37 protein-coding genes and 1 pseudogene are annotated in these 43,307 nt (G+C 61.5%); 11 read left to right on the plus strand and 27 right to left on the minus strand.

The features are described from left to right. Positions 1–815, plus strand: an 815-nt coding sequence (locus tag ABH944_RS41280) for a GntR family transcriptional regulator (protein WP_404614634.1), incomplete at its 5' end; no start/stop codon positions are given. A gap of 63 nt (positions 816–878) precedes the next feature. On the opposite strand, the gene ABH944_RS41285 is transcribed toward ABH944_RS41280, so the two are convergent. The 3 genes from ABH944_RS41285 to fliD form a co-directional block, all read right to left on the minus strand. Beyond that, entirely contained in the window at positions 879–1,268 is a 390-nt protein-coding gene (locus ABH944_RS41285) for a DUF2306 domain-containing protein (RefSeq protein ID WP_404614636.1), read from the minus strand. Between the two features lie 195 nt (positions 1,269–1,463). Beyond that, positions 1,464–2,471 (minus strand): hypothetical protein, encoded by a 1,008-nt coding sequence (locus ABH944_RS41290; RefSeq protein WP_404614638.1) that lies wholly within the window; start codon positions 2,469–2,471, stop codon positions 1,464–1,466. Positions 2,472–2,565: 94 nt separating this feature from the next. Further along, positions 2,566–3,984: a flagellar filament capping protein FliD gene (gene fliD, locus ABH944_RS41295; protein WP_404614641.1), complete on the minus strand. Its 1,419-nt coding sequence runs from the start codon at positions 3,982–3,984 to the stop codon at positions 2,566–2,568. Here fliD and ABH944_RS41300 point away from each other — a divergent pair. Both ABH944_RS41300 and ABH944_RS41305 read left to right on the plus strand, forming a co-directional pair. Next, positions 3,968–4,291 (plus strand): hypothetical protein, encoded by a 324-nt coding sequence (locus ABH944_RS41300; RefSeq protein ID WP_404614643.1) that lies wholly within the window; start codon positions 3,968–3,970, stop codon positions 4,289–4,291. The genes fliD and ABH944_RS41300 overlap by 17 nt on opposite strands. A 668-nt stretch (positions 4,292–4,959) precedes the next feature. Beyond that, positions 4,960–5,856: a fructose bisphosphate aldolase gene (locus ABH944_RS41305; RefSeq protein WP_472975154.1), complete on the plus strand. Its 897-nt coding sequence runs from the start codon at positions 4,960–4,962 to the stop codon at positions 5,854–5,856. An 83-nt stretch (positions 5,857–5,939) separates the two neighbouring features. Here ABH944_RS41305 and ABH944_RS41310 read toward each other — a convergent pair whose 3' ends face one another. The 12 genes from ABH944_RS41310 to ABH944_RS41365 form a co-directional block, all read right to left on the minus strand. Then, entirely contained in the window at positions 5,940–6,575 is a 636-nt protein-coding gene (locus ABH944_RS41310) for a GNAT family N-acetyltransferase (RefSeq protein WP_404614645.1), read from the minus strand. 234 nt (positions 6,576–6,809) lie between these two features. Then, positions 6,810–8,087, minus strand: coding sequence for an NAD(P)/FAD-dependent oxidoreductase (locus tag ABH944_RS41315; protein ID WP_404614647.1), 1,278 nt, complete (start codon positions 8,085–8,087; stop codon positions 6,810–6,812). Positions 8,088–8,116: 29 nt separating this feature from the next. Next, positions 8,117–9,649, minus strand: a complete 1,533-nt coding sequence (locus tag ABH944_RS41320; RefSeq protein ID WP_404614705.1) for an ABC transporter substrate-binding protein — start codon at positions 9,647–9,649, stop codon at positions 8,117–8,119. 264 nt (positions 9,650–9,913) lie between these two features. Beyond that, on the minus strand, positions 9,914–11,929 hold the full coding sequence (locus tag ABH944_RS41325; protein ID WP_404614649.1) for a hydantoinase B/oxoprolinase family protein: 2,016 nt from the start codon (positions 11,927–11,929) through the stop codon (positions 9,914–9,916). A 23-nt stretch (positions 11,930–11,952) separates the two neighbouring features. Then, the gene (locus ABH944_RS41330) at positions 11,953–13,992 is read right to left on the minus strand and encodes a hydantoinase/oxoprolinase family protein (protein ID WP_404614651.1); all 2,040 of its coding nucleotides are present in this window, start codon (positions 13,990–13,992) and stop codon (positions 11,953–11,955) included. A gap of 79 nt (positions 13,993–14,071) precedes the next feature. Next, the gene (locus ABH944_RS41335) at positions 14,072–15,103 is read right to left on the minus strand and encodes an extracellular solute-binding protein (RefSeq protein ID WP_404614653.1); all 1,032 of its coding nucleotides are present in this window, start codon (positions 15,101–15,103) and stop codon (positions 14,072–14,074) included. Between the two features lie 52 nt (positions 15,104–15,155). Then, on the minus strand, positions 15,156–15,962 hold the full coding sequence (locus tag ABH944_RS41340) for an ABC transporter permease (protein WP_404614655.1): 807 nt from the start codon (positions 15,960–15,962) through the stop codon (positions 15,156–15,158). After that, entirely contained in the window at positions 15,959–16,843 is an 885-nt protein-coding gene (locus ABH944_RS41345; RefSeq protein WP_404614657.1) for an ABC transporter permease, read from the minus strand. The genes ABH944_RS41340 and ABH944_RS41345 overlap by 4 nt, the downstream gene beginning before the upstream one ends. Beyond that, complete coding sequence (locus ABH944_RS41350) at positions 16,844–18,004, minus strand: ABC transporter ATP-binding protein (RefSeq protein WP_404614659.1); 1,161 nt, start codon at positions 18,002–18,004, stop codon at positions 16,844–16,846. It abuts the gene before it with no gap. A gap of 36 nt (positions 18,005–18,040) precedes the next feature. Beyond that, positions 18,041–19,366, minus strand: coding sequence for an NAD(P)/FAD-dependent oxidoreductase (locus ABH944_RS41355; protein ID WP_404614661.1), 1,326 nt, complete (start codon positions 19,364–19,366; stop codon positions 18,041–18,043). 242 nt (positions 19,367–19,608) lie between these two features. Beyond that, a complete protein-coding gene (locus tag ABH944_RS41360) occupies positions 19,609–21,036 on the minus strand; it encodes an aminotransferase (RefSeq protein WP_404614663.1) in 1,428 nt (475 codons plus the stop codon). Then, complete coding sequence (locus tag ABH944_RS41365) at positions 21,033–21,926, minus strand: aldo/keto reductase (protein ID WP_404614665.1); 894 nt, start codon at positions 21,924–21,926, stop codon at positions 21,033–21,035. Before ABH944_RS41365 ends, ABH944_RS41360 begins: the two co-directional genes overlap by 4 nt. A gap of 172 nt (positions 21,927–22,098) precedes the next feature. On the opposite strand from ABH944_RS41365, the gene ABH944_RS41370 reads away from it, so the two are divergent. Together ABH944_RS41370 and ABH944_RS41375 are read left to right on the plus strand one after the other, a co-directional pair. Beyond that, positions 22,099–22,830 (plus strand): IclR family transcriptional regulator, encoded by a 732-nt coding sequence (locus tag ABH944_RS41370; protein ID WP_404614667.1) that lies wholly within the window; start codon positions 22,099–22,101, stop codon positions 22,828–22,830. A gap of 105 nt (positions 22,831–22,935) precedes the next feature. After that, positions 22,936–23,610, plus strand: a complete 675-nt coding sequence (locus ABH944_RS41375) for an HAD family hydrolase (RefSeq protein ID WP_404614669.1) — start codon at positions 22,936–22,938, stop codon at positions 23,608–23,610. Between the two features lie 103 nt (positions 23,611–23,713). Here ABH944_RS41375 and ABH944_RS41380 read toward each other — a convergent pair whose 3' ends face one another. Continuing rightward, the gene (locus ABH944_RS41380) at positions 23,714–24,169 is read right to left on the minus strand and encodes a Fur family transcriptional regulator (protein WP_404614671.1); all 456 of its coding nucleotides are present in this window, start codon (positions 24,167–24,169) and stop codon (positions 23,714–23,716) included. A gap of 388 nt (positions 24,170–24,557) precedes the next feature. Here ABH944_RS41380 and ABH944_RS41385 point away from each other — a divergent pair, with 388 nt between their 5' ends. After that, positions 24,558–24,803 (plus strand): DUF4148 domain-containing protein, encoded by a 246-nt coding sequence (locus tag ABH944_RS41385; RefSeq protein ID WP_404614673.1) that lies wholly within the window; start codon positions 24,558–24,560, stop codon positions 24,801–24,803. Positions 24,804–24,965: 162 nt separating this feature from the next. Here the strand turns inward: ABH944_RS41385 and ABH944_RS41390 are convergent, their stop codons facing one another. The 4 genes from ABH944_RS41390 to ABH944_RS41405 all read right to left on the minus strand — a co-directional run bounded on the left by ABH944_RS41390 (position 24,966) and on the right by ABH944_RS41405 (position 30,806). Continuing rightward, positions 24,966–26,369: a methyl-accepting chemotaxis protein gene (locus ABH944_RS41390; protein ID WP_404614675.1), complete on the minus strand. Its 1,404-nt coding sequence runs from the start codon at positions 26,367–26,369 to the stop codon at positions 24,966–24,968. 207 nt (positions 26,370–26,576) lie between these two features. Next, complete coding sequence (locus ABH944_RS41395; RefSeq protein WP_404614677.1) at positions 26,577–27,236, minus strand: glutathione S-transferase family protein; 660 nt, start codon at positions 27,234–27,236, stop codon at positions 26,577–26,579. A gap of 176 nt (positions 27,237–27,412) precedes the next feature. Then, complete coding sequence (locus ABH944_RS41400; protein WP_404614679.1) at positions 27,413–29,563, minus strand: tetratricopeptide repeat protein; 2,151 nt, start codon at positions 29,561–29,563, stop codon at positions 27,413–27,415. 427 nt (positions 29,564–29,990) lie between these two features. Beyond that, complete coding sequence (locus ABH944_RS41405; protein ID WP_404614681.1) at positions 29,991–30,806, minus strand: SDR family NAD(P)-dependent oxidoreductase; 816 nt, start codon at positions 30,804–30,806, stop codon at positions 29,991–29,993. Positions 30,807–30,952: 146 nt separating this feature from the next. Between ABH944_RS41405 and ABH944_RS41410 the strand changes: the two genes are divergently transcribed. Then, on the plus strand, positions 30,953–31,894 hold the full coding sequence (locus tag ABH944_RS41410; protein WP_404614683.1) for a GlxA family transcriptional regulator: 942 nt from the start codon (positions 30,953–30,955) through the stop codon (positions 31,892–31,894). 97 nt (positions 31,895–31,991) lie between these two features. Here the strand turns inward: ABH944_RS41410 and ABH944_RS41415 are convergent, their stop codons facing one another. The 3 genes from ABH944_RS41415 to ABH944_RS41425 form a co-directional block, all read right to left on the minus strand. Further along, on the minus strand, positions 31,992–32,258 hold the full coding sequence (locus tag ABH944_RS41415) for a hypothetical protein (protein WP_404614685.1): 267 nt from the start codon (positions 32,256–32,258) through the stop codon (positions 31,992–31,994). Between the two features lie 188 nt (positions 32,259–32,446). Beyond that, positions 32,447–33,637, minus strand: coding sequence for a pyridoxal-phosphate-dependent aminotransferase family protein (locus ABH944_RS41420; RefSeq protein ID WP_404614687.1), 1,191 nt, complete (start codon positions 33,635–33,637; stop codon positions 32,447–32,449). 312 nt (positions 33,638–33,949) lie between these two features. Beyond that, complete coding sequence (locus ABH944_RS41425) at positions 33,950–34,996, minus strand: AraC family transcriptional regulator (RefSeq protein ID WP_404614689.1); 1,047 nt, start codon at positions 34,994–34,996, stop codon at positions 33,950–33,952. 204 nt (positions 34,997–35,200) lie between these two features. On the opposite strand from ABH944_RS41425, the gene ABH944_RS41430 reads away from it, so the two are divergent. The 4 genes from ABH944_RS41430 to ABH944_RS41445 are packed head-to-tail and all read left to right on the plus strand — an operon-like array spanning position 35,201 to position 38,542. Next, positions 35,201–35,350, plus strand: coding sequence for a hypothetical protein (locus ABH944_RS41430; protein ID WP_404614691.1), 150 nt, complete (start codon positions 35,201–35,203; stop codon positions 35,348–35,350). Next, positions 35,347–36,891 carry a flavin-containing monooxygenase gene (locus tag ABH944_RS41435; protein ID WP_404614693.1) on the plus strand — a complete coding sequence of 515 codons (1,545 nt, stop codon included), beginning with the start codon at positions 35,347–35,349 and terminating at the stop codon, positions 36,889–36,891. Before ABH944_RS41430 ends, ABH944_RS41435 begins: the two co-directional genes overlap by 4 nt. Before the next feature lie 24 nt (positions 36,892–36,915). Beyond that, positions 36,916–37,875, plus strand: a complete 960-nt coding sequence (locus ABH944_RS41440; protein ID WP_404614707.1) for an alpha/beta fold hydrolase — start codon at positions 36,916–36,918, stop codon at positions 37,873–37,875. A gap of 13 nt (positions 37,876–37,888) precedes the next feature. Beyond that, positions 37,889–38,542 carry a TetR/AcrR family transcriptional regulator gene (locus ABH944_RS41445; protein WP_404614695.1) on the plus strand — a complete coding sequence of 218 codons (654 nt, stop codon included), beginning with the start codon at positions 37,889–37,891 and terminating at the stop codon, positions 38,540–38,542. Positions 38,543–38,564: 22 nt separating this feature from the next. On the opposite strand, the gene ABH944_RS41450 is transcribed toward ABH944_RS41445, so the two are convergent. The 4 genes and pseudogenes from ABH944_RS41450 to ABH944_RS41465 all read right to left on the minus strand — a co-directional run bounded on the left by ABH944_RS41450 (position 38,565) and on the right by ABH944_RS41465 (position 43,113). After that, entirely contained in the window at positions 38,565–40,217 is a 1,653-nt protein-coding gene (locus ABH944_RS41450) for a GMC family oxidoreductase (RefSeq protein WP_404614697.1), read from the minus strand. A gap of 50 nt (positions 40,218–40,267) precedes the next feature. Continuing rightward, the gene (locus tag ABH944_RS41455) at positions 40,268–41,689 is read right to left on the minus strand and encodes a coniferyl aldehyde dehydrogenase (RefSeq protein WP_404614699.1); all 1,422 of its coding nucleotides are present in this window, start codon (positions 41,687–41,689) and stop codon (positions 40,268–40,270) included. Positions 41,690–41,773: 84 nt separating this feature from the next. Next, a pseudogene (locus ABH944_RS41460) lies at positions 41,774–42,181 on the minus strand (AMP-binding enzyme); the annotation flags it as partial. Between the two features lie 287 nt (positions 42,182–42,468). Further along, positions 42,469–43,113, minus strand: coding sequence for a TetR/AcrR family transcriptional regulator (locus ABH944_RS41465; RefSeq protein ID WP_404614701.1), 645 nt, complete (start codon positions 43,111–43,113; stop codon positions 42,469–42,471). Between the last annotated feature and the right edge of the window lie 194 nt (positions 43,114–43,307).

A 43,307-nucleotide genomic window follows, 5' to 3' on the forward strand; every position in this document is an offset into this window, starting at 1 on the left:
GCCCTTATGCTGGCCATGCTGCTGAACTCGGCCGCTCGCGTGTGACCCTGGCGACTAGACCCCCAGCTGAGAAAACTAATTGTTCAGGGCCGACTCTTTACTCCCGGGTCGCACAGGATCTCGCCGAGGCTATCGGGTCGGGACGGTATCCGGTTGGAGCGTTGTTGCCGACCGAGATGGAACTCTGTGAGCACTACGGAACAAGTCGTCCCACCGTGCGGCTCGCTCTGCAGGAATTGCAGGGAATGGGCTTGGTATCGCGACGAAAGCATGTAGGCACGCGGGTGGAATCGCGTTCTCCGTCGGGTGCATACACGCAGTCAATCGCCTCGCTCGACGGCCTTGTTCAACTTGCTGAAGACCAGGAGCGTGTGGTCAAGGCGGTCGACGAGGTCGTGGCAGACCGGGCGCTCGCACGCGAACTGGGATGCACGCCGGGCAGCAAGTGGGTGCGCATGCAGATACTGCGGCTGGACCGCAAGGGCGACACGTTGCCAATTGGATGGACAGACGCGTATCTGGACCCCGCCTACGCGGATATTCCGAAGCTGTTGAAGGAATCGCCGACCGAGCTTGTCAGCTCGCTCATTGAATCGAAGTTTGGCAAACGGGTGGCGGAAGTCGAGCAAACCATTTGCGCGATCTCACTCGCAGCAGGGATGGCGGAAAGCCTGAATGCGGGAGCAGGCACGCCGGGGTTGAAAATTATTCGTCGATACCTCGACAAGGCGAACGAAGCCTTCGAGATCACGGTGACGGTTCACCCGGCCGACAGGATGCAGGTTTCAATGCGGCTTCGGCGCGACCGGCCGTAAAAGGCTTGCCCTGGCGAAATGCGTTGGCGCTTGCCGAAGGACCGGGCAGAACGTGGGCCGCAGCTACCACAGCGTGTGCGCAAACCAGCCGCCAAGCATGAGGTTCAGCAAACGATGCGGCGTCACCACGGCTGCAATGCCGGCCACCGCAAGGCCGATGAACGATCCGCTCATGGCCGCTGCGTGGCCGCTGACGTTACCTTGCCGGATAGCCCAGATCGCACGTGCGAGGCTAAGCGCGGTCAGCACCGACAGACTGTGAATCCAGGAAAAATGACCGTGGTTCAACTCCCGGATGTCGAACGAACTCAGCACGGTGACGAACATGGCCGCCACCCATACGCGGCCCATCAATTTGTGGCGCGTGGTGCCCTTCTGCAAAAGAAGCATTGACGCCCCGACCACGATGGACAGGACGGCCGCGGTGATATGGACGGCAATGACGGTACGCATGCTGGACTCCCGGCAAGACGCGTGAACGCAATGCATGGAGTCTGTGCAGCAGCCGGATTTTTTTCGAGCAGCTTGCGACGAAGCCTGCGAATCCCGTCGCCAAGGGTTGGTAAATCAGCGCGAAGCGTGCAGGTCGCCGGCCGGGTCTTTTTCTTCAGCGCAATGCCGGGAATCTCCCGCTTGACGGGTATTTTCTCAGGGATGAGGACCCGCGCTGCGGACACTCCGTCCCAACGCGCTTTCTCCAACATTGCCCGCGCCAAAAGCGTTCGCGCTGCCGGTGTACACACCGCTACCGTTGTTATTGAGGTTGATCGAGTTGTTGCTGCCATCACCCGTTGCGTTTGGCCATGCGTGCCCCAGCCAGTCGCTCCCGGAACTCCCGGCGTTCGGGTGTGCGAAGACCGGACGACGCACAATCTGCGTGCCGCCGTACAAGTAGGGCTGTCCGAATTGCATCACCGCTATCACGCCCGGATTGCAGCCCGTCTGCACAACGATGCTCTCTTGCGTGAACGCACCCGCCGTACCCACTCCGGCGGCAACGCTGCCGCCCACGTGCACCGCGTCGCACACTGATGACGTAAATATCACGGCGCCTGCCGGGACATCGACTTCGAGCAGTTCGGTGCCACCCACCACTACGCTGGCAAGCGGACCCGCCGCGAGAACACCGTCCTGCACCGGCCCGGTCTTGATGAAGTCGATCCTCAGCGCGAAGCCTGTCAGATGCCTCGCCTCGCGCATCAGCACGACCTTGTACGGTACCGGACGAGAGGCATCGTCGATCCCGGCAAAGCTGCCGCCGCTCGCGCTCACGCGCATGCCGACGCCTGCAACACTCGTGGGATACACGTCTTTCAAGTCCTGCAGCGGTGCGCCGGAACGGATCAGCCTGACCTCGAGGGTATTCGCCGTGCCCGTGCAGGCGAACGGAATGTCCTGCAACTCGGCGACCTGTACCGAGCCCAATACATCGCCTACGCTCAGGGTGGGCAACGCAGAGATACTCGCTGAGGGCAGCAAGATGACAGGACGCGGTTTGCCCTCGCCCGGAACGCAACCCGCATGAGCGAGCGGCGCCCCGCCGAAGCCGGCGGCGGCCAGCACGGACAGGTATCGAAATAACCTGAAAACAAGCCCCAGAAGTGCTCGCGTATTTTTCACATTCTCACGGCCTGACGCCGCTCCTTGCGCCATCATTCATGACTCGCTTGCATGGCCGTCATCCGCGCTCCGCGCAGGGCCTGGTCCGGATCTGTCACTGCCTGCTCCCGCTTCATCGCTACCTCGTCAATCAACCGGGCTTGCCTTTCGCCAGCGCACCGTCGCTGTTGGCGCCGCCGAACAGTTGCGTCAGGTACTGCGAATTCTTGTTCATCGTCGCCATGACCGTGTTGAGTGCGGTGAACTGCGCCTGGTACTGGTGAGTGAGCTGGGCCGTATAGCTCGCGAGCGTATCCTGCTGCGTGCTGATGCCCTTGAGGTCCGCGTTGAGCGGATCCTGGTTATTCGCAATCAGGCCGCGCTCGTCCAGGAACCCGTTCAGGCTCTTGGTCATCTTCGCGGCCACGCCTGTCGTCGGATTGAACAGGGCCGCGACTCCTTGCGGATTGCTCGTCAGCTCGTTCGTAATCTTCATGCCGTCAGCTGTAAGCGTCCCGTCCTTGTTCAGCGTAATGCCGATAGCGCCAAGCGAGATGTTGGCGCTGCCGTTCTTGACGCCGCCGCTGACAATACTCGCAAGCGTGTTCTTGATCGTGTTGAACATCGCATTGCCGAGCAGCGGTCCGCCTTGCGCGCCCTTGGCTTTCGAACTGTCGAAACCGGCAACCTGGGTATAGGTGGTCACCAGGGTGTTATAGAGGTTGACGAAGTTATTGATGGCAGCCGATGCCGACGTGGTGTCCTGCGCCACGGTCAGCGTCTGCGGCGTGCCGGCAGGCACGCCAATGGCCGCCGCGGTCAGGTTCAGCGTGACGCCCTGGATAGCGGTGGTGACCGTGTTGCTTGAACTGGTGCCGGCCGTACCGTCGATGGTGAACATGGCGTCTTTGGCGGATTCGGTCTGCGTCCACGGGCTCGTGGCGGACACCGATGCAATGGTCGACGGGTCCGTGGCGCTGGCGCCCGCCGTGGACGTTACGCCGAGACTGGACAGGCCGGCATCGTCGGTCACGGCGCCCACTGAAACATTGATCGTGTTCGATGCGCCCGTGGCCGACGAACGCAAGATCAGGTGCGCGCCGTCCGTGCCGGTCACGACGGTTGCGGTGACGCCGGGATTACTCGACGACGAGTTGATCTCACTCGCAATGCCGCTCACGGTGTTGTTCGCCGACGTGATGTCGATGCTCATCGGCTTGTCTCCGACCGAGACGTTCATCGTGCCGGTGCCCAGTGCGGTCGAAGCGCCGAATGCCGCCGACGAAAGCGTCTGCGCGCTGGCAATTTGCGTCACCGCGACGGAATAGCTGCCGGTCGCCGCCCCGCTGCTGCCGCTTGCCGTCAGCCCCGTGCCGTCCGCGGTAGTGGTGAACTGGCCCAGGGCGCTCCCGTTCGACAGCGGCGCAATGCCCGCCTGCAACGCCGACAACCCGGCCTGCAGGGCGCCGATCGCCGAGAGCTTGGTGTTGTCGTTGCGCTGCTGCGCGATCAGCGAGCCGGTCTGGCCCGCCACCTTCGCGTTGACGAGGCTCGTGACCAGCGACGACACATCCAGCGACGCGTTGCCCGTCGAGCCACTGATGACGGACTGCGCGGCGGACGCCCTGGCCGAGTTGGCGGCAGCCGTCGTGTCGGCCGCGCTCGGGATGGGGGCGACAGGGGCGGCCACGCTTGAAGGGCTGGGTACGCTGGGCGCGCTGGATGCGCTGGAAATCGTCGACATTAAAATGCTCCGTACGTCAGGTTTGCTGTTGAGCCTGGATGAGAACCGCCTATGGACTGCCCGCTTGCGGCAAGCAGGACCCGCGACGCGATGCGGCAGCCGCGCGTTGCCCGGGCTGGGCACCGTCGGCTGACCATCGTCTATCGGCACAGTCATGGTTGCGCACTTCAGGCAAGGGTGAAACGGCGAGCAACACGCGCCTCCCGCGGGTTCTTTCCAAATCTTTAAAAAGATTTCCACGCAGCTGTCCAGGCCGTTCGGGACCGTCGACGCCCGCGCCCTGCCGGCATTTTTTGATTTTTATTTCAATATTTTTCGCGGATGCTTGAGCGCGAAGCACGACCACGTGCAATCCAGGCGGGAGCAGATCAATGAAATGTCGTGTAGAGAAGCCGACGGGGCTGCGCGCCGTCGTCGAGGCACCTTTCTTGCGGGGCGTTTCATCCGCGATGCAACGGGTCGCACTGGATTGTGACGCGCGTTAGTTCGTTTTTAAAAATCGTTTTAAAACCGGAATTCAAAATAAACTTGCGGCTCTAAAGGCGGCGCGCATGGACCCCAGGCGAACGTCTGGAAATTCAAGCGCTTGGGCGGGGATCGAAGCCGGGAAAACCGGCCTCTCGCCGCGTCGGCGGCTGTGTCCGGCAGTCGCCGCCCGGCTGAGTGAGGTAAAACAGACGGCCAGCATTGGTTTGTTTTCGAAGCCCATCCGCCAATCCAGTACACTTATTGAATCGAAAGCAATGGTCCAGACCAGAGAAACCGGGTCCGGTGTTTGATAGTTAAGAGGGAGAAACGTACGTGGCTAATGACAAGATGCTGGCGCAAATGAGCAACAAACCGGGGTTTATCGCGGCCCTCGACCAGAGTGGCGGATCCACCCCTGGCGCCCTGCGGGCGTATGGAATTCCGGAAAGCGAGTACAACGGCGACGCCGAGATGTTCAAGCTGATGCACGAGATGCGAGTACGCATCATGACCGCACCGGCCTTCACCGGTGACAAGGTTATCGGCGCCATTCTCTTCGAAGCCACCATGGACGGAGAGGCAGAAGGGAAGTCCGTCCCGGCCTTCCTGTGGGAAGACCGCGGTGTGGTTCCGTTCCTGAAGGTGGACAAGGGACTCGAGGCGGAAGCGAACGGCGTGCGTCTGATGAAACCGATCCCCGGGCTGGACGCGCTGCTCGAGCGTGCCGTCAAGCTGGGCGTATTCGGTACGAAGATGCGCTCGGTTGTTGACCATGCGTCCGAGGAAGGGATCGCAGCCATCGCCAAACAGCAGTTCGAAGTCGCGGCGCAAATCCAGGCGCACGGTCTCGTGCCCATTCTGGAACCCGAGGTGTCCATCAACATTCCGGACAAGGCCGCAGCGGAAACCATCCTGCTGGCTGAGCTGCTCAAGGGTCTCGACGCACTGCCCGAAGGCAGCAAGGTCATGATCAAGCTGACCATCCCGGACGTGGCGGATCTCTATCGCCCGCTGATCGAGCACCCGGCCGTCGTACGCGTGGTGGCGCTCTCCGGCGGCTATTCACGCACCGACGCATGCAATCGCCTGACGAAGAATCATGGCATGATCGCGAGCTTCTCCCGCGCGCTGATCAACGAGCTCAAGAAGTGGATGAGCGACAACGAGTTCGACGCAACGCTGGCAACGTCTGTCGACGAGATCTATCAGGCCTCGGTCGTAAAGGTCTGAAGTTCAGGTTTCACCGGGGTTTCACGCAGGTTTCATGAAGCTTTGATACAGGCCGCACTTGAGGCATGAGTGCGGCCTGTTTGTCATGCCGCACGAGCAACGCTTGCTTGCGGCAATTCAAGACGGCGCGACCAGGTGGCAAGATGGCGGAACGCGATGGGTGTTTTGCTCAGGATCGCGCTGTCGTACTGCTTGCCTGCGAACCTGATGAAGTCGTTGATCCGGAAACCCTGGCCCCGGTAGAACTCAATCAGATGGGTAGCGGGCTGTGGTGTGTCCAGCGCAAGCTCCGCATAACCGCGAATGGCGGCCCAGTGATCCGCATAGGCCAATAACGACTTTCCGATCCCCCTGCTCTGATAGGCAGGATCAACACCGAATTGGCGAACGCTCGCAATATCATCCCGCCGATAAAGCCCGCATAACGACTCGCTATCCTGGGTGTAAAGCGTCATGGTTCCAACCAGCCGTCCGTTGCGTACCGCGACATAACAGTCGCCGCGCGTGGCACGCGCACGGGTAACCAGTGCGGACTGGTCAACACACGTGCAGTTGAGCCCCATCGCGCCCAGCCGCGCGAATGACCGGTGCAGCATCTGGGTCAACTCTTCGAACGAATCGCATGCCGGGTCAAAGCGCCTCAGTACTACGCTGCCCACACCACGATGAACATAGCTGATACGCGTGTGATTCTTCGTTGCTGTGCTTTGCCTCGACATGACACCCCCGGTCTCATCATTTGCCAGAAGTGTAGGATTCCTCGACGGTTGATAACAAGAAAAAATGCCGTAAATATTTCATGTTTTACGGCATATATATGCAAGTCGCTTGCGGCTTTACGGCATTTTTATTTGCGGCGGTGCAGGTCTTCGTGGTCCTTGCCTGGACGACAACCAATGCACTCCGCCCGCGCCGCGACGTGAGTCAAATTCACAAGACGGCCACGCCTCGGGTCAGAACAAAATATCCTGCAGCCGGTAATACGCGCCGACCAACGGCAGCGTCCACGCACGGCCGGCATGTCCGGGCACCGCCGGCCAGGGTAGCGAACGCCACGGGTTGGCTTGTTCGGAACCCGACATCACGTCGGCCATCATGCGCCCCATATGCGTCGACATCTGCACGCCGTGGCCGCTGTAACCCATCGAATAGTAAAGTCCTTCGTGCTGTCCCGCACGGGGAAGCCGGTCTACGGTGATGTCGATGAGACCACCCCAGCAGTAGTCGATCCTCGTGTTGGCCAACTCCGGAAAGTACTTCGCGAGGCCCTTGCGCAGCACGTTGCCGCTCTTTTCATCGGAACGGGGATTGGACATTGCGAAGCGCGCGCGGCCGCCCCACAGCAACCGGTTGTCGGGCGTCACCCGAAAATAATTGCCTATGTTGAGCGACGTCACATAGCTGCGCCGGTGGGGAAAAAACGTATCGAGTTGCTGCGTGGACAGCGGCTCCGTCACCACGATAAAACTACCCACCGGCGCCATGCGCCGCTGGAACCACTGCAACGGCCCCACGCGCGATGCCCCCGTTGCCACCAGCACCCGGTCCGCCCTGATGACACCGCTCGCCGACGTGAGCTCGTAGCGCTCGTCGTCGAGGCGTTTCAGTTGCGTCACCGCCGCACCTTCGAAGATACGCGCGCCGTGTCGCGTGGCAGCCTGTGCCAGCCCGACCCCGAACTTGCCCATGTGCATCTGCACGCCGTTGCGCTGCAGCAGCCCGCCATGAAAACCATCCGAGCCGATCTCGCTACGCATGCGGTCCGGCGGAATCAACTCGACTTGGGGATCCACTTCGCGGCGCAACACCTCGTAGGTACGCGCCAGTTTTTCAAAATGCCCGGGCTTGGCCGCGAGCTTGAGCTTCCCCGTGCGGACCAGGTCGCAATCGATCTGATGACGGGAGACGATCGACTCGACGCTCGCCACCGCACTTTCATACGCGCGATAGAAACCCCGGGCCTGCTCCAGTCCAACTTTCGCGGCCAGCGAAGCGAAGTCCTGTGCAACGCCGGTATTGCACTGGCCGCCGTTGCGCCCTGACGCCTCGCTTGCTATGCGCCCTGCTTCCAGCACGGTGACCGACACGCCGCGCGTGGCGAGTTCGAGCGCAGCCGACAAACCCGTGAAGCCGCCACCGATCACCACCACATCGGCGCGGCCTTCCACGGGACCCTGCACACCTTCGCTGAATACGGGCGCCGTATCCAGCCAATACGAATCAAGCTTCATTGATTTTCAGTTGAATGTGGCGCGGTTCGTCAGGCAGCCCACCACACATGTTCGGCGAACGAGAAGCCCATCATCGCACCGGTCGGGATCGAGCCCAACCCCTTCAACCGCTTGTCGTTCGCGTCGAGCAAGCTGATGAACGACGGAATGCCGATACCGCCCTGATCCGCCACCAGCACCTGCATTTCGCCGTACATCGCCTTACGCTTGGCTTCGTCGGTTTCAGCACGCGCGCTCAACAGCAACTGGTCGAAGCGGGGGTCCTTCCAGCCCGACTCGTTCCAGGGCGCGTCGGACTTGAAGAACTGCGTGAACAATACGTCTGCGCTAGGACGTGGATTGATGCTGCCGAAACCGAGCGGATGTTTCATCCAGTGATTCGACCAGTAGCCGTCCGCGGGAACCCGGTTTACGGTCAGGTTCACTCCAATCTTTGCCGCTGTCTGCTGCATCAGCTCGGCCATTTCGACGGAACCGTTCGCGTCGGTCGTGGCGTAGATCGGCGGCAAGGCCGGCCCGACCGCGCCCGCTTTCTGCATGTAGAACTTGGCCTTGTCGAGATCGAACTTGCGCTGCGGCAACGAAGCGTTGAAGTAGCGGTGGCCCGGCGGGATCGGCTGGTCGTTGCCGACCACTGCAAAGCCCCGGAACACGGCCGTGCGGATCTGCTCACGGTCGAACAGGTTCTTCATGCCCATCACGAAGTCGGGATTGCCCGTGAGGGTGTTGTCGCGACGCATGATCAGGTCGGTGTAAAGACCGGATTTGGTTTCCTTGACCGCATAACCCGGGGTCGATGCAATCCGCTGTGTCGAGCGCGGATCAACGGAGTTGATCAAGTGCACGTCGCCCGCGAGCAATGCATTCACGCGGGCGGCGTTGTCGCTGATACCCACCAGTTCGATCTGGTCGAGGTACGGTTGTCCGCTTTTCCAGTAGTTGTCGTTACGCACGCCGACCGTGCTGACACCCGGCTTGAAACTCTTGAGCTTGTAGGGTCCGGTCCCGACGCCCGAGCCGAAGCTGGTCGTACCGTCCTTGACGATCACAAGTTGCGGCGTAGCAAGAATCACCGGCAAGTCGGCGTTCGGCACATCCAGCACCATGGTCACTTCGTTCGGGCCGCTCGCCTTGATATCGGCGAACTGATCGGCAAGTGTCTTCACCTTCGACGCCGTCTGCGGATTCTTGTGACGCATCAGCGAATAGACCACATCGGCCGGCGCGAGCGCCTTGCCGTCATGGAAAGTCACACCCTGGCGAAGCTTGATGATCCACGTCTTCGCGTCGGTACTTGATACGGACTCCGCTATATTCATGCGCGGCGTCAGGCTCTCGTCGAGCTGCGTCAGGCCGCTGTAGAACATGAAGAAGCGGATGTAGTCGCTACCCGTCGAACCCAGGGCCGGGTCGAGCGTGTCTGAGACCGACCCTGCGTCGTACGCCACCCGGATGCTGCCGCCCTTCTTGGGGGTATCGGCGGCCCGCGCAGACGCCGATACGGACAACAGGCCGCCGCCGGTGACTGCCATCATGCCGGTGCCGGCCAACACGCGCATCATGTCGCGGCGGCTTACGCCACCGCTTTTTGTATCATCTTTCACTTGACTGACTCCGGACGGGTAAGGGATCTGAAAAACGTTCGGGAGGCGATGGGGAGCAGGTTTTATCGCGTCTCTTCAGCAGCATCGTATGCTTGCAGAATCCGCGTGAAACACCGACAAAAACCGCGAAACAGCATAAACCGCTTGTTATCGCATCGCTAACGCGGTGCTTTGCATGGCCGCCAACCCGGTGATGAAAACGTGCTCGTTTTCCCTCATGTGTCAGGCAACGGCGGCCTGCTCCACGTCGAGCAATTGCGGATATCGCCGAAGCACGCCGGCATGGAGTTCGTCGATGATTCCGGCGCCGGCCGTCATCGTGCCTGCCGCTTCCCTCGCGTCGAGTGCATCGAAGATCTTGTGCTTGAGGAAATGACGCCATACCACCGGTGCGCGCGCCAGGATGCCGGTCAACGCGTCATAACGCTCACGTGTCCACTTCGCCTCATACGCGCTGCGCTCCGCGCCATAGTCGAAGTGAGCGGTGACCGTCCGGTCCGTGATCCGCTTCGCCTCTTCGCGCAGTTGAGCCGTCTTCGCGGCGTCGATCTCCCCGTCGACCAGCACCACGCCATAAAGCTCACGGGCCTGATCGACGCGCAGGTAACCGCGCCGCACGTCCTCGGCCACTTTCTGAGCGTCACGTTCGTGCGGATGGCCGTAGCCTCCGCCGCCGCAGCCTTCGAGGCGGATGACATCGCCGGGACCGCACATCACGAGGTCGGTCACGCCCAGGTCCTCCTCGTCCTCGCGGCCCGGATTGCGGGTAAAGCGCGAGACGGCGCCCGCCTTGCCGCCAAGCACGCCCCAGGACGCGAAGCGCGAGCGGTCGCGATTGCGCGCGGTCACCAGCGTGCCCGGCGAAAACACCCTGAACTCCATCACGGTCCCCAGGCCGCCGCGGTACTTGCCCACGCCCGCGCTACCGGGCACGACGCCATACCTGGTGATCCGGATCGGCACTTCGGCTTCGTTGATCTCCACCGGCGTATTGCGCAGGAACGCCACGTTTGCGCCCGACGCATCCGACCCGTCGCCCGAGATCATGCCGCCCGCGCCGCCGCCCACCGGACCGATGGAAGCGATCACCGCGCGACCCCGGCGGTCCACGGTCTTGACGTTGAGAATCGACATGCCGCCGGCCGGACACGCCGGCAAACGTTCCGGGCACACCATGGAGAACGCCCCGAAGGTCACGTACTGCGCGACCTTCGCGGTCAGGCTGCGCATCCCGACCGCCGCCGGCGGAACGCAATTCATGATCGTGCCTTCAGGCAGGATGCAGCGCGCCACCTTGAGCATCCCGGCGTTGAGCAGCAGATCGGGATTGAGCGAGTACAGGATGTAGTTCAGCCCGACGAGCGCGAGCACGTGCCGCTCCTTGCCGCCCGTGGGCATGTTCAGCGACGAATTCAGTTGTGGATCGCTGCCGGTGAAATCGAAGACGAGCGAACCGTCCTTGACTGTCAGCGTCAACGCAACACGCAGGGGTTTGCCATTGACCGAATCCTCATCGGCGTATTCGGCGAAGAAATATTCCCCGTCCGGCATGCTCCTGACAATCGTGCGCGCCTGCTCTTCCGAGTACTCGAGCAGCGCGTCCATCCCGGCGCGAAACTGCTCGATTCCGAAACGTTCGATGATCTCCAGCACCCGGCGCTCGCCGGTCATCAGCATCGCGATCTGCGCCTTCAGGTCGCCGCGATTCTGCTCGGGTGCGCGCACGTTGATGGCCATGTGTTCGAGCAGGACCTCGTCCAGCACGCCCGCGCGAACAATCCTGGTCGGCGCAAAGCGGATGCCTTCCTGGTAGATCTCGGTCAGCGTGCGCGACAGGGAAGCCGGCACCGCCCCGCCCATGTCAGTGTTATGAATATGTCCGCCGACGTAGCAGACAATCTCGCCGTTGAAAAACACCGGCTTCCACATCATCACGTCGGGCGTGTGGGTCGCCACGTAGCCGCTGTACGCGTCGTTGGTCATGCAGATATCGCCCGGTTCGTAGTGATCGATCATGTCGATCACCGCGCCGAAGTCGAGACCCGGATACCACGTGGCGCCCAGCGTCTTCGGCGAAGCGAACGTAAGGCCGCGTGTGTTCATCAGCGTGCAGGAGAAGTCTTCAGTTTCCTTCACGAAGGCGGAATGCGCGGTGCGCACGAGCGTATAGGCCATGCTTTCCGCTGCCGCGACGCAGTAGTTCGCGAAAATCTGGAGGACGGATTTATTGAATGTCATGTTGCCTTTCCAAAGTCAGCTATTCAAACGGCTTCGAGAAAAAGATTGCCGTACTCGTCCACACGGGCGTTGAAACCCGGCAGCACGCAAGTGGTGGTGTCGTCCTGGGCAACGATCGCCGGGCCGGGGAACCGATGCCCGGCAAGCAGCGCCGTGCGCCGGTAGAGCGGGACGCGGCGCCACGCTCCGTCGAGGTAGGCATCGATCTCGGACTCGGCCTTTGGGGCGCCTTCGGCCGACGCTATCTTTGGCAACTCGGGCTTGGGCGTGGGTGCCGTAATGACGAGCCTGAGCGCGACCACTTGAATGGCGGACTTTTCATCGCTATGACCAAAGAGGCGTTCGTGCTCGCGATGGAACGCCTGCGCAATCCCTTCGATGTCACCCTTGGAAATTGCATCGGCGGTAAGCGGCGTATCGATCTCGAACGACTGCCCGCGATAACGCATGTCTGCGGAAACAACGAGTTCAGCCGTTGCGTCCGTGCCGGTCTCGCGGATCACCCAGGCGCGCGCATCGGCTTCCAGCAGCGCGAGGTCGTGGCCAAGCCGTTCGAGGGATGCGCGGTCGAGTGGATAATACGTCGTGCGAACGAAGTCGTTCTTGGTGTCCGCGATCAAGCCGCCGAGCGCGCTCAGCACACCGGGCGTAGTCGGGACCAGCACGTTGCGCACATTCAGCGCGCGGGCGAGGAAACAGCCGAGCATGGGCCCCGCGCCGCCGAATGGCATCAGCGAGAAGGTACGCGGGTCGATACCGAAGCGCGAGCTCAAGCGGCTCACGCCTGCATACATGCCGGAGATCGATACCTCGATGATCGCCGCCGCTGTCTTGTAGACGTCGAGTCCCAGGCGTTGCGCCAGCGGTTCGATCGCACGCAGCGACGCATCGACATCCACCTTCACCGCGTTATAGCCGAGCGCTGCGCTGCCGAGCACGCCGATCGCGGCGAATGCGTCCGTGATGGTCGGCCGGGTTCCTCCGCGGCCATAGCAAACCGGGCCGGGATTCGACCCCGCGCTTTCCGGTCCGACCTTGAGCACGCCGAACTCGTCGACCCAGGCGATCGAGCCGCCTCCGTCACCGATCGACGATACGGAGACCGACGGAATATGAATCTGGAATTCGCCGATATATTCGCCCGTCGCGTACTGCGGCTTGCCGTCGACGATCAACGCGATATCCGCCGTCGTCCCGCCGATGTCGAGACTCATGCAGTCCTTCACCTTGCAGAGCTTCGCGAGATACGCCGCGCCGATCACGCCGGACGCGGTGCCGGACAGGATCATCTGCACGCAGTTCTGCTTGCCGTTCTCGGCGCTCATCACGCCGCCATTCGACTTGGTGACCTTGAGGTCGGCTCCAATCCCGCTTTCCGCCAGCGCCGCCTGCAACTTCGTGAGGTAATTCGACACGCGCGGTTGCACGTAGCCGCCAATGGTCGCCGTGACGGTGCGTTCATATTCACGGATGATCGGCCAGACTTCATGCGAGCATGAGACGAACATACCCGGCATTTCCCGCTGGATGATCGTCTTCACCTGCTGCTCGTGCGCAGGGTTGCGGTAGGAATGCAGCAGCGACACCACCACGCCCTCGCAACCGGCCGCCTGCATGCCGCGCACCGCGTCGAGCACGCTGGTCTCATCGACCGGTGTTTCCTCGTCACCCTCCGCCGTCAGCCGGCCCACCACGCCGAACACCCGGTCGCGTGGAATGAGAGGCGCGGGACGGCTGGACATCAGGTGGTACATGTCGGGAATCTTCAGTCGCGCAATGTCCAGCACGTCCTCGAAGCTGCGCGTAGTGACGAGCCCTAGCTTCAACCCCTTGCGTTGCACCACCGCGTTCACGCCGACGGTCGTACCGTGCGTGAAATAAACCACCTCACGCGGCTCAATACCATAGCGTTCCCGCAGGCCTTCCATTCCGGCGAGCACTTCACTCCCCGGACTGTCCGGACGCGAAAACACCTTCAAGGTCCGTATGGTCCGCGTCGCTTCGTCGAGCACGGCGAAGTCGGTGAACGAACCGCCAATATCCACTCCGATTCTCAAACCCATTGCGTTGTCCTTGCCTGTCGAAAATGATGAAGCGTCCGGACGCGCCCGCTGTTTTGGCGGCGTCGCGTCACGAGGCCTGTCAGCGGCCGATCTGCTTGTTCCACTGTTCAATCCACTGAGGTGAATGGTCCGAGACCTGCTCGAACTCCACCCAGATCGATTTGTCCTTCGTCGCGACGCGTGGCGCCACACGGGGGTCGTACTTCACATTGCGATTCGAGGCCGCGTATTGCATCGCATTGACAAAACAGCTCTGACCATCGGCCGATGCCAGTTCGTTCAGGAACTGCATGCCGAGCGGCGAGCCGTTCCTGACTTTCTGCGCCATGTTCGGGAACGCGACCGAGCCGGGCGACGGACTGATGAAACCGATGTCGGGATTGTTCGCGTCATGCTCGGCCCACGCACGGCCGTCGTAGTACATCGCGATATCGACATCGCCGGAGCGCATGGACATGAGTGGCGTGTTCGGGTCGTTGTAGAACGTCGCGTTACCGCTTGCCGACATGCGCTTGATCTGGTCGAGCGCAGGCTGGATGTTGGTGCTGGACCCGCCATAGACCTTCGTAAAAAGCGTGATCAGACCCGGTGGCGTAGCCACGTACGCAATGCCGGGGAGCGCAGCCTGCCACTTTCCGGTCACGGTTCCGTCGACGAACTCCTTCCACGTCTTCGGTGGATTCTTCACCGTCCTGGTGTTGTACATCAGGCCGAAATCACCAAACGTGATGGGGAAACCGTAGCCCTTTCCGTAGGCTACGAGGCGCGGATCGAGTTGCGCCATGTTCGGCACGCTGGCGGCTGTTACGGGATCCAGCAGATTCAACGACATCGCCTTGTATGCAGCCTCAGGTATACTGACGATCACGTCGATAGGCGGCTTCGCGGGATTCGCCGCCACCTGGTTGACCCACTGCAGCGGGTTGCCCAGCACAACGTCAACGGACCTTCCGGTGGCCTTTTCGAACGGCTCCACGAAGCAGGCACGGTACGCTTTTTCCCACGATCCGCCGAATGCGGTAACGGTCAGGTCAGCGGCGCGTACGGTTAGCGGCAACCCCGCGGTCAAAGCAAGAACAGCGCATAGGGTGAAAGTCCAGCTCGATCTCATGGGTGCCTCGTGGCAAGCGGTAGCAAACGGGTAGCAAACGGTAAAAGATGATTCATGCGTTGAGTGCGCGCAGTCCATAGGTGCGCTCGACCACCAGCAGCAAGCCGACGGCAATCAGCATCTGGACTGTGCTGATTGCGGCAATTGCCGGATCGAGCTGGTTCTGCAGGTACGACAGCATCACGACCGGCAGCGTGGTGACGTTAGCGGTCCCGAAAAAGTATGAGACCGGCAGGTTGTCAAGCGAGATCAGCACCGCGAACAGCGCACCTGCGAATACACCCGGGCTGATAAGCGGCAGCGTCACGAAATAAAACCGCTGCAGACGGTTCGCGCCGAGCACGGCGGCTGCCTCCTCGAAATTGATGCCGACGTTGCGATAGACCGCGAGCACGGTCCGCATCACATACGGCACTGAGATCACCGTATGCGCGATCAGGAGCGCGGCGAACGACACACCCATACCAAGGCTCGAGAGAAAATAGAGCAGCGAAAAGCCGATCACCAGGGCGGGAATCGCGACCGGCGCAAGCAGGAAGGTGGTCAGCGCCGCTGCGATAGCGCTTCGACTGCGGCCGAGCGCAATGGCGGCAGGCACTGCCAGCAGGATCGCGACAAACGCCGAACTGAGCGCAAGATAGACGCTTGTCATCAGCGAATCAATGAACGGGCGGTATTCAATCAGCCGCCTGTACCAGCGCAACGACATCCCGTGATAAGGCACGGTAATCGCGTTGCCTGCCGTGAACGACACCGCCACGACCACGACAATTGGCGCAATGAGGAATGTGAAGAACAGCAGGTTATAGAGCGTCAGCGGCACACGCGCCACGCTCGTCCTGCGCAGCAACGCGATCATGTCCGTACTCCCCGGCCACTGGCAAACCGCTGCTGCAGGAAGAGGCAAACCAGCACGATGAAAAGCAGCAGGTTACCCATTGCCGCAGCAAAGCCGACGTCCTGCGTCAGGCTGAATTGCTGGAAGATCAGCACGGGCAACGTCACCACCCGGCCGCCGCCTAGCAGCAGCATGGTGACGAAACTGCCGTTGGTCAGCATGAACACGAGAATGCACCCGGTCACAATGCCTTCAATGCTCAACGGCAGCGTCACGTTGAGAAAGGTGCGTACCGCGCCGGCGCCAAGAATGCGTGCGGATTCTTCGAGCCGCCGGTCCACGCCCTGCAACACGGGCGCAATCGACAACACCATGAACGGCACCATCACATGGACCAGCCCCATATACACCGAGCCCGCGCCATTCAGCACGTTCAACGGCCGGTCGATCAGGTGTAGCCCCTGAAGGATCTCGTTGACCATGCCGTGGCGCGCAAACAGGATGCTCCAGCCGAAGGTGCGCATGATGATCGACGTGAGCAGCGGCGCGACGAGCAGGAACAGCAGCACCGGACCAAAGCGGCCCGCGCGGCGCACCAGGAAGTAAGCCACGGGGTACCCCACGACCGCGCAGATCGCCGTGGTGATAAAACTGACCTTCAGCGTATTGCCAATTACACCCATGTAATAAGGATCACTGATCAGCTTCGCATAGAACCGGAAGCTGAAAGCCGCTCCGTCATGCGCGGGTGCCACGCTGCGAAACACGTTTTCAAGCAATGGCGCGAGAAAAAACACACCGAGGAAGATAAGCGCGGGCAGATAGAGGAGGCTCGGGCGCACCCGCCGTTTCGCGATCTTGGTCTCGATCCGCTGCGATGCAATGGTGTCGGCAGTCTGCATTTACGCCGCCTTCGCCAGAGCCGGGCCAGTGTCGGCCTCCAGCAACACGGCGTTCTCGGCATCGAAGGAGGCGACCACGTGCGCGCCCGCGGGACGTGCACCGCCGCCCGAAGACGACGTCGCCATTTCATAGGCGTAAACCGGCAGGCCAAGGGCCGCGACCTCAACCCGGTAGGCATGGTGCGCACCACGAAACACATGCTGCACGATACGTCCGTCGAAACGGACATGATGTGATTGCGGCGCGTCGAGCGCGACTTTCTCGGGGCGGATTGCAAACTCCGCCCGCTCGCCGGAGAGCCTGACATCGCGCAGCGGCACGACCACTTCCGCCGTGCTCCCGTGCGGCCGGAGCTTCACGGCCTGCGCATGCCGTGCGATCACATCACATTCGATCACGTTCGCCGTGCCCAGGAACTCTGCGACGAAACGCGTGCGTGGCTGTTCATAAACATCGCGCGGACTGCCTGTCTGCAGGATCCGCCCGCGATCCATCACGACCACGCGGTCACTCATGGTCAGCGCTTCCTCCTGGTCGTGGGTCACCATCACGCTTGTGATGCCCAGCTCGCTTTGTATCTGGCGAAGCTCGAACTGCATGCCTTCGCGCAGGTTCTTGTCGAGCGCGCCGAGCGGTTCGTCGAGAAGCAGCACTGCCGGATTGGTGATCAACGCACGCGCCAGGGCAATACGCTGCTGCTGGCCGCCCGACAGTTGCGCGATGTTGCGTGCCTCGATGCCAGGCAGCCGGATCGTGTCCAGCATCCTCTTCACCCGCGCAGCAATCTCGCCCTTCGGCGTGCCCGCCATGCGCAACCCGAAGCCGATGTTCGCGCCCACGCTGAGGTGCGGAAACAGGCTGTAGTTCTGGAACACCATACCGAGGCCGCGCTTGTCCGGCGGCAGGCCGGTGACGTCGCGGCCGCCGATATTCACGGTTCCGGTATCGGGCTGATCGAATCCGGCGATCAGCCGCAGCGTGGTCGTCTTGCCGCAACCCGATGGTCCGAGCAACGCAAGCAGTTCGCCCGGGTGAACATCCAGCGTCATCGTCTCGAGCGCGGTCACCGCGCCAAAACGCTTGCTGACGCCGTCAAGAAGCAAACGCTCCGAACGCTCGACGCTGGTTTGCGAAGGTGATCTGGTTGCTGTTGCCATCATGGAAGGTCCCGGTTGAGAGCGCGCCGCTCAGGCGTGCTACCTGCGTTTGTCGATGACATCGCGGATCTGGTAATAGCTCCCAAGCGCCGGCATGAACCACGGCTTGCCGCGATACAGCGGGTGCGTGAGCATCGGCGTGCCATAGGCGCTGCTCTCGGGTGCTTGCCCTTCAAGGATCAGGCGCGCGATCTTGTAGCCGAGGTAAGTCATCATCACCACACCGCTGCCATTGCAGCCGAGCGCGTAGTGGATGCCGTCGGCGGTACGGCCCAGGTGCGGCAGGAAGTCGAGCGTGAGCGCCACCGTGCCGCCCCAGCTATAAGACACCTTGACGTCGGCCATCTGCGGAAAACGCTCGACCATTTGCGCGTGCAGGATTGCGCCCGACTGGCGCCGGTCGAGGTGATAAAAGCGCGCGCGGCCGCCGAAGAGGAAGCGCTTGCCGTCAGGCGAATAGCGGTAGTAATTGACGACGCGGCGCGTCTCCGAGATACCGCGACGCTTCGGTATCAACGAAGCCTGCAGGTCGGCGGGCAACTCTTCGGTCGCGATCTGATGCGACACGACCGGCACCACGCGGCGCTTCAGGTCCGGCATCGATTCGCCCGTATAACCGTTGGTGCAAATCACCACGTGCCGGCTCGCGAGCGTCCCTCGCGCGGTCTCGACGCGATACCTCGCTCCGGAGCGCGTCACGCTCTTGACCGGGGCCTTGCTGCAAACCGCGGCGCCCGCGCCGCGCGCGGCGGCGAGCAGTCCGGCGAACATCATCGACGGGTGCACTTGTCCCGCCCGCTCGAGCAGCACGCCGCCCGCGTAAATGCCGCTCGCCAGCTCGCTGCGCAGTTCGTCGCGAGAGAGGATCCTGGCGCCCGCCGACGCGTACGCGTTCAGGTTCACGATGCGCTTCTCCCACGCGGCCAGGTGCGCATCGGTCCACATCGCATTGATGCGGCCGGCCTTCAAATAAGCGCATTCGATTGCGTTGTCCCTGAGGATGCTTTCGAACACGCCGTAGGAAGCGGCAGCTTCGCGCAGGAGCGCTTGCTGGCGTTGTTCGGATACAGAATTGCCCAGTTTCTTGCCCGAGGGCGCCTTGCCCACGTTCACGCCTCCCGACACCTGTCCGCCGCTGAGCGTGCTCGCGCCAATGCCGGGCACGTCAGCCTCGAGCACAGCCACGCTCAGGCCATGCTTTGCGAATTCGAGCGCGCACGACAGCCCCGCATAACCCGCGCCGACAATCGCCACGTCGACGTCACGCGGCACCTCGGACATCAGGTCGTCGTGTGGACGCCAGTCTTTCCACCAGTACGGGGTGTCGGTGAAATCGGAGGAAAACACTTGGCTGCGCGTCCACACGGTGAGGTCCTTGATAGGTCTGGACTTTTCCGTGCTACATTGTGGCACGGTGTTCCATAAACTTGTTGAGGTGCAAAGTATCACGCACATTTATCGTGTGCAAGCGGTCACAGAAATGGGGTGAGTGGTCTGTGCCTTATGCGGCAGACAATCGGAAACACCGCCCTCGCCAGGGTCGGCGGCGGTGAATGATAGGACTACGACACACTGAAATCCTGTCGCTTCAGTGGGTTAAAGATGCATCAACCGGCCACGGGTAGATCCTCGCTCGCCGCATCCAACGCCTGCCGCGTAATACCAACAATCTCATCGATATCCGCTCGCGTGGCGACCAGCGGCGGCGCAAATCCGATGATGTCGTTAATACCAAGCGGACGAACGATCAGGCCACGCGCAAGCGCCGCCTGCGCAACCCGGTTGCTGACCTTGAGCGCGGGCGCAAACGGTGTGCGTTCGGTCTTGTCGGCCATCAGTTCGAGTGCGGCAAGCATCCCCTCGCCTCGTACATTACCGACGAGCGGGTGATCGTCGAATGCCGCATGCAGGCTCGCCTGCAAATACGCGCCGACGTCAGCGGCATGACGCGTCAGGTGCTCGCGCTCGAGGATGTCCAGGTTCGTCAGCGCTACGGCGGCGCACACCGGATGGCCCGAGTAAGTCCAGCCGTGACTCATTGCACCTTGCTCGCGCGAGCCGCGTTCGATCACGTCCCATACCCGCTCGCCGACAATCACCGCGGACAGCGGCAGGTACCCGCTTGTAAGTCCCTTCGCGACCGAAACCAGGTCCGGTTCAATACCGTAATGCGCGGAACCGTTGCGCGAACCAAGACGCCCGAAACCGCAGACGACTTCATCGGCGACGAACAGGATGTCGTACCGCTTCAGTACGGCCTGGATGGCCGGCCAGTAGCCGGCCGGTGGCGGCAGGATGCCGCCCGAGCCCATGACCGGTTCGCCGAAGAATGCGGCGATCGTATCTGCCCCTTCGGTTGTTATCAGGCGTTCAAGCTGCTCGACGCAATTCGCCACGAACGCGCTTTCGCTCTCGCCGCTACGGGCGTCGCGATAGAAGTCAGGACACGCCGTATGCAGCACCTGCGGGATGGGCAGATCGAATGCCGCGTGGAACTTCGCTTGCCCCGTGAGGCTGCCGGTTGCAATACCCGAACCGTGATAGCTGCGGTGTCTCGCGATGATCTTCTTCTTGCGCGGCCGCCCGAGCACATTGTTGTAATACCAGACCAGCTTGATCTGCGTCTCGTTGGCATCCGAGCCGGACATGCCATAGAACACCTTCTTCATTCCCGGCGGTGACCAGTCCTCGATCAGACGTTGCGACAGCTCGACGGCCGGGTCGTTCGAGAAGCCTGCATACGTGTGATAGAACGACAGCTTGCGGCTCTGGGCCGCCATCGCCTCGGCCATCTCTTCGCGTCCGTAACCAATGTTCACGCAATACAGCCCGGCGAATGCATCGATGTAGGAACGGCCCGCATGATCTTCTATGCGAATGCCCGACGCCCGTCTCATCAGGCGCCCTTCCAGTTCGCCGGAAGCATGGTGCGACGCATGCGTCCCGGGATGCATGAAGTGGCGCCGGTCGGTCGCAAGGATCGCATCGCTCAACGAGACGGATGCCGGGTTCATGAAGGTATCGATCGGGTTCATGGCTGCGCTGCGGGTAAAGGGTTATGCAAGGCGTCAGGGGTGTCCCACTCCGGATGCCACGCCGGCTTGCTCACGCGGCCATCGGCGCGGGCAAGCGCGCCGATGCGCGCCATCGACGCGGCATCGAGTTCGAAATCGAATACCGCGAGGTTCTCCCCGATACGCACCGGATTCGATGACTTCGGCACCGCCGCGACCCCGGGCTGCTGGATCAGCCAGCGCAAGATGATCTGCGCAGGTTGCTTGCCATGCAAACGCGCCATGTCTGCAATGACCGGGTCCGCAAGCAGCTTGCCGCTGCCAAGCGGCGAGTGCGAGATCAGGGCCATGCCATGCCGCGAACAGGCAGCGAGCAGCTTGGCCTGATCGAGATACGGATGGTATTCACACTGGTTCGCGACCAGCGGCAACGGCGAGAGCGCCACGGCACGATCGAGGAGCGCCACGGGAAAATTCGATACGCCGATATGACGCGTCAGGCCGCGGCGTTGCGCATCGTTGAGCGCGCCGATCGTTTCTTCCAGCGACACGTCGGGGTTGGGCCAGTGCACGAGCAGCAGGTCGACGTGATCGAGTCCCAGCCGCGCGACGCTCGCTTCTGCCGCGCGCCGGAAGTCGGCCGCGCGCAACTCGGTATGCCAGACTTTCGTGGTGACAAACACCTCGTCGCGCGGCACGCCGCACACGGAGAGCGCCTGGCCGACCGCCTGCTCGTTTTCATAGCGGGCGGCCGTGTCGATATGCCGGTATCCGGCGTCGAGGGCCGCGCGCACGGCACGGACGCCTTCATCGTGAGTGGATTGCCAGGTGCCCAGTCCAATCCGGGGGATCAGGGCGCCGTTAGCGGCCACGACCTGCGCGAGCGCAGGCGCGTTAAGAGGGAATGTCATCGCAAGATTGTTTTGGGGATTCCGAGATTTTTAATCCCGTGCCATAATGCGGCACGCCATTCCATATTTAATGGGTACAAAGTAACACGCGCTTTTTTGCGGTGCAAGCGGACGAAGCGGGCGCCGCTACGGGTGCGTGTTTCCCTGCGGCCTCGAATCACGGGAGGAGTGCATGAAGAGTTTGTTGAAGAGCCTGGAGATACTGGAAGCGGTATCGCAAAACCAGCCGGTCAGCGTGGGCGTACTGGCGCGTTTGCTGGACATGCCGAAATCCAGCGTCCAGCGGGTGCTGCTGACCTTTCTCGAAGCCGGCTGGCTGCGTCAGACCGGGGGTGACGTGACGCGCTGGGAAGTGGGCGCGCGGATCCTCGGCGTGCGGCCTGCCGCGCTTCGCGGTGGCGCACTGTATGCCGCCGCGCGCGAGCCGATGCGCGAGCTGCGCGAGTTGACCAACGAGACCGTTCACCTGTCGATTCCGGACAGCACCAAGTCGATGGTGCTGATCGATCGCGCCGATTGCACGCAGACGGTGCGCACCTTCAGTCCTATCGGCGACCTCAGCCCGTTCCACGCGACCGCCACCGGCCTCGCCGTGCTCGCGTACATGAGTGAGGCCGAGGTGGATGAGATCCTGGGTCGCGACCTGCCGAAATTCAGCGAGACCACCCCGTGCGACCCCGCCGAGATACGGCTCGAACTGGAACGCATCCGGCAGCGCGGATATTCGATCAACCTGTCGCAGTATCGACGCGCGGTGTGCGCCATCGGCGCCGCGATCATCGATTCCGACGGCGCTCCGGTCGGCAGCATCTGCATCTCCATGCCGGAGTCCCGCTACGAACCCAAGCGCCTTGACGAGTGGGGAAAAGCGGTTGCAAAGGCAGCGGCGGCTATCAGCGTTTAGGGCCGCTACAGGCGCGACGCGCGTGCCGCATCAGTGACAACATTCAGGCGTACGCTGTCGTAAGGTTGATCACGCCGACCGAACCCACCGCCAAAGGATCTCATCATGCGAATCGAAACGTCATTCCTGTTCGACCTCGACGGAACGCTGGTCGACAGCGTGTACCAGCACGTTCTTGCGTGGAAGGAAGCACTCGATGCGGAAGGCATCGACCTGTCGGTATGGCGCATTCATCGCAAGATCGGCATGAGCGGTGGGCTCTTCACGAACCAGTTGCTGCGCGAGACGCACGGGGAAATCAGTCCGGAGCTCGTGGAGCGTTTGCGGCGCTCTCACGCGGACGCTTATCAGCAGCTGCGGGCGCAGGTTTGCCCGTTGCCCGGCGCACGCGAATTACTTGCCGCGCTTACCGAGGCGGGCACGCGCTGGGCTATCGCGACGAGCGGCCGGATGGAAACGGCGGCCGTCAATCTGGAAGCGCTCGGGGTGGATCCGGCGAAGACCGTGGTCGTGACACGCGACGACGTGAAGTACGCGAAACCTGACCCGGATCTCTTCATTGCAGCGGCGTCGCGTCTGGGCGTATCGATTGAACATACCGTGGTGGTAGGCGACAGCATCTGGGACATGCTCGCTGCGCGACGCTGCCGCTCGCTGGGTGTGGGTTTGCTATCGGGCGGATACGGAATGGATGAACTGGAGCGTGCCGGCGCGTTGCGCGTGTACGAAGACCCGGCGGACTTGCTGCTGCACCTGGATGAAGTTGCCGCGAGACCTTGAGGGCCGACGTTGCAAAGACCTTCGTGTGCCTCGCTTTTGCAACGCTTAACCGCTGCGGTAACCGACGAAGACCCCTGTCGATCAGGCGGAGGCGTTGAACGCCTTATTGTTCCCCTGAATTGCCAGTGGACCCGGGTGCGAAAGCGCGGCATTTGACGCAGTATCCGTGGAGCACCAGTTGCCGTCCGACGACTAAAAAGCCCAGACGCTCCCCCACTTCCTTCTGCCGCGCGTCGAATAGCGGATCGTGGAACTCCTCGATCTGACCGCAACTCACACAGATGGCATGGTCGTGATCGGGGGTATTGTCCAGCTCGTACACAATCCTGGTCGAGTGCAACGTGCCGCTGCGCAGGATTTTCGCTTCAACTAACTGCTGGAGCACGCGATAGATGCTCCCGAAGCTGATGTGGAGATTCTCGTCCGCGACCTGCCTGCAAACATCCTCTGCGGTGAAATGCCTTTGCTTTTGATCGAGAAAAAAAGACAACACCTTCATTCGCGGCACCGTTGCCCGCAACCCCACCCTTCGCAATTCCTCTGCAACATCAACAGACATTGTCAGACCCTCATCGCACGGCCAGGGGGAATCCGGGCTGTACGAATCGAGAGGCCGCGTTTGATCAGATCGGCGTGTATTTGAGTTGGCATTGAATTGGGCTGTCCAGACCGGCGTGTTCCGACCCCGGACTTTAGCGATCCGTTGCTTAAGGATTGCTTAAGCGCCCTGCTGGAAAACAACTTGTTGACCGTCGTCGATTCAAATCACCCAACACGTAATCAGCGTTCGATGACTCATGAAACCGGTTCTAAATAAAACTTCATGAATGCAGCGTCCTCCGGATAGTGGCTAGTCATTAGCCTGCATGAACCGGACAACAACGACTGTTCGTCGCAAGTCCGGTAACTCGCTGACCCTTCGCTAAACCTCGTTCCAGGAGAACACCATGAAGATCTCGATGATCACCCTCGCCTTTGCAGGATTGCTGACCACCGGTTCCGCATTCGCTGCACAAACCGCGCCGCCGACGCAGGCTGCCCAGACTACCGTCCAGAGCGCCGGCCAATGGGTTCCGCCGTATGGACAGGCCGTCGCGCCGAAAACCCGGGCGCAGGTTTATCAGGAGCTGGTGCATGCAGAGCAGGATGGTCAGCTTGACTATCTGAACTCCACACTTTATTCGCATGGCTAAGCATCTGGATGTGACTCTCACGCGGTCTTGCCGGACCGGCGAGGGTCATCGGGTCTATACATTCCGGTGAGTTGATAGCGCACTTTCGCGCAGCGCTTTGTACGGGTAAGCAGGTTGATGAACGCCCCGAAGAGCAATGCGCGCCGATCAATCAATTGCCTGTCAAACGCTATAAGCAAGTCGCAATCCGCCCCAATGGCGACCTTCAACCATGATCGGCGCGGACACGTCTTTCATCAGCGCATATTCCCCGGCGCCCATATCACGCCGATACGTCTGCAGCAAAAACGGCTTGGTGTGAGACCCTGAAGCCAGGCCGGTCCGGTCGTTGAAGATGCGCCGGTTACGCGAATGAGCGGCGTTCCAGGCAGGATCGGACCCTTGCGATTGCGAGAACTTCTTGTTGTGCGTGGGCAAGTAGCCTTTGGTGTCGACGGCGGCACAGAACACCACGCGCTTGTCCAGCGCCAGCAAGGGTTCCTGGATTTCCGGCAGGATGCGGTCGGCAAGCTGGATATAGCGGGTAGTAAATTGCTCCGGATTGGTGCCGGCAATCGGGTGATAGGCATGATCGAAAAGATCAACCGCCGAGATCTCGCCGCGCGATATGGCGTGCTCGAATGCCCGGCCGATCTTTTGCGCGGCCGTCATGACCGCCTCTATGAACGGCGTATCAGGCGTGTCTATGCCCGCTTCCGCCGTCAGCTCGATCAAGGTTTCGGACACGCCTAGCAGCTTGCTCAACTGGTCGCGTGCCTTCGTGAAACTGCCGCTTGACTGCTCGACTCCCGTGACCATCTCGGACACCTGTGAGGCGAGCCCACTGCATTGCTGGTCGATCGTTTCAGTCTGCAAAGCGATCTGCTCGGCTTCAACACTCAGCTCGGTGATCGCTTTCCCCGTCGCCGACACAACCTCGCCGATCGCATGCGTCCCCTCCTTGACTCGCTGCGCGCGTACGGCACTGGCGGAACCTTCGGCCATCAGCAGGTCGGCCTGACCCGACAACCTGGTGAGTGTCGTCCCTATCTCCGACGTGGCCTGGGCGGTCTTGGCGGACAGCGCCTTGACTTCCGCGGCGACCACGGCAAAGCTCTTGCCGGATTCCCCCGCGCGGGCCGCTTCTATCGCGGCATTCAAGGCCAGCAAATTGGTCTGGCGTGCGATGACCGAAATTTCTTCGGAGATCTTGCTGACATCGCTCAATGACTCTCGCAAGGTCTCGATCTCGGCCGCCATCACCGAAACGCTGTCCACCAGGTTATGAATCTCCGCCAGCGACACCCTGACGGTCTCCTGGGACTGGCTGACATCGGACGCTGCCTGGTCAGCGACAACACGCATCTGACGCGCCGCCGCGGCAATCCGCTGGTTGCCTTCCATGGTCGACATCGCGGAGTGCTGCAAAGCGTGGCACAAATCCGTCTGGCGCGTCGCGCGGGCCGCCACTTCCTCCACGTGTCCCGAGACATCGCAGATCTCGATGCCCAGCTTGCCCGCATGCTCGGCGATCTTCGCGACCGCCGTCAGCGTGCGCCCGCGTTGCCCGAATCCGAAACCCGTCATCCCTTGTCCCCCGGTATTTTAATTTGCGTGGAATTCCCCGGCGGCTTCTCGACATGCCGGGTCCGCGAATTCCGCGTGACGTCCTCCGGTATAACGTCCGGTTGCAGGGAAAACTAAAGGGAACGAAGGGAATGGATGCGATACATCGGGTTTGCCCTATCCCGCTGAAACGGGCACGCTGCCGAGGCAGCCCTCGGCCCCCGTGACTCAATCCCGATCGGGTGCTCCCAACGGAAACAGCGGCCGGTACGGACGCGCCTCGTCCACCGCCCGCGCGAATGACGGACGCGCCAGCAGTCGTTGCCGGTACGCAATCACGTGCGGGAACGACGCTTCAATGCGATGCGTCCAGTCCGCATAAAACAGGAACGGCGCGGCGCCGCAGTCGGCCAGGCTGAAGTGATCGCCCGCGGCCCATTCACGGTCGGCCATGACGTTATCGAGCCAGCCGTAGGCGGTGTCGAGCATAGCGCGTGCGTCGGCAACACCTCGCGGGTCCCGTTCCGTTTGCGGCCGCAAGCTGTCGCCCACGATCTTCTGCTGCGGGGTCGAGATGTAGTTGTCGAAGAAACGGTCCATGAGGCGCACTTCGATTGCGCTGCGGGCATCTTCAGGCAGCAGCCGCACGGGGCCCGGATGATACAGCCCGAGGTGCTCGATGATGATGCTCGCCTCCATGACGGTACGGCCCGCATCCACGAGCACGGGGAAGCGTTTCATGGGCCAGAGCGCCGTCAGTTCCTCCATCACCTGCGGGTTTTCATGCGACAACGCGCGCCATTCGAATGGGATGCCGTTCTCGTACAGCGCGACCAGGACCTTCTGGCAGTACGACGAAAAAGGATGGGCGTAGAGTTTCAATGTCATCGGATCACCTCGGGTTGAGAAAGGCATATTGCCTGATAGCGGCGCCGGGATGGCTGCTTTCCCTAACGACGAACGGCGCAGCCGGCAATCGACATCCCTCCTCAAGCTTTGCAAGAACTCTGCCACGGTGAGCGGTTTTCTTTACAAAACCGTTTCGGAAGCGGGAGGTGTCCGCTTCATCCTGCCGGCGAATGACTCCGGCTTGAAAACGCCGCGATACAGGCACGCCGCACCCGCTCGACAGCCGTGGACCAGTTCTCGTCGGCGGTTTGCCGGAACAGGCGCAGCGTATGTGGATACCACGGTGAATCTTCACGCTCGCGCATCCAGCGCCAGTCAATATCTTCCCGTGGCAGCAACACCCAGCACGGCGTGCCCAGCGACCCGGCAATGTGTGCCGCGGAGGTATCGACGCAAATCACCAGATCGAGCTCGCCGATAACCGCAGCGGTATCGGCGAAATCGTTCAGGTCCGTCCCGAGGTGCAGCAGCGGTTGACCCGCCGGCGGCGACTGGCCCTCTTCTTCTCCCTGCCCCTTTTGCAGGCTCACGAAGCTGACACCCGGTACGCTCCATAGAGGTGCAAGTGTCGCCAGCGACGGCAGCGACCGGTTTGCGTCGTTGTGATGCTTTGGATTACCTTTCCAGACCAGCCCGATCTTCGGGCTGGACGGAAGCGCCGCCAGCCGCATACGCCAGTAATCGACGAGCAAGGAGTCGGGTGTCAGACGGATCGCACCGGGAACCGCATCCATGGTCGTGCGCAGATGCAGCGGCGCGCTCATCGGGCTCGTCCAGTAATCGTACCTGGGCGCCCGGACCAGCGCGGTCTCGTGGTCGAGGACCGCATCGACGCCCTCTACAGCCGCGAATAGCCGATGCAGCGCAGGCGCGCAGGCAAACGCAATATGCACCGCGCCCTGCGCCTTGAGCAGGGGGAAGTAGCGGCCGAACTGGATCATGTCGCCAAGGCCGTCTTCTTGCCAGACCAGCAGCGACTTGCCCGCCAGCGCTTCACCCCGCCACCGGGGGCAAGGCAGCAAGGACTGCGTCTGATGATGGATAAATTGTGGCTGGTCATAACGGGAATCGTAAAACTGCCATCCCTCTTCGAATTCGCCCATGCTGAGCAGCAAGGTTGCAAGGCTGACTTTCGCGTCGTGATAGCCGGCGCGAATCGCGAGTGCTCGCCGGAAAGCGGCCTCGGCATCGCTCAGGTAGCCGAGTTCCTTCAGGACGTTGCCAAGGTTGTGATGACCCTCGGCGAGCTCGGGGCGCAGGGCCAGCGCCTGCCGGTAAGACACAACGGCCTCACGCGAGCGACGCAGCGCCCAGAGCACGTTGCCCAGGTTGTTATGGGCTTCGACAATCTCCGGACTGATCAACAGCGCTTGCCGGTAGGCAATCTCCGCCTCGGGCAGCCGGCAGAGTGTGTGCAGGACGATGCCCAGGTTGTAATGAGCTTCCGCATAGTCGGAGCGGAAAGCGAGCGCCTGCCGGTAAGACGCCTCGGCTTCGGGAAGGCGGTCGAGCGCTCCCATCAAGGCACCCAGGTTAAGGTGAGCTTCAGCGTAATCAGGGCGGATAGACAGTGCCATCCGGCAAGCAAGCTCCGCTTCGGGGAGACGCCCCAGCTCCTTGAGCACGTTCGCGAGATTGTTCAGCGCCTCGGCGTATTGAGGCTTGAGGACCAGCGCCTGCCGGTACGCCGCCTCGGCTTCCGGCAGGCGGCCAAGCTCCTTCAGCACGTTGCCCAGGTTGTTGTAAGCCCCTGAATCGGGAGACAGCAGCAGCGCCTGCCTGTAGGCGCTTTCCGCTTCGTCCAGACGACGCAGGTCATAGAGCACGATGCCGAGGTTGTAGTGGGCCTGTGTGTAATTCGCGCGAAGCGCAAGCGCATACCGGTACGCCGCCTCGGCGTCATGCAGACGTCCAAGGTCGTAGAGCACGGTGCCCAGGTTGTTGCTGGCCTCTGCAAGGTCCGGGCGGATGCTCAGCAGTTGCCGGTAGAGGGACTCGGCCTCCGGCAGGCAGCCGAGTCCCTTCAACAGCATGCCGAGATTGTTGTAGGCATCGACGAAATCGGGCCGGATCTCAATCGCCTGCCGCCAATACGCTTGCGCGTCTTCCAGTTGGCCCAGGCCTAGCGAGCAGACCGCCGCCAAATTCAAGGCCTCCGCCAGCGCGCTTCCCGTCAAGACCGCATGCGGTTCGAGCATCGGCCTGACTATCGACAACGCTTGCGCGTACTGCCCGGCCAGACATAGCGAAGCTGCCGACTGATGCCAGTCCGAAATGGAAGGCGCGTGCGTGGGGACAGAGGTCATGGATAGGTATTCGAAGCCAGGGTCAGCGGTTTCTGGTCAGGGTGCGATCACCTCGCTCCACGCGGCATGGAATCGATGAGCCGTGGTTCAAACGCCCGACGAAAAGGGGGAAACGCTCATCACGAAGGTTACGATAGTTGCTATCGGCGTGACGGCTGGAAATGAGCGCATTGCTGCACGCTATTCGGAGGATGGAGACGCCAAGGTGCGCTTGGACAGTCTTAGGGAGCTGGCGCAATGATGCCTGGTCCGCGATGGAAAGCGGAAAGGCCTTGATGAAACGCAACTGCCGTAATCAGGAATCAGCCCGGCTAGTCAAAGCTTACAAATACGCTTAAGGATTTTTAAACTCGGCCCAATACCGACGCGTTCCCTTTAAGCACGGATGAAGGGACTGCGCCGGCATTGGGCCGCTCACTACACTCGCTTAGCGCTGCGTCCCGCTCGTCACGCCATAACGCGCCGCCGGAAGCCGATGTGAAAGGTTAGGCACCAACGCATGGCGAGCTGCCTCGAACGCATTCCAGTCAGCCGCTTCCGGCAAGGAGGGAATCGTGACCAGCTCGCCCTGGTCGAGGCCGGCGAGCGCTGCGTCCACCATGTTTTGCGACGTCATCACGATACCTTCCGGCAGATAGCTCACCGGCGTGCCCGCGATGTCCCAGAACTCCGTGCTGGTTGCGCCCGGCAACACGGCCTGGACCCGCACGCCCTTGGCTCCCAGTTCATGGTGCAGCGACTGGCTGAACGCGAGCACATACGCCTTGCTGCCGCCATACACGCCGTTCAGCGTCTCGGGCGACACCGCGACAATCGACGAAATGTTCACGATCGTTCCACCGCCACGCGCGACAAAACCGGGTACGACCGCCTTCGTCAAATGCGTGAGCGCGACGACATTAAGCGTGATCATCGCGTCCATCTTGTCGATGTCCGAGTCCACGAGCGGGGCAGTCGCGCCCACGCCGGCATTGTTCACGAGCATCGTGATGCTGGAATCGTTGCGCAGCACGTCTTCGACCTTTCGTACGCCCTCGGGCGTGCCCAGGTCCGCGACGACCACCTCGAAATTCCGTCCGGTGGACGTGGTCAGCATGCTTGCGAGTGCGTTGAGGCGGTCGCGATTGCGTGCCACCAGGATGACGTCATAACCGCGTTCGGCGAGCCGCTTCGCGTAGTCCGCGCCAATGCCGCTTGATGCACCCGTCACGACGGCCGTGCCTTTGTTCGCTACATTGCTCATTTCCGTTCTCCAGTTTTTCAAGTGTTCCGGCAGAGGCGCCGGTGTGTGAACGGAATACTAGAAGTGTGCGATCATGTCCTCAATGACATAGATACAACTTTTTAGGACATCGGCCGGAACTCCTTTCCCGGCGTGCAGGAGGCCATGTGAGAACGATCGGAATCATTGTTTATCCCGACTTTCAGGTGCTGGGGCTGGCGGTCTCGACCGTTTTCGAATTTGCCAATTCAACTGCCGCGCAACCCGCCTACGCGGTGCAGTTGTTGTCGGAACACGGCGGCGCGGTGCGTTCCTCGTCAGGCTTCGGCATTGCGACCGCCAGTTTCAAGGGCAGCGAATTCCACACGCTGATCGTCACCGGCGACAACACGGGCACGCCGCACTCCGCCGGCGTGGCTGCATTTCTGCGCGACGCGCTGAAGACATCGCAACGCATTGCCGCGACCTGCACAGGCGCGTTTGTGCTGGCCGAGGCGGGGCTGCTGGACGGCCGCCGCGCTACCACGCACTGGTTCTATGCCCGGGCGCTTCAGCGGGCGTATCCAAAGGTCAAGATAGAGGAGGACCGGATTTTTATCGTCGATGGACCGATCTGGACGTCCGCCGGCGCGAGTGCCGCGATCGACCTTGCACTGGCGCTTGTCGAGAAAGACCTGGGCACGGATATAGCGCGGCTCGTGGCTAAAAAACTGGTGGTCTATCATCGGCGCGCCGGTGGCCAGTCGCAGTACTCCGCGCTGCTCGAACTCGACGCGAAATCGGATCGGGTGCAGACCGCGCTGACCTATGCAAAGTCGAACCTGACCGCAAAACTGTCGGTTGAAGAGCTGGCAGAAGTTGCCCACCTCAGCCCGCGCCAGTTCAGCCGGATCTTTACCGGCGAGACAGGACAGTCGCCCGCCCGGGCCATAGAAAATCTGCGTGTGGAAGCCGCTCGCCTGATGATGGAAGCAGGACGGCATTCAGTCGATGTCGTCGCACGCGAGAGTGGTTTCGGCGATCGTGAACGGATGCGGCGCGCGTTCCTGCGTGCGTTTGGACAGTCGCCGCAAGCCATGCGGCGAATGACGGAATCGCAGCTGGTTTGATCAGCGGCCGGTGGATCATGCCCGCGTTGAAGACGCGTTAAGAAGCATGCAGACACGGCCGTTGAATCAACAAGAATGACCGTGCCTGCGGCTGAAGTTATACCGCCGGCGCCAGCTGTGTGAGTACGGTCGTCATGCTCATGGCTTGCTGGTCACTATCTGAAATTCCCGCGTCCTGGGCTGCCTGGGCCAATTGAGCATTGGTTAGTCCGGCAAGGCCGTCAAAACTATGACGGACAATGGTGGCGGTCATGACGGGACTGGTCCGTAACTCCCAGGTCCTGTCTTCAACAAGCCGTCGAAGCATATATTCACGAGCAGCCGTTTTCGCGGCAAGAATGCCGCGCGCTTGTTCTTCTGTCATGGTGTTCTCCCCGAGTGTGCCCTCGTTTTATAGCAACGCGGCGCGCTCCCGGCGGTTCGGAAGAACACACTTGGATTCATTCTTTTTCAAGGCGTACTCCCGAGTCCGAAGCAATGGTCTTCTGCGGGCCGGCAACCAGCGATAGCCGTATCCCGATCAACCCGAAGAAGACCTGCGTGCCCGCGTCTTCAGTCCAACGCCAGCCGTGCGATCGCGCGCTCAACCCCGCCGCGTCCGAACGGAACACCCTGCACGGTCATGGCGGCTTCGACGCCCCCGAGGCATCCAAGGATCATTGCGGGGTTGATGTCGCCGAGATGCCCGATACGGAATGCACGGCCCGCGAGTGGTCCGAGGCCACCGGCAATAGCAACTTCGAAGCGCTCGCGTGCAACGCTGCGGATTGCTTCCGGATCGATACCCTCGCTCACCTCGATCGTCGTCACCGACACCGAACGCGCCGCCGGCACCTCGCAGAAAAAGCGCAACGCGCCACCCTCGCTCCAGCATTGCACCGCGGCTTGCACCGCTTCGGCCAAGCGCCGATGGCGTTCCAGCACCTCGGCCAGGCCTTCGCGGAAGATCAGCCCCAACGACGCCTCCAGCCCGGCGATCAGGCTTTGCGGCGGCGTGCCGCAAAACTTGCGGTACGACAGCGGACTTTTGCGCCGCTCCCAATCCCAGTAGAAACGCGGTGTGGAATTGCGGCGCGAGACTTCCATTGCCGTTGCGTCCACCGCGACGAACGCGAGTCCCGGCGGCACCATCAACGCCTTCTGGCTGGCGCCGAGGACTACGTTGACGCGCGTTGCATCCATGGCGAACGGCGCGGCTGCGAGCGATGCCACCACGTCGACCACGAGTAGCGCCGGGTGATCGGCCCGGTCCATCGCCGCCCGCATGGCGGGTAGATCATTGGTGATGCCGCTGGCGGTGTCCGTGTGAACGATAAAGACCGCGACGATCTCGCGTTTCACATCCTCGCGCAGCACGGCTTCCACGTCCGCCGGATCGATAGGTCGGCCCTGGACCCAGGGGGTACGAATCACACGGCCGCCCATTGCCTCGGTCTGCACGGCCCACGATTCCGAGAAGTGACCCGTGCCGGCCACCAGCACGGCCTGACCAGGAGCAACCACGTTGGCGATGACGGCCTCCCACGCGCCATGTCCGTTCGAGGCATAAAGAAAGACGTCGGCCTGCTCCGTCTGCAGCACTCGCTTGAGGCCCGCTTCACACGCGGCAATGCAGCGGTCCAGGCGCGGGTCAGCCAGGTCCATCGGCTGACGGCTCATTGCGTGCAGGACTTCATCCGGCACGCGGCTGGGGCCCGGCGAATGCAGGAAGCGATGACCGGGTAGACGTATGGAGTCGTTCATGCGATAAGGTTTCGAAAGGGCGGATGGTTACAGATAGAGATAGAGATAGAGATAGGGATTGAGTGCGCTTGAATGTGGTTGTCAGTCAATTTCATTGCACCCCTGGCTCATTGTTGGTCAAAAGATTCTACAGGGCTGCGCAAAGGCATGCACTTTCGATTCGCTTAGCCGGCGAATTCAAGGATGAGAAATTCTCGACGGCGGAACAAACTGCAAGGGCGTGGTGTCTTTTCCTTGTTCGATAATTGACCTGTCTATTCCGGTCTTTGATCAGGAATACACATTAGATTTAAATCAACCCGGCCGCTGATTTCAAGAAGGCGGAACCGGAACAGCACTCCGAACCGCTTTCCGATAAACATTGGGCGCCACGCCATGCCAGCGTTTGAAGGCTTGGGAAAATGTCGAGGAATCGCTAAAGCCGAGGCGGAACGCAATCTCCGCCATGCTGAGTTGCCGGTCCTTCAGCAGTTCTTCCGCCACTGCGCGGCGAGACTCCATCAGCAGCGTCCTGAATGACGTGCCCTCCTCCTTGAGGCGGCGCTTCAAGGTGCGTTCACTCACATTGACGATCCTGGCCATCGCAGCCAGATCGGGCAATGAACTGCCCGGCACGCTGAGGTATTGCCGGACGATCGTCGATGTCCCCGACCGTGCTCGCCGGCGCTCTATAAGCTCCGCACACATCTGCTCGCACATGGTCGCGGTGATCGGATTGGCTTGCGGCAGCCGCCGGTCCAGGTACGCCAGATCGAACGACAAACTGTTCATCTTCGCCCCGTAATACGGGGTCGCTCCGAACACACTGCGAGTCTTGCCACGCCGGGGATTCGTCCGGTTCGGCTCCGCCCTGAAAGTCAGCCGCTCGATCCTGAAATCCGGGCCGGCAACTTCGGCGAGCAGGACCGCCGCTCCCGCCATATCGCCTTCCACAAGGAACCGCGTCAGGTCGCGATCCAGGTCCGGCTCGCCAAATGTCAGCACACCCAGATTGCCTTCCTCATGGTACGAGATCAACGTGAACGCGAAGGTGAGCGGAATGAAACGAAGCGCGAGCGTCAGCGCATCTCGCATGGTCGCGCTGCTGATCAGGCCGTAGCCCCACACGCCGTAAGCGGAGAAGCTATGCCGAAGCCCCAGTTCAATGCCGAGTTGATCCGGTGCACCCGTCAGCTTCAAGAGGTTGCTGATAACGCGAAGCTCCTGCGCGGCCAATAGTTCGGCATTGGGATCATCGAGTTGCGTAAGCGCAAGGCCGCTTCCCTCAAGCAGCGTGGCGGGCGAAAAGCCCTTCGAGCGAGCGTAGTCGACCAGTAGCCGGGTGCGTGCAGGGCCACGTCTGAAGTCCCAGAAACTCATCAGGAGAAACCCTTAAAAAGAGAAATTTGGCCCAAATACTAAAACACCTGTCCCGTTGCACCATTGGTGTATTCCCGCTGCAACCGCACCATGCATTTCAACTGGACCGGCATTCAGCGCAGCCGGAGAACCTGCACGCCCACACACGGCACGCAGGATTTCGCTATTGAAAATGCTTACGGGTGGGTGGCAAGGAACATGTTGATGAAAAGCTTTGAAGGGAAAGTCGCCGCAATCACCGGCCAGATCTATCTGCTGTGGTTTCATCGCAAGATGCAGGAACGTGGTCCAATGAAACCGCATTCGGCCCGCCCTGCCCAGGCCGCTTATTCAACGCCCAAGGACATTGCATGATGCCGGCTACTCACTCGTCTTCGCCCTCGTCACATCGCGATGTCGACTATGACGTGCTCATCGTGGGCGCCGGTTTGTCGGGCGTGGCCGCAGCGCATCACTTGCGCGAGCGCTGCCCCTCCGCCCGGTTCGCCATGCTTGAAAGCCGCTCCACAATGGGCGGCACGTGGGACCTGTTCCGCTATCCCGGCGTGCGCTCCGACTCCGACATGTTCACGCTCGGCTACAGCTTTCGCCCGTGGCATAGCGACAAGTCGATATCCGGCGGCCAGACGATCCTCGACTACATCCGGGACACCGCCCAAACATCCGGCATCGACAAGATCATCAAGTTCAATCACAAGGTGACCGGCGCGAACTGGGATTCGCAGGCCGCGTGCTGGGCGGTGCAGGTCAAGCGTACGGAGGGCAATGTCGAAATAGAGACGCGTTACACCTGCAAGTTCCTCTACATGTGCAGCGGTTATTACGACTACGACGAAGGTCACGCGCCGCGCTGGCCCGGCATGGAAGCGTTTAAGGGCCGCATAGTCCATCCGCAGCATTGGCCTGCCGACCTGACCTATGCGGACAAGCGCGTTGTTGTGATCGGCAGCGGCGCCACGGCGGTCACCCTGGTGCCGGCAATGGCGGACACGGCGCGGCACGTGACCATGCTGCAACGCTCGCCCACTTACATTTTCTCGCTGCCGGCGCGTGACAAATTCGCCAACACGCTGCGCAAATGGTTGCCGTCAACGCTCGCGCACAGGCTTATCCGCAGCAAGAATGTGCTGCTGACGATGTACCTGTACAACCGCGCACGACGCAAGCCGGAGGAGACCAGACAGTTGCTCATCAGGGCGGCGGGCAAGCAGCTGGGCCCCGAGTTCGATGTCGACAAACACATGACACCCCGATACAAGCCGTGGGACCAGCGCCTGTGTCTCGTGCCGAACGGAGACCTGTTCAAGGCGGTGCGCGCCGGCCGGGCATCGATTGCGACCGACGAAATCGAACGCTTCACCGAGACCGGTGTGCGGCTGCGAAGTGGCCAGCATCTCGACGCCGACCTCGTCGTTACCGCTACCGGATTGAAACTCAAGATGCTGGGCGGATCGGTGATCTCCGTTGACGGACGCCGGATATCCCTCGGAGATACGGTATCGTACAAGGGCATGATGTATAGCGATGTGCCGAATCTCGCGTCATCGTTCGGCTATACGAATGCTTCGTGGACCCTTAAGGCGGAGTTGATCGCGCAGTATGTGTGCCGGCTCGTCAATCACATGAAGGCAAATCATTACGATGTTTGTGTGCCGCGACTGAGGGACAACGAGGTGGGTTCGCTGCCCGCGGTCGACCTGAGCTCGGGCTACATCCAGAGAGCGTCGGGCATCCTGCCCAGGCAAGGACTTCACAAGCCATGGAAGTATCGTCAGAACTACCTGCTCGATCTTGCGTCGCTCAGGTTCGGCGCCTTGAGCGACGGTGTCATGCAATTCGAACGACGCCCCCCGACCACAGCCACGCTCAAGCGCGAAGCGCAAGAGCACGCATAAAAACAAGGTAAATACGTGACGCTGATCTTCCTGTCCATCATCGCCGTTGGCGTCATCGTGATCGCGGGCCTCGTCATTTTTTCGCTGTACATTGCACACCGCGTCGAACAGGCGCTGCCTCCGCAGGGCCGCTTCATCAACATTGGCGCGGACCGTATTCATTACGTCGAATACGGGAATGGGCCGCCTGTTGTCTTCGTCCACGGCTTGAGCGGGCAGTTGCGCAACTTCGCGTACCTGCACTTGAACGAGCTGGCGCAGACGCATAGGGTGATCCTCATCGACCGCCCAGGCTCGGGACATTCAACGCGAGGCGCAAGCTCGTCCGCCAGCATCCCGGCACAGGCCCGAACCGTGGCAATGTTCATTGACGCCATGGGACTGAACCAGCCGGTCCTGGTCGGACATTCACTGGGCGGCGCCATTGCGCTGGCAGTCGGCCTCAATCATCCGGACAGCGTCAGCCGGCTGGCGTTGATCGCCCCGCTCACTCACCTGGTCGAAGCTGGTCACGCCTTCGGCGGGCTGCTGATCCGGTCCCCGCTGGTCCGGCGGATCGTCGCGGTCACGGTGGCCATTCCGTTCGCTATCAAGGGAAGCCGCTCCATCATGGACATCGTGTTCGGTCCCGATAGCGTCCCCAAGGATTTCGCCATGAAAGGGGGCGGGTTGCTTGGCTTGAGGCCACGCAGTTTCTATGCGGCGTCGTCCGACCTGATGGCAATCGCCGACGAACTCCCGGCCATGGAAACCCGGTATGCAAGTTTGCGCCTGCCTGTGGACGTGCTCTACGGACGCGAAGACAGGATCCTGGACTGGCGGAGTCATGGCGAAGCGCTCAAGGCAAAGCTGGATAGAACAAATTTGCGACTGGTCGACGGCGGCCATATGCTGCCGGTTACAGCGCCGGCAGTGACCATGGAGTGGCTCCGGGAGATAGCCGGTGAACCGCTGACGACACCGGCGTCCCCGATCGCTCAATAGTCGCGATGACGACATGAACCGCGAACGTCTCACCCGCGAGCAAGCCCGCGAACAAACGCGCCAACGTTTGCTCGACGCCTCTCAAATCATCTTCACGAAAAACGGCTTCGTCGCGGGGAGCGTTGAAGAAATCGTATTGGCCGCAGGTTATACGCGTGGCGCGTTCTATTCGAATTTTCACAGCAAACAGGAACTGCTCATTTCGCTTGTCAAACGCGATCACCTTGCCATGCAGGCCGGCCTGCACGAGATCATGCAAGGGAAAACCACGCGTGAAGGCCTGGAAGACCGCGCGCTGCTTTTTTACAGCCACTTGTACCGCGACAACAAAAACTTCCTACTGTGGGTCGAAGCGCAACTGCTGGCGTCGCGCGACACGCACTTCCGCGTGATCTTCAATGCTTTCCTGCGCGAGAAGCTCGAGCAGTTAACTTTAAATATCCGCGAATTTTCAGCGCGTGCAGGCACGCCCTTGCCGGCGGAAACACTTGCGCTCGGGTTGATGGCGTTATGCAACGGCGTGCAGTTCTTCTATTCGCTCAACCCGCAAGCCGTGAGCGGGGAACTGGCTGAATCCGTTCTGGCGCACTTCTTCTCGCGCGTGGTGTTCGGACGTAGCATGCAGGTCATTGAACGGTCTGCACCGGTGCACCCCGCCGGCGAGTGATGGGTCGTTGGGCTCAGGATATTCACGCCCGCGCGTGAGCAGGGTCGCGATCGAGCGTGTCCACGGACTGCGGATACACACCTCCTGCACCCCTGATCATATCGACTGCCTTTTCAGCAATCATGATGGTCGGCGCATTCGTGTTACCGCCAATCAACGTCGGCATCACCGACGCATCGACAATACGCAGCCCCTCCAGACCTCGCACGCGTAGTTGCGAATCCACTACCGCATGAGCGTCCTGCCCCATCCGGCAAGTGCCGACCGGGTGATAAACGGTGTCGGTGCGCCGTTTCAACGCATCGCGAATCTCATCATCCGTGTTCACGTTCGCGGTAAACAAGTCCTTCGTGACCCATTCAGCAAGAGCCGGTGCTTGCATCAGCCGGCGCGTGAGCTTGAATCCCGCCACCATGTCGTCGAGATCGCGAGGGTCGTTGAAGAACGCCGGGTCGATGCGGGGTGGATCTCGAGAGTCCCTGCTCTGGAGTGTCACCTCCCCGCGGCTTCGCGGCCGCAGCAGACATACATGGCATGAAAATCCATGGCCCAGGTGCAACGTACGTGCGTGGTTATCCGCCAACGCCACAACAAAATGAAGCTGGACGTCGGGCGTTGCCAGGTCCGGTCGTGTCTTGAGGAACGCGCCGCCTTCGGCGTAGTTGGACGTCAGCGCCCCACGGCGCGAACGGCGAAAGCGCAGGATTTCCCGCAGCAAACGCGCGCTACCGCGCAACGAGATGCCCAGCGTGTCGAGGCTACGAGTCCGGAAGCCGAAGATGAAGTCAGGATGATCCTGCAGGTTCTTGCCCACACCCGGCAAATGCCGGACGACCGGAATCCCGAGCCGGCCGAGCTCCTGCGCATCACCCACGCCGGATAGCATCAGCAGTTGCGGCGTCTGCAACGCGCCCGCCGCCACGATCACCTCGCGGCGAGCTCGGATAACGCGGGTCTGGCCTCCCAGCGATACCTCAACGCCGACAGCGCGTGAGCCCTCGAAAATGATCCGTTGTACGTGAGCATGAGTCTCGACCGAGAGGTTCTTGCGCGTCGTCATATGCGGCAACAAATAGGCGCGTGCGGCGCTCCATCGCTCGCCATTCTTTTGCGTAACCTGATAGATCCCGACGCCTTCCTGCTCGGCGCCGTTGAAGTCGTCAGTGACGGGTAAGCCAGTCTGGCGCGCGGCCTCGAGATACCTTGCATGGAACGGATTATCGGTACGCAGGTCGCTGACCCAAAGCGGTCCATCGCGGCCATGCCATTCGTCTGTGATCCGCTCGTTGTGCTCGCTGCGCAGGAAGTACGGGAGCACGTCTTCATACGTCCATCCTTCATTACCCAGCGACGCCCAATGATCGTAGTCCGAACGATGCCCCCGCACATAGACCATCGCGTTGATGGCGGACGATCCACCCAACGCCTTGCCACGCGGCTGGTAGCCCTTGCGTCCGCCAAGGCCCGCCTGCGGAACGGTTTCGAATGCCCAGTTATTGATCCGGGTCGGCAACATGACGACGGCGGCGGCCGGGATGTTCACCAGTGCGCTACCCCCGCTCCCGCCCGCTTCAAGAACGCAGACCGTGACTGCGGGGTCCTCAGTCAGCCGCCCCGCGACGACACACCCAGCCGAGCCTGCGCCGATCACAACGAAATCGAAAACGTCGCTCATTCCGGTCTCCTGCCAGGTAGTCGGCGTGCGCCATGCCGCCGGCGTTTTGTTCACGTAATACGTTTGATCAGCCGCAACATCAGGTCGAAGGTCTTGCCGTAAGGGGGATGGAAAAGACGGGTGCCGTTCAGGCGCGTCTGGTAGAAAACAGGTTTCTCCTTGCTGAAGGTACGAAAGCCCCATTCGCCGTGGTAAGCACCCATGCCGCTCGGGCCAACGCCGCCGAAAGGCTGCGCTTCCTGCGCCAGATGCCACAGGCAGTCGTTGATCGTGACACCGCCCGACACCGTTTCGTTCAGCACCCGGTCGCGATTGACCGTGCTCCGGCCGAACCAGTACAGAGCGAGCGGCCGGTCGCCCCGGTTCACCCTGGCAATGGCTTGATCCAACCCGTCGTATTCGATAATGGGCAGCAGCGGTCCAAAGATTTCCTCGCGCATCAGACGCGAGTTCGCGGCCGCGCCGACCACCAGCGTTGGCGGAAATTTGCGCGTGGTCTCGTCAAAGTGTTCGCGACCCGGGTTCACTTCGACAATGCGCGCACCGCCATCGCGTGCTTCCTGCAGTAACGCAAGCAGCCGCTCGCGATGCCTCGTGCTGATGATCGCCGTATAGTCCGGGTTGGAGATCAGCGTGGGATAGAGGCGCGTAATAGCCGCCTTGAGTTGATCGGCAACGCTGTCAGCCAGACCCGCCGGCACGAGAAGATAGTCCGGAGCAATGCAGGTCTGGCCGGCGTTCAGGAACTTGCCGTAGGCAATGCTCGCCACGGCGGCAGGGATGTCGCAGGAGGCATCGAATATTGCGGGCGATTTCCCGCCGAGTTCGAGCGTCACCGGCGTAAGGTTTGCTGCCGCGGCCTGCGCGACCTGCCCGCCGACGTGGGTCGATCCGGTAAAAAACAGGTGATCGAACGGCAGGCGGGTAAATGCCTCCCCCACGTCCACGCCGCCGTTCACTACGCTCAGTTCATCCAGCGCAAACGAAGCGCCGACCAGATGGTCCAGCAACTCGGAGAAACGGGGAGTCAGTTCGGAGGGCTTGAGAAGCACCCGGTTGCCCGCGGCAAGGGCCGCCAGCGCCGGACCCAACGATAGTTGAATCGGATAGTTCCACGGCGATACGATCCCGATCACACCAAGGGGCTGCCGAAGCAGACGGTTGAAGCCTGGCCGGAAGTGCAGGCTGGTCGCGACCCGCTGCAGACTCATCCAGTGCTTCAGGTGTTTGCGTGCGTGGCGGATTCCCGCACGCACGACGAACAACTCGGCGATCCGCGTTTCATGAGCGGACCGGCCGCCGAAGTCGGCGTCGATCGCGCGCACGAAGTCGCTTTCATGATTCTCCGTCAACGCAAGCAGCCGGTTCAGCCGGTCCATGCGAACGTGCAGCAGCGGATTCGATTCCGCCGCGAATGCCTGGCGTTGCGCTTCGAAGCGTTCTTCCAGGAAAGAAGGCGGGCTGACCTGCATGGACTGTTTCCTGTATTTGGATTGACGCCAGCTTACCCCGCTTGATATCGGCTTGGTATCAACTTGGTATCGGCTTGGTATTGATCAGGCAGTTGCCGGTTGAGGACGCCCGTGGTGCCCTTTGAACTGCTCGCGTAACTGATGCTTGACCACTTTCCCTGTGGCGCCGATCGGAAACGCATCGACAAAGACCACATCATCCGGAACCTGCCACTTCGCCACGCACCCCTCGAAGAAAGCCAGCATTTCACCCGTGCTCAGCACGACGTTTGACTTTGGAACAACCACAAGCAACGGGCGCTCGTCCCACTTCGGATGGGGTACCCCAATACATGCAGCCATTGCCACGCCCGGATGCGCCATGGCGACGTTCTCTATGTCAATCGAACTGATCCATTCGCCGCCTGACTTGATGACGTCCTTGGCCCGATCCGTGATCTGCAGGAAACCGTCTGCGTCGATGGTCGCAATGTCACCGGTGCGAAACCAGCCGTCGTCCAGATTCTCGTGGTCCTGCATGTTTCCCAGCATTGCTTTCCTCCGGCCGCCCTGAGTGGCAGCTCATCCGGCTACATGGTGTCGTCGGGACGGTCATACACCAATGGCGTAACGGGACACTTGCTTTAGTATTCGGGCCAAAATCCGTGGTCTAGGGGTATCTCCCCATGAGCGTGGGCCTTCACTGCGTTGCCGCGGTCAGAGCGTCCAATGCGATGGGACGCATTGTCTCGGCCACTGTGTGTACCCCTCGTCCGTTCGTGAATTGGCGACGCGCAGTTCTATCCGCGTGGACCGCCGCCGTCACGTTGAGCGACCGCTCGCATGCCGGCCAGCGCGATCGTGGAATAAAGATCAGCGACTTCGTCGAGGGGTTTGACGCCCGTCTGCATGACATCGACAGCGCCGGACATGGCGGCGAGCAGCATGCGGGTCACTATCTCCGCGAGCGTCGCGTCGAGGCCGGTCTCAGTGACGATCATCGCGGCCCAGTCGGCAACCGCGGCGTTGAGAATCGTGCTCGCGTAGTGCTCATGCGGTCCCTCGCAGTAAAGCAAGCGGCGCAGCAACGGCCCGCGCTCGGCGATAGTCGCGAGCCATAAGCGCGTATTGACTCGCAAGCGTTCCTCGAAGCTCGTGATCGCGGGAAGCTCTTGATGAACGCGTTGCCTCATGACCTCGAACTCACGTTCAACGAGCGCGCCTATGAGGTCGTCGCGGTTCGTGAAGTATCGATAACCCAGCCGCTTGTCGACATTGGAGCGCGCCGCCACGGATTCCATGCTCACCGCCGACACCCCGCTCTCGACAATGATTTCCGCCGCCATGTCGAGAAAGCGTTCGCGCCGTTCAGCGCCGCTCAGGCGGCTGCGAGGCACATGGTCGGGATCGGGTGAGGCGGAGTTGGTCTTCACATCGGTTGCCATTGTTGAGTTCTCTCCAGCAGGAGATCGTTGGGGTGCAATCTGCAGCGATCAACCATGCGCGGCCGGCAGGCTTCATGAGTTCACCCAAACGAGCCGGGCCGAGGGTGTCCCGGATTTTGTGTAAACGGGTTTTCGTTTAACGCGGCGACATCCGGTCTTCGAACTGGATAGTGAAGCGGTTTAGGGCCGCCTTC

This window comes from Caballeronia udeis, from assembly GCF_044909315.1.
GTDB classification, from domain to species: domain Bacteria; phylum Pseudomonadota; class Gammaproteobacteria; order Burkholderiales; family Burkholderiaceae; genus Caballeronia; species Caballeronia udeis_A.

Excerpts from the sequence above, each read along its gene's own strand:
- ABH944_RS41285 (WP_404614636.1), bottom strand. The coding sequence starts at position 1,268 with ATGCGTACCGTCATTGCCGTCCATATCACCGCGGCCGTCCTGTCCATC.
- ABH944_RS41290 (WP_404614638.1), bottom strand. The coding sequence starts at position 2,471 with ATGATGGCGCAAGGAGCGGCGTCAGGCCGTGAGAATGTGAAAAATACG.
- ABH944_RS41310 (WP_404614645.1), bottom strand. The coding sequence starts at position 6,575 with ATGTCGAGGCAAAGCACAGCAACGAAGAATCACACGCGTATCAGCTAT.
- ABH944_RS41315 (WP_404614647.1), bottom strand. The coding sequence starts at position 8,087 with ATGAAGCTTGATTCGTATTGGCTGGATACGGCGCCCGTATTCAGCGAA.
- ABH944_RS41320 (WP_404614705.1), bottom strand. The coding sequence starts at position 9,649 with ATGATGCGCGTGTTGGCCGGCACCGGCATGATGGCAGTCACCGGCGGC.
- ABH944_RS41325 (WP_404614649.1), bottom strand. The coding sequence starts at position 11,929 with ATGACATTCAATAAATCCGTCCTCCAGATTTTCGCGAACTACTGCGTC.
- ABH944_RS41330 (WP_404614651.1), bottom strand. The coding sequence starts at position 13,992 with ATGGGTTTGAGAATCGGAGTGGATATTGGCGGTTCGTTCACCGACTTC.
- ABH944_RS41335 (WP_404614653.1), bottom strand. The coding sequence starts at position 15,103 with ATGAGATCGAGCTGGACTTTCACCCTATGCGCTGTTCTTGCTTTGACC.
- ABH944_RS41340 (WP_404614655.1), bottom strand. The coding sequence starts at position 15,962 with ATGATCGCGTTGCTGCGCAGGACGAGCGTGGCGCGTGTGCCGCTGACG.
- ABH944_RS41345 (WP_404614657.1), bottom strand. The coding sequence starts at position 16,843 with ATGCAGACTGCCGACACCATTGCATCGCAGCGGATCGAGACCAAGATC.
- ABH944_RS41350 (WP_404614659.1), bottom strand. The coding sequence starts at position 18,004 with ATGATGGCAACAGCAACCAGATCACCTTCGCAAACCAGCGTCGAGCGT.
- ABH944_RS41360 (WP_404614663.1), bottom strand. The coding sequence starts at position 21,036 with ATGAACCCGATCGATACCTTCATGAACCCGGCATCCGTCTCGTTGAGC.
- ABH944_RS41365 (WP_404614665.1), bottom strand. The coding sequence starts at position 21,926 with ATGACATTCCCTCTTAACGCGCCTGCGCTCGCGCAGGTCGTGGCCGCT.
- ABH944_RS41370 (WP_404614667.1), top strand. The coding sequence starts at position 22,099 with ATGAAGAGTTTGTTGAAGAGCCTGGAGATACTGGAAGCGGTATCGCAA.
- ABH944_RS41375 (WP_404614669.1), top strand. The coding sequence starts at position 22,936 with ATGCGAATCGAAACGTCATTCCTGTTCGACCTCGACGGAACGCTGGTC.
- ABH944_RS41380 (WP_404614671.1), bottom strand. The coding sequence starts at position 24,169 with ATGTCTGTTGATGTTGCAGAGGAATTGCGAAGGGTGGGGTTGCGGGCA.
- ABH944_RS41385 (WP_404614673.1), top strand. The coding sequence starts at position 24,558 with ATGAAGATCTCGATGATCACCCTCGCCTTTGCAGGATTGCTGACCACC.
- ABH944_RS41390 (WP_404614675.1), bottom strand. The coding sequence starts at position 26,369 with ATGACGGGTTTCGGATTCGGGCAACGCGGGCGCACGCTGACGGCGGTC.
- ABH944_RS41395 (WP_404614677.1), bottom strand. The coding sequence starts at position 27,236 with ATGACATTGAAACTCTACGCCCATCCTTTTTCGTCGTACTGCCAGAAG.
- ABH944_RS41400 (WP_404614679.1), bottom strand. The coding sequence starts at position 29,563 with ATGACCTCTGTCCCCACGCACGCGCCTTCCATTTCGGACTGGCATCAG.
- ABH944_RS41405 (WP_404614681.1), bottom strand. The coding sequence starts at position 30,806 with ATGAGCAATGTAGCGAACAAAGGCACGGCCGTCGTGACGGGTGCATCA.
- ABH944_RS41415 (WP_404614685.1), bottom strand. The coding sequence starts at position 32,258 with ATGACAGAAGAACAAGCGCGCGGCATTCTTGCCGCGAAAACGGCTGCT.
- ABH944_RS41420 (WP_404614687.1), bottom strand. The coding sequence starts at position 33,637 with ATGAACGACTCCATACGTCTACCCGGTCATCGCTTCCTGCATTCGCCG.
- ABH944_RS41425 (WP_404614689.1), bottom strand. The coding sequence starts at position 34,996 with ATGAGTTTCTGGGACTTCAGACGTGGCCCTGCACGCACCCGGCTACTG.
- ABH944_RS41430 (WP_404614691.1), top strand. The coding sequence starts at position 35,201 with ATGAAAAGCTTTGAAGGGAAAGTCGCCGCAATCACCGGCCAGATCTAT.
- ABH944_RS41435 (WP_404614693.1), top strand. The coding sequence starts at position 35,347 with ATGATGCCGGCTACTCACTCGTCTTCGCCCTCGTCACATCGCGATGTC.
- ABH944_RS41445 (WP_404614695.1), top strand. The coding sequence starts at position 37,889 with ATGAACCGCGAACGTCTCACCCGCGAGCAAGCCCGCGAACAAACGCGC.
- ABH944_RS41450 (WP_404614697.1), bottom strand. The coding sequence starts at position 40,217 with ATGAGCGACGTTTTCGATTTCGTTGTGATCGGCGCAGGCTCGGCTGGG.
- ABH944_RS41455 (WP_404614699.1), bottom strand. The coding sequence starts at position 41,689 with ATGCAGGTCAGCCCGCCTTCTTTCCTGGAAGAACGCTTCGAAGCGCAA.
- ABH944_RS41465 (WP_404614701.1), bottom strand. The coding sequence starts at position 43,113 with ATGGCAACCGATGTGAAGACCAACTCCGCCTCACCCGATCCCGACCAT.